51 protein-coding genes and 1 riboswitch (2 of these 52 cut by a window edge) are annotated in these 57,671 nt (G+C 68.9%); of the genes, 23 read left to right on the top strand and 28 right to left on the bottom strand.

Annotated elements, in window-relative coordinates:
* A protein-coding gene (fabG, locus tag HDA45_RS40390; protein ID WP_016334125.1) for a beta-ketoacyl-ACP reductase crosses the window boundary here: on the bottom strand, positions 1 to 443 show its 5' portion. The gene continues 262 nt to the left of window position 1, outside the view; only the first 443 of its 705 coding nucleotides appear in the window; its start codon is at positions 441 to 443; its stop codon lies off the left edge, out of view.
* Positions 444 to 633: 190 nt separating this feature from the next.
* On the opposite strand from fabG, the gene HDA45_RS40385 reads away from it, so the two are divergent.
* The 6 genes from HDA45_RS40385 (at position 634) to HDA45_RS40360 (ending at position 7,140) form a co-directional block, all read left to right on the top strand.
* Positions 634 to 1,986, top strand: a complete 1,353-nt coding sequence (locus HDA45_RS40385) for an MFS transporter (protein ID WP_184904579.1) — start codon at positions 634 to 636, stop codon at positions 1,984 to 1,986.
* Positions 1,987 to 1,996: 10 nt separating this feature from the next.
* The gene (locus HDA45_RS40380; protein ID WP_184904577.1) at positions 1,997 to 2,665 is read left to right on the top strand and encodes a response regulator transcription factor; all 669 of its coding nucleotides are present in this window, start codon (positions 1,997 to 1,999) and stop codon (positions 2,663 to 2,665) included.
* A 3-nt stretch (positions 2,666 to 2,668) separates the two neighbouring features.
* On the top strand, positions 2,669 to 4,069 hold the full coding sequence (locus tag HDA45_RS40375; RefSeq protein ID WP_184904575.1) for an ATP-binding protein: 1,401 nt from the start codon (positions 2,669 to 2,671) through the stop codon (positions 4,067 to 4,069).
* The gene (locus HDA45_RS40370) at positions 4,066 to 5,007 is read left to right on the top strand and encodes a TAXI family TRAP transporter solute-binding subunit (protein WP_184904573.1); all 942 of its coding nucleotides are present in this window, start codon (positions 4,066 to 4,068) and stop codon (positions 5,005 to 5,007) included. Before HDA45_RS40375 ends, HDA45_RS40370 begins: the two co-directional genes overlap by 4 nt.
* Before the next feature lie 102 nt (positions 5,008 to 5,109).
* Entirely contained in the window at positions 5,110 to 6,396 is a 1,287-nt protein-coding gene (locus tag HDA45_RS40365; RefSeq protein WP_184904571.1) for an alpha/beta hydrolase, read from the top strand.
* 312 nt (positions 6,397 to 6,708) lie between these two features.
* Positions 6,709 to 7,140, top strand: a complete 432-nt coding sequence (locus tag HDA45_RS40360; protein ID WP_184904569.1) for a YbgC/FadM family acyl-CoA thioesterase — start codon at positions 6,709 to 6,711, stop codon at positions 7,138 to 7,140.
* Here HDA45_RS40360 and HDA45_RS40355 read toward each other — a convergent pair.
* Positions 7,128 to 8,723, bottom strand: a complete 1,596-nt coding sequence (locus tag HDA45_RS40355; protein WP_184904567.1) for an alkaline phosphatase D family protein — start codon at positions 8,721 to 8,723, stop codon at positions 7,128 to 7,130. The genes HDA45_RS40360 and HDA45_RS40355 overlap by 13 nt on opposite strands.
* Positions 8,724 to 8,833: 110 nt before the next feature.
* Here HDA45_RS40355 and HDA45_RS40350 point away from each other — a divergent pair, with 110 nt between their 5' ends.
* Positions 8,834 to 9,295 carry a TrmH family RNA methyltransferase gene (locus tag HDA45_RS40350; protein WP_184904565.1) on the top strand — a complete coding sequence of 154 codons (462 nt, stop codon included), beginning with the start codon at positions 8,834 to 8,836 and terminating at the stop codon, positions 9,293 to 9,295.
* Positions 9,296 to 9,452: 157 nt separating this feature from the next.
* Positions 9,453 to 11,417, top strand: a complete 1,965-nt coding sequence (locus HDA45_RS40345) for a hypothetical protein (protein WP_221471374.1) — start codon at positions 9,453 to 9,455, stop codon at positions 11,415 to 11,417.
* A gap of 9 nt (positions 11,418 to 11,426) precedes the next feature.
* Here HDA45_RS40345 and HDA45_RS40340 read toward each other — a convergent pair whose 3' ends face one another.
* The 4 genes from HDA45_RS40340 to HDA45_RS40325 form a co-directional block, all read right to left on the bottom strand.
* Entirely contained in the window at positions 11,427 to 12,407 is a 981-nt protein-coding gene (locus HDA45_RS40340; protein ID WP_184904561.1) for a VWA domain-containing protein, read from the bottom strand.
* Entirely contained in the window at positions 12,404 to 13,288 is an 885-nt protein-coding gene (locus HDA45_RS40335) for a DUF58 domain-containing protein (protein ID WP_221473007.1), read from the bottom strand. Before HDA45_RS40335 ends, HDA45_RS40340 begins: the two co-directional genes overlap by 4 nt.
* 164 nt (positions 13,289 to 13,452) lie before the next feature.
* Positions 13,453 to 14,523 (bottom strand): AAA family ATPase, encoded by a 1,071-nt coding sequence (locus HDA45_RS40330; protein ID WP_184904559.1) that lies wholly within the window; start codon positions 14,521 to 14,523, stop codon positions 13,453 to 13,455.
* A gap of 118 nt (positions 14,524 to 14,641) precedes the next feature.
* The gene (locus HDA45_RS40325) at positions 14,642 to 15,712 is read right to left on the bottom strand and encodes a TetR/AcrR family transcriptional regulator (RefSeq protein WP_184904557.1); all 1,071 of its coding nucleotides are present in this window, start codon (positions 15,710 to 15,712) and stop codon (positions 14,642 to 14,644) included.
* Positions 15,713 to 15,957: 245 nt separating this feature from the next.
* Between HDA45_RS40325 and HDA45_RS40320 the strand changes: the two genes are divergently transcribed.
* Positions 15,958 to 16,956, top strand: a complete 999-nt coding sequence (locus HDA45_RS40320) for a glycosyltransferase (protein WP_184904555.1) — start codon at positions 15,958 to 15,960, stop codon at positions 16,954 to 16,956.
* Here the strand turns inward: HDA45_RS40320 and mobA are convergent.
* Positions 16,953 to 17,495 (bottom strand): NTP transferase domain-containing protein, encoded by a 543-nt coding sequence (gene mobA / locus HDA45_RS40315; RefSeq protein ID WP_184904553.1) that lies wholly within the window; start codon positions 17,493 to 17,495, stop codon positions 16,953 to 16,955. The genes HDA45_RS40320 and mobA overlap by 4 nt on opposite strands.
* Positions 17,496 to 17,497: 2 nt before the next feature.
* A complete protein-coding gene (locus tag HDA45_RS40310; protein ID WP_184904551.1) occupies positions 17,498 to 18,847 on the bottom strand; it encodes an NlpC/P60 family protein in 1,350 nt (449 codons plus the stop codon).
* Between the two features lie 341 nt (positions 18,848 to 19,188).
* Between HDA45_RS40310 and acnA the strand changes: the two genes are divergently transcribed.
* Entirely contained in the window at positions 19,189 to 21,996 is a 2,808-nt protein-coding gene (acnA, locus tag HDA45_RS40305) for an aconitate hydratase AcnA (protein ID WP_184904549.1), read from the top strand.
* Positions 21,997 to 22,070: 74 nt separating this feature from the next.
* Positions 22,071 to 22,871, top strand: a complete 801-nt coding sequence (locus HDA45_RS40300; protein ID WP_184904547.1) for an alpha/beta fold hydrolase — start codon at positions 22,071 to 22,073, stop codon at positions 22,869 to 22,871.
* 161 nt (positions 22,872 to 23,032) lie between these two features.
* On the opposite strand, the gene HDA45_RS40295 is transcribed toward HDA45_RS40300, so the two are convergent.
* The 3 genes from HDA45_RS40295 to HDA45_RS40285 form a co-directional block, all read right to left on the bottom strand.
* Positions 23,033 to 23,509 (bottom strand): MgtC/SapB family protein, encoded by a 477-nt coding sequence (locus HDA45_RS40295; RefSeq protein ID WP_246480945.1) that lies wholly within the window; start codon positions 23,507 to 23,509, stop codon positions 23,033 to 23,035.
* Positions 23,510 to 24,166: 657 nt separating this feature from the next.
* Positions 24,167 to 26,842, bottom strand: coding sequence for a GH92 family glycosyl hydrolase (locus HDA45_RS40290; protein ID WP_343072266.1), 2,676 nt, complete (start codon positions 26,840 to 26,842; stop codon positions 24,167 to 24,169).
* Positions 26,843 to 27,039: 197 nt separating this feature from the next.
* Positions 27,040 to 27,936, bottom strand: a complete 897-nt coding sequence (locus HDA45_RS40285; RefSeq protein ID WP_184904543.1) for a LysR family transcriptional regulator — start codon at positions 27,934 to 27,936, stop codon at positions 27,040 to 27,042.
* Positions 27,937 to 28,092: 156 nt separating this feature from the next.
* Here HDA45_RS40285 and HDA45_RS40280 point away from each other — a divergent pair, with 156 nt between their 5' ends.
* The 3 genes from HDA45_RS40280 to HDA45_RS40270 are packed head-to-tail and all read left to right on the top strand — an operon-like array spanning position 28,093 to position 30,797.
* Positions 28,093 to 29,520, top strand: a complete 1,428-nt coding sequence (locus HDA45_RS40280; protein ID WP_221473001.1) for an MFS transporter — start codon at positions 28,093 to 28,095, stop codon at positions 29,518 to 29,520.
* Positions 29,521 to 29,534: 14 nt separating this feature from the next.
* Complete coding sequence (locus HDA45_RS40275) at positions 29,535 to 30,425, top strand: SDR family oxidoreductase (RefSeq protein WP_184904539.1); 891 nt, start codon at positions 29,535 to 29,537, stop codon at positions 30,423 to 30,425.
* 15 nt (positions 30,426 to 30,440) lie between these two features.
* Positions 30,441 to 30,797 (top strand): darcynin family protein, encoded by a 357-nt coding sequence (locus HDA45_RS40270; protein WP_184904537.1) that lies wholly within the window; start codon positions 30,441 to 30,443, stop codon positions 30,795 to 30,797.
* A gap of 1 nt (position 30,798) precedes the next feature.
* Here HDA45_RS40270 and HDA45_RS40265 read toward each other — a convergent pair whose 3' ends face one another.
* The 8 genes from HDA45_RS40265 to HDA45_RS40230 all read right to left on the bottom strand — a co-directional run bounded on the left by HDA45_RS40265 (position 30,799) and on the right by HDA45_RS40230 (position 39,230).
* Positions 30,799 to 31,506 carry a nucleotidyltransferase domain-containing protein gene (locus HDA45_RS40265; protein WP_184904535.1) on the bottom strand — a complete coding sequence of 236 codons (708 nt, stop codon included), beginning with the start codon at positions 31,504 to 31,506 and terminating at the stop codon, positions 30,799 to 30,801.
* A 90-nt stretch (positions 31,507 to 31,596) separates the two neighbouring features.
* Positions 31,597 to 33,204 carry an alpha/beta fold hydrolase gene (locus HDA45_RS40260; RefSeq protein WP_184904533.1) on the bottom strand — a complete coding sequence of 536 codons (1,608 nt, stop codon included), beginning with the start codon at positions 33,202 to 33,204 and terminating at the stop codon, positions 31,597 to 31,599.
* Positions 33,205 to 33,360: 156 nt separating this feature from the next.
* Entirely contained in the window at positions 33,361 to 33,783 is a 423-nt protein-coding gene (locus HDA45_RS40255) for a nitroreductase family deazaflavin-dependent oxidoreductase (protein ID WP_184906535.1), read from the bottom strand.
* Positions 33,784 to 33,829: 46 nt separating this feature from the next.
* Positions 33,830 to 34,807, bottom strand: coding sequence for an L-histidine N(alpha)-methyltransferase (gene egtD, locus HDA45_RS40250; protein WP_184904531.1), 978 nt, complete (start codon positions 34,805 to 34,807; stop codon positions 33,830 to 33,832).
* On the bottom strand, positions 34,804 to 35,568 hold the full coding sequence (gene egtC, locus HDA45_RS40245) for an ergothioneine biosynthesis protein EgtC (RefSeq protein WP_184904529.1): 765 nt from the start codon (positions 35,566 to 35,568) through the stop codon (positions 34,804 to 34,806). Before egtC ends, egtD begins: the two co-directional genes overlap by 4 nt.
* Positions 35,569 to 35,573: 5 nt before the next feature.
* The gene (gene egtB, locus HDA45_RS40240; RefSeq protein WP_184904526.1) at positions 35,574 to 36,923 is read right to left on the bottom strand and encodes an ergothioneine biosynthesis protein EgtB; all 1,350 of its coding nucleotides are present in this window, start codon (positions 36,921 to 36,923) and stop codon (positions 35,574 to 35,576) included.
* Complete coding sequence (locus HDA45_RS40235) at positions 36,920 to 38,176, bottom strand: glutamate-cysteine ligase family protein (protein ID WP_184904524.1); 1,257 nt, start codon at positions 38,174 to 38,176, stop codon at positions 36,920 to 36,922. The genes egtB and HDA45_RS40235 overlap by 4 nt, the downstream gene beginning before the upstream one ends.
* Positions 38,177 to 38,306: 130 nt before the next feature.
* A complete protein-coding gene (locus HDA45_RS40230; protein ID WP_184904522.1) occupies positions 38,307 to 39,230 on the bottom strand; it encodes a LysR family transcriptional regulator in 924 nt (307 codons plus the stop codon).
* Positions 39,231 to 39,391: 161 nt separating this feature from the next.
* On the opposite strand from HDA45_RS40230, the gene HDA45_RS40225 reads away from it, so the two are divergent.
* A complete protein-coding gene (locus HDA45_RS40225; protein ID WP_184904520.1) occupies positions 39,392 to 40,579 on the top strand; it encodes a Glu/Leu/Phe/Val family dehydrogenase in 1,188 nt (395 codons plus the stop codon).
* Positions 40,580 to 40,654: 75 nt separating this feature from the next.
* Here HDA45_RS40225 and pip read toward each other — a convergent pair whose 3' ends face one another.
* Positions 40,655 to 41,599, bottom strand: coding sequence for a prolyl aminopeptidase (gene pip, locus HDA45_RS40220; protein ID WP_184904518.1), 945 nt, complete (start codon positions 41,597 to 41,599; stop codon positions 40,655 to 40,657).
* Between the two features lie 172 nt (positions 41,600 to 41,771).
* Between pip and HDA45_RS40215 the strand changes: the two genes are divergently transcribed.
* The gene (locus HDA45_RS40215) at positions 41,772 to 42,605 is read left to right on the top strand and encodes an SCO6745 family protein (protein WP_184904516.1); all 834 of its coding nucleotides are present in this window, start codon (positions 41,772 to 41,774) and stop codon (positions 42,603 to 42,605) included.
* Positions 42,606 to 42,772: 167 nt separating this feature from the next.
* On the opposite strand, the gene HDA45_RS40210 is transcribed toward HDA45_RS40215, so the two are convergent.
* From HDA45_RS40210 to HDA45_RS40195, 4 genes are read right to left on the bottom strand one after another with little or no spacing between them, the layout of a single operon-like run.
* Complete coding sequence (locus tag HDA45_RS40210; RefSeq protein WP_184906533.1) at positions 42,773 to 43,504, bottom strand: ESX secretion-associated protein EspG; 732 nt, start codon at positions 43,502 to 43,504, stop codon at positions 42,773 to 42,775.
* A 24-nt stretch (positions 43,505 to 43,528) separates the two neighbouring features.
* On the bottom strand, positions 43,529 to 44,872 hold the full coding sequence (locus HDA45_RS40205; protein ID WP_184904514.1) for a hypothetical protein: 1,344 nt from the start codon (positions 44,870 to 44,872) through the stop codon (positions 43,529 to 43,531).
* Positions 44,869 to 45,489, bottom strand: a complete 621-nt coding sequence (locus tag HDA45_RS40200; RefSeq protein WP_184904512.1) for a DUF3558 domain-containing protein — start codon at positions 45,487 to 45,489, stop codon at positions 44,869 to 44,871. The genes HDA45_RS40205 and HDA45_RS40200 overlap by 4 nt, the downstream gene beginning before the upstream one ends.
* Positions 45,490 to 45,491: 2 nt before the next feature.
* Entirely contained in the window at positions 45,492 to 45,890 is a 399-nt protein-coding gene (locus tag HDA45_RS40195; protein ID WP_184904510.1) for a hypothetical protein, read from the bottom strand.
* Positions 45,891 to 46,092: 202 nt separating this feature from the next.
* Between HDA45_RS40195 and HDA45_RS40190 the strand changes: the two genes are divergently transcribed.
* The 5 genes from HDA45_RS40190 (at position 46,093) to HDA45_RS40170 (ending at position 50,927) form a co-directional block, all read left to right on the top strand.
* Positions 46,093 to 46,689, top strand: coding sequence for a TetR/AcrR family transcriptional regulator (locus tag HDA45_RS40190; protein ID WP_184904507.1), 597 nt, complete (start codon positions 46,093 to 46,095; stop codon positions 46,687 to 46,689).
* A 163-nt stretch (positions 46,690 to 46,852) separates the two neighbouring features.
* Entirely contained in the window at positions 46,853 to 48,199 is a 1,347-nt protein-coding gene (locus HDA45_RS40185) for a hemolysin family protein (RefSeq protein WP_184904505.1), read from the top strand.
* The gene (locus HDA45_RS40180) at positions 48,196 to 49,239 is read left to right on the top strand and encodes a hemolysin family protein (protein ID WP_184904503.1); all 1,044 of its coding nucleotides are present in this window, start codon (positions 48,196 to 48,198) and stop codon (positions 49,237 to 49,239) included. Before HDA45_RS40185 ends, HDA45_RS40180 begins: the two co-directional genes overlap by 4 nt.
* Positions 49,236 to 50,147 (top strand): 3-methyladenine DNA glycosylase, encoded by a 912-nt coding sequence (locus tag HDA45_RS40175; protein ID WP_184904502.1) that lies wholly within the window; start codon positions 49,236 to 49,238, stop codon positions 50,145 to 50,147. The genes HDA45_RS40180 and HDA45_RS40175 overlap by 4 nt, the downstream gene beginning before the upstream one ends.
* Before the next feature lie 93 nt (positions 50,148 to 50,240).
* Positions 50,241 to 50,927: a hypothetical protein gene (locus HDA45_RS40170; protein WP_221471371.1), complete on the top strand. Its 687-nt coding sequence runs from the start codon at positions 50,241 to 50,243 to the stop codon at positions 50,925 to 50,927.
* 286 nt (positions 50,928 to 51,213) lie between these two features.
* Here the strand turns inward: HDA45_RS40170 and HDA45_RS40165 are convergent, their stop codons facing one another.
* A complete protein-coding gene (locus tag HDA45_RS40165; protein WP_184904500.1) occupies positions 51,214 to 52,041 on the bottom strand; it encodes an aldo/keto reductase in 828 nt (275 codons plus the stop codon).
* Positions 52,042 to 52,089: 48 nt separating this feature from the next.
* Complete coding sequence (locus tag HDA45_RS40160) at positions 52,090 to 52,917, bottom strand: MmyB family transcriptional regulator (RefSeq protein WP_184904498.1); 828 nt, start codon at positions 52,915 to 52,917, stop codon at positions 52,090 to 52,092.
* Between the two features lie 114 nt (positions 52,918 to 53,031).
* On the opposite strand from HDA45_RS40160, the gene HDA45_RS40155 reads away from it, so the two are divergent.
* Positions 53,032 to 53,394 (top strand): nuclear transport factor 2 family protein, encoded by a 363-nt coding sequence (locus HDA45_RS40155; RefSeq protein WP_184904496.1) that lies wholly within the window; start codon positions 53,032 to 53,034, stop codon positions 53,392 to 53,394.
* A gap of 3 nt (positions 53,395 to 53,397) precedes the next feature.
* Here HDA45_RS40155 and gcvP read toward each other — a convergent pair whose 3' ends face one another.
* Entirely contained in the window at positions 53,398 to 56,277 is a 2,880-nt protein-coding gene (gene gcvP / locus HDA45_RS40150) for an aminomethyl-transferring glycine dehydrogenase (protein WP_184904494.1), read from the bottom strand.
* A gap of 171 nt (positions 56,278 to 56,448) precedes the next feature.
* Positions 56,449 to 56,550, bottom strand: a riboswitch (glycine riboswitch).
* A gap of 46 nt (positions 56,551 to 56,596) precedes the next feature.
* Positions 56,597 to 57,178 carry a MerR family transcriptional regulator gene (locus HDA45_RS40145; RefSeq protein WP_125794182.1) on the bottom strand — a complete coding sequence of 194 codons (582 nt, stop codon included), beginning with the start codon at positions 57,176 to 57,178 and terminating at the stop codon, positions 56,597 to 56,599.
* A 297-nt stretch (positions 57,179 to 57,475) separates the two neighbouring features.
* Here HDA45_RS40145 and HDA45_RS40140 point away from each other — a divergent pair, with 297 nt between their 5' ends.
* Positions 57,476 to 57,671, top strand: partial view of a TetR/AcrR family transcriptional regulator gene (locus HDA45_RS40140; protein WP_184904492.1) — the start only. Its footprint extends 419 nt past the window's final position; 196 of the gene's 615 nt are visible here — the first part of the coding sequence; it begins with the start codon at positions 57,476 to 57,478; the stop codon falls past the right edge of the window.

The raw sequence follows: 57,671 nt of genomic DNA, 5'->3' as shown, positions 1-57,671 counted from the left end.
ACGAGACCGGCCTTGCTCGCCGCGTAGTTGACCTGGCCCGCGGACCCGGTGAGGCCGACGACGGACGAGATGAAGATGTAGCGGCCCCACTTCCCGCGCAGCATGCCGCGGGAGGCGCGCTTGGCGACCCGGTAGGCGCCGGTGAGGTTGGCGTCCACCACGCGGGTGAACTGCTCCTCGCTCATGCGCATGAGCAGGGTGTCGTCGGTCATGCCCGCGTTCGCGACGAGGACCTCGACCGGACCCTGGTGCTCCTCGACGAGCTTGAAGGCGGCGTCGATCTGCTCGGCGTCGGTGACGTCGGCCTGCACCCCGAAGAGGCCTTCGGGCGCGCCGGAACCGCGGTGCGTGATCGCGACCTTGTGTCCCTGCGCCGCGAGGTCCTTCGCGATCGCCAAACCGATGCCGCGGTTGCCGCCGGTGACCAGTACCGACCGTCCCACAGAGCTCTCCTCGCCTCGTCTTCGTCCGCTGACGCCCTGAGGTTATCGGCTCACCCGGGACCAGCCGGAGCCGCGCCACCCCTACCTCCGGGTAACCGCGACCGTCCTAAGCGGATGTTAGGAACCGGGCCGAAACCTTGCCCCGTCGTCACGGATTGTTCACCGTGAGCCGGAACACAGGAGGTCAAAGATGACAACCCGGATCGGTGAAACGTCGCCGCCCGTAAGCGAGAGGCGAGTCGTCGGCAACGTGCTGCGCGGCTCGATCGGCAACCTGGTCGAGTGGTACGACTGGTACGCCTACGCCGCCTTCACCACGTATTTCGCGAAGTCCTTCTTCCCCACCAAGGACACGACGGCGGCCTTCCTCGGCACCGCGGCGGTGTTCGCCGTCGGATTCCTCATGCGGCCGCTCGGCGGCTGGATGCTGGGCCGGTTCGCCGACCGGTTCGGGCGACGAAGCGCACTCGTGCTTTCCGTCACGTTGATGGCGGCCGGATCGCTGATGATCGCGCTGACCCCGACCTACGCCACGATCGGCATCGCCGCGCCGATCCTGCTGCTGGTCGCCAGGCTCATCCAAGGGCTCTCGGTCGGCGGCGAGTATTCGACCTCCGCGACCTATCTGTCCGAAGTGGCCACTCCCGGCAAACGCGGGTTCTACTCGAGCTTCCAGTACGTGACGCTGTACGGCGGCCAGCTGCTGGCGCTCGGCCTCCAGCTGCTGCTGCAGGCCATCCTCACCGAGCAGCAGCTGACCTCGTGGGGCTGGCGGATCGCGTTCGTCGTCGGCGCGCTGGCCGCGGTCGTGGTGATGTTCCTGCGCCGCGGGATGGACGAGTCGGCCAGCTTCGAGGAGTCGAAGGCGTCCGGCACCGGCAAGGACGCGGGTGACAAGGGCACGCTGCGGGCGCTGATCAAGTATCCCAAGGAGATCGCGCTCGTCGTCGGCCTCACCCTCGGCGGCACGGTGTCGTTCTACACCTTCGCCACCTACAGCCAGAAGTTCATGGAGAACACCGCGGGCATCCCGCGCCGGACGGTCACGCTGATCCTCTTCTGCGCGATCCTCGTCGCCGCGATCCTGCAGCCGTTCGCGGGCAAGCTCTCCGACCGGATCGGCCGCCGCCCGCTGCTGATGTTCTTCGGCATCGCCGGAACGCTGCTGACCGTCCCGATCATGACGCTGATGGGCGGGACGAAGGAGCCGGTGCTCGCCTTCCTGCTGATGCTGGCCGGGCTGGTGATCGTCACCGGGTACACCTCGATCAACGCGATCGTGAAGGCCGAGCTGTTCCCGACGAAGATCCGCGCCATCGGCGTCGGTCTCCCCTACGCGCTCACGGTGGCGATCTTCGGCGGCACCGCCGAGCTCATCGCGCAGGCGCTGAAGGGGGCGGGCCACGAATCGGTGTTCTTCTTCTACGTCGCGGGCTGTGTCCTGGTGTCGCTCATCGTTTACGGCACAATGCGGGAAACCTCGAAGACCTCCGAGCTCGAGAAGAAGCCGGAGCCCGAGCTGGTTTCCGGCCGAGAAGGCTAGGCGGAAGGGTATGGCCGTGCGGGTGCTGCTTGTCGAAGACGACGCCAGCGTCGCCGACGCGCTCTCCGAGACCTTGCAAACGCGCGGCCACACCGTCTCCCACGCGATCCGGGGCTGCGACGCGCTGCACCGGCACCGCGAAGCCGACGTGATCCTGCTGGACCTCGGCCTGCCCGACATGGACGGGCTCGACGTCCTCAGGAAGGTGCGTCAGGTTTCGCTGGTGCCGGTGCTGGTCCTCACCGCGCGCGGCGACGAGCGGTCCGTGGTGCGCGGGCTGCGGCTCGGCGCCGACGACTACCTGACCAAACCGGTCCGCCTCGCCGAACTGCTGGCGAGGATGGACGCGGTCGTCCGCCGCGCCGCCGTCTCGGCCGCGCCGCAGGACGACGTCGTCCGTGTCGAGGACGTCGAAATCGACCTCGCGGCGCGGCGCGTGCTGGTCGACGGGAACGACGTCGGCCTCACCACCAAGGAGTTCGCCGTCCTGGCGGTGCTCGCCGCCCGGCCCGGCACCGCGGTGAGCAGGCAGCAGCTGATGGACGAGGTCTGGGGCGACGCGTACCTCGCCGTCTCCCGCTCGCTCGACGTGCACCTGACCCAGCTGCGCGCGAAACTCGACCGGCCGGGGCTGCTGACCACGATCCGGGGTTTCGGCTACCGCTTCGGCCGGGACTGACCGGTGCGTGCCCGGCTGCTGGTCGTCCTCGTCGCGCTCGCGCTGACGGTGGTCGCCGCGTTCGCGATCCCGCTGTTCGGATCGACGGCCGCGCAGCGGACGCAGCAGCTGGTCATCGCTCGCAACGCCGACGTCGACAGGTTCGTCGTCCTCGCCCAGCAGGCCGTCGACGCCGAAGACGCGACAGCGCTGACGGTCGAAGCCGCGCGGTATTCGTCGTTATACGGCGAAGCCGTCGTGGTGGTCGACGCACGCGGAATGCCACTGGTCGAGACCGGCGGCATGGCCGCCGCGGAACCGGTGGTGCACTCGCTCGTCGAGTCCGCGCTCCGCAACCAGCCCGCGAAAGGCCCCGAACAGCTGAGCCCGTGGTCGGCGGATCCGGTCTACTTCGCCCGTCCGGTCGGTACCGGGACCCGGGTGGCCGGGGTGGTCGTGCTCAGGGCGGCGGTGACCACGGCGGCGGCCGACGTCGCCACCCGCTGGGCCGCGATCGTCGCGGGCGCGGTGCTGGTCGCGGCGGTGTTCGTACTGCTCGCGGTCCTGCTGGCACGGTGGATGGTGCGGCCGCTGCACGAACTGGAGACCGGTGTGGAGGCGGTGACCGGCGGGCATCGCGCGCAGGTTCCCGACAAGGCGGGGCCGAGGGAGCTGCGATCGCTCGCGACGTCGTTCAACCGGATGTCCGACGCCGTCGTCGAGGCGTCCGAACAGCAGCGGCGGCTCGTCGCGGACGCGTCGCACCAGCTGCGGAATCCCATGGCGGCCTTGCGGTTGCGCGTGGATTCGCTGGCCGCGCAGGTCGACGGCGACGGGCAACGGGTCTACCGGGCGACGGTCGCCGAGGTCGAACGCCTGGAGTCCTTGCTCGACGGACTGCTGGCACTGGCGCTCGCCGAAAGCGCCGCGACCCGCCTCGCCGCGGGCGAAGCCGGCGACGAACCCTGCGATCTCCCGTCCGTGCTCGCGGAACGCGTCGACGCGTGGCGGCCGTCGGCCGACGACGCCGGAGTCGATCTCCCCGCCGCCGAAGGTCACCACACACCGGTGCCGGTGCGGTGCCCGGAAGGCGATCTCGCCCAGGTGCTGGATGTCCTGCTGGACAACGCGGTGCACTACGCGGGCCGGGGCGCGACCATCACCACCGGCTACGAAACCGACGGCGCCACCGCCACGGTCTTCGTGTCCGACAACGGTCCCGGACTGTCCACAGAGGACCGCGAACGGGCGACCGAACGGTTCTGGCGTGCCGGTGGCGACGGCGCGCCGCGGGGAACGGGGCTCGGCCTCGCGATCGCGAACCAGCACGTACTCGCCCGCGGCGGGAAACTCGAGCTGCGCGAGGCGAAACCGCACGGACTCGAAGTCCGCGTCGCACTCCCGCTGGCCGAGGAGACGCCATGACCGTCACCAGGCGGACCGCACTCCTCGCCGGGCTCGCCACGCTCGCGGGTTGCTCGACGGTGGGCTACCAGGGCCCCGAACGGGAGGTCGTCATCGCGGCGGGCGAGAGCGGCGGTTTCTATCTCGCCTTCGCGGAGCTGCTGGCCCAGCAGCTGAACCGGGCGGAATCACGGCTGCGCGTGACGGCCGTCGCGACCGAGGCCAGCGTCGAGAACCTGCGGCGATTGAGGGACGGCAGGGCCGATCTCGGGCTCGTCCTCGGCGATGTCGCCGAATCCGCCTTCGCGGGAGCAGAGCCGTTCTCCGTCCCGATCGCGTTCTCGGCCATCGGCCGCGTCTACGAGAACTACCACCAGCTCGTGGTCCGCGCGGACGGCGGTGTCCGGTCACTCGCCGATCTGGCCGGGCGGCCGGTGGCGATGGGCGCGAACGGCTCCGGCGTCGCGGTGTTCAGCACCCGGCTGTTCGCCCGCGCCGAACTCCCGGTGGACGCGAAGAACCTCCTGCTCGGGGAGGCGATCAACGCGCTGGTGGCGCACGAGGTCGACGCGCTGTTCTGGTCCGGCGGGATCCCCACGCCCGCGCTCACCGAGTTGAACCGGACCACTCCGATCACCCTCCTCCCGCTCGACGCCCACCTCCCGGCCCTGCGCGCGGGCTACGGTCCGGTGTACGACCAGGTCCACGTCCCGGCTCAGGCGTATCGAGGAGTCGGCGAGCTGCGGACGATCGGCGTCGCGAACCTCCTGCTGGCGGCACCTTCCCTGCCCGACGACGTCGCGGCCGCCGTCGCGCGGGTGCTGGCCGGGCACGCCGCCGACCTGGTCCCGGCGCCCGCCGTCGGAACCCAGTTCCTCGACGTCCGGACGCTGATCGGCACCGGCAAGGTGCCGCTGCACCCTGGTGCCGCGGCGGCCTACCGTGCCCTGCACGGGTGACCAGGGCTCCGTCTCCAGAGGGATGCGCGTCACCCGGTGGCGCTGCCATGGTCGGAAGGGAGGCGGTCGTCGGGCCGCCCCCGATCCGGAAGGACTCCAGCAGTGTCATCGAGACACACCAGGGTGGTGCGGGGTTCGGCACTCGTCGCGGGCCTCGCGCTCGCGGGAGGGCTCGCCACGACAGCTCCCGCCGTCGCGGCGGAGCAGGCCAAACTCACCGCACCCGCCCTCACCGGTCAGTACGAGGTCGGCACCACCGACCTCCACCTCATCGACAGTTCCCGCCCAGATCCGTGGAAACCGGAACGGCGCCGGGAACTCATGGTCACCGTCACCTATCCGGCGGACCGGTTCGCCGAAGCTCCGCGCGCGCCATGGCTCACGCCGGGGATGAGCACCGTCATCGACCAAGCGCTGGCGGGCGAGAACTACCTCGGTCTCCCCGTCGGCTCCATCGACTGGGCGTCGGCGAAACGAAGGGCCGAGATCGGCGTCCCGGTGGCGCACGGCGCGCCGAAGCCCGTCGCGCTGTTCTCCCCCGGTTTCGGCGGCCCACGGGAGACATACTCGGCGATCGTCGACGATCTCGCGAGCCGTGGCTACGTGGTCGTCTCGCTCTCGCACACCTACGAGAGCGCGGCGGTCGAATTCCCCGGCGGACGGCTGGAAACTGCCCTACCGCAGGGAGAAGGCCCCGAATTCATGAAGAAGGCGCTCGACGCGCGGGTCGCCGACAGCCGGTTCGTCCTCGACCAGCTCGCGAAGATCACCCGGGGCGAGAACCCGGACGCGGAGAAGCGGCAGCTTCCCCGCGGGCTCGGCTGGTCGCTCGACCTGTCCAAGGTCGGCGCCTACGGGCATTCCTACGGTGGGTTCACCGCGGGCGAGACGATGGTCCACGATCGCCGGATCGACGCCGGGATCAACCTGGACGGCGCGATGGCGACCGCGTTCGGCTACCCACCGGGGAGCCCCTATGTACCGGGCGAGGTCACGAAACGCGGTCTCGACCGGCCGTTCATGCTGATGGGCGCCGAAGGGGTCGGCCAGGACGGGAAACCGCTCCAGCACACCCACCGGACGCCCGAATTCGACCGCAGCTGGGCGGATTTCTGGGCCAACCAGCGGGGCTGGAAGCGCGACCTGCTCCTGCGCGGCGGCAGCACGCACATGGCGTACAGCGATCTGCAGGTCATCGTGCCGCAGCTCGGCGCACGCGTGGCGCCGGAGAAGCGGGAGGCGGTCATCGGCACCATCGATCCCCGTCGTTCGCTGGCCGCGCAACGGGACTACATCGGCGCGTTCTTCGATCTGCACCTGAAGGGCCGTGACCGGCACCTGTTCGACGGCGAGTCGCCGCGTCATCCGAACATCGATTTCATCGACTGAGCCCCACACGCGTGAAGGCCCCCTTCCCCCTATGCCAGGAACTTAAGGTCGGCGGGGGAGCCTGTTCAGGCACGTTTGGGCAGGTCGCGAAGTTTCGCCGGTGGCTACCGCCTCAGTGGCGCGGTAGTCGCTCACCGGTGAACGGCAAGTGGTCCGTGAAGGCCTCCTTGAGGGACCCAGAGTCCCTCAAGGAGGCCTTCACGGACCTGAGCGTGTCCTTTATGGACACCCGGACACCTAGGACCCCGCCGACCTCAAGTTCCTGGCATTGCTGCTCAGCCGAGGGAAGGGGCCTTCACGTAGGTTGAAACCGTGACCGAGCCACGGAAACCGATCGTCGAAATGCCGCTGCGCGTGCGCTACCACGAGTGCGACGGGCAGGGCATCGTCTTCAACGCGAACTACCTCGCGTACGTCGACATGGCCATGTTCGAAGTGGAGAGAACCCTTTACGGCTCCCACGAGGCGGCGCTGGCCCTCGGTGTCGACGTCGTCGTCGCCGAATCGAACCTGCGTTACCGCGCGCCCTGCCGCTACGACGACGAGCTGGTCGTCTCCGTGTTCATGAACCATCTCGGCACGACGTCGCTGATCATCGACTTCGAGATCAGCCGCGACGGCGCGGTGTGCACCGAAGCGACCACCCGCTACGTCTTCGTCGATCCGGCGACGCTCAAGAAGGCGGCGCCACCCGCGGTCGTGCGCGAGGTGTACGCCGCCCTCCTGCCCGCTCAGGCGGACTGAACGCCGGGGCGCCGGTCCTCGACGACGTAGCTGGCCAGCGTACTGATCGGCGCGCCGGGGGTGTTGACGAACGGCACCACCCGGAAGTCGCTGCGCCAGCGCTGCCGGTTGACGTTGACCCGGACGTACCCGCGCTGGTTGTTGAAGAACTTCATGTGCGGGTTGGCCTTCAGCAGGTTCTCGCCGGCGGGCGTCATGTCGGCGCCGTTGCCGCCGCTGGTGATCGACGTCCCGACGAACTCGCTCGCGACGGTGGGCGAACCCGGGTCGCCGAAGTTCTTCTTGAGGTCCCAGGCGTAGTTCTGGTGCCTGTCGCCGGTGATGACCACCAGGTTCCGCACCCCCCGGTCCTGCGCCGCGGCGAGGACACGGTCGCGGTCGGCGACGTAGCCGTCCCACGGGTCGAGGTAGACGTTCGTCGCTTCACCCGCGTCGGTGTCGGTCTGGCCCATCGGCGCCTGGTTGCCCAGGATCTGCCACCGCGCGTGGGACCGGGAGAAGCCGTCGAGCAGCCACTTCCGCTGTTCCGAGCCGAGCAGCGTGCGGTCCTCGTCGAACCGCTCGGTGCAGTTCGCCGACTGGCCGTCGCCGCACGGCTGGTCGTCGCGGTACTGGCGGGTGTCGAGCATGGTGAAGTCGGCGAGCGTGCCGTAGCTCAGGCGCCGGTGAAGGCGCGCGTCCGGCCCCTTCGGCAGCTGGGCGACGCGGTACGGCAGGTGCTCGTACATCGCCTGGAAGGCCTGAGCGCGACGCTGCCGGAACACCGCCGGGTCCTGGTCGGGTTCGTTGTCGGCCTGGGAAAGGTCGCCCGCCCAGTTGTTCTCGACCTCGTGGTCGTCGTTGACGTGGATCCACGGGAAGGCGGCGTGCGCGGCCATCAGCGGCGCCTCGGACTTGTAGAGCGCGTACTGGAGCCGGTATCGGGCCAGGTCGAAGGTCTCACCCTTGAACTGCGACCCCACCGGCGTTCCGCGGCCGACCCCCGTGACGCCGCTTTCGTAGAGGTAGTCGCCCAGGTGCACGACCAGGTCGAGATCCTCGGCGGCCATGTGGTCGTAGGCGGTGAAGTGCCCGGCCTCCCAGTTCTGGCAGGACGCGAACGCGAAGTTCAGCTCGCGCGGCGAAGACCACGCGACGGGCGCCGTCCGGGTGCGGCCGACCGGCGAGACCTCGCCGCCGGTGCGGAAGCGGTAGAAGTACTCGTGGTCCGGCGCGAGACCGTGGACCTCGGGGTGCACGGAGTGGCCGAGTTCGGGTGTGGCGACCACGGAACCGCGGCGGATCACGGCCCGGAAGCGCTCGTCGAGCGAGACTTCGTACTCGACGCGCACCGGCGTCCTCGGCATGCCTCCGAAGCCGTCGGCCTCGTAGGGCTTCGGCGCGAGCCTGGTCCAGAGCACGACGCCGCCGGGCAACGGGTCACCCGAAGCGACGCCGAGGGTGAACGGGTCGCCGGCACCGCGAGCGAGCGGCATCGCGCCGGCCGCGTTCCAGGCACCGGTCCCCAGCAGGACGGCGGCCGCGCCGGCGGAGCCATATCCGAGGAAGCGACGCCGCGACAGGGGGTGAGGGAGCGAAGGCATGAAGCCCTCCTGTGGTGGGATGGTCACGGGCGGCCTCATGCTCGTCCGCGTACATGGCCTCCCGGCCGCCCTCAGGCGAAGCGCCCGTGAACGAAAGACGATCAACCCTCGTGTTCCGCATCCTTTTCTACCGCCCCGAAATCCCACCCAACACGGGTAACGCGATCCGCTTGACCGCGAACACCGGTTGTGAGCTCCACCTGGTGGAACCGCTCGGTTTCACACTGGAGGACAAGCAGCTGCGGCGGGCCGGGCTCGACTACCACGACCTCGCGCGCGTCCACGTCCACGCGGACCTCGACGCGGCTTGGGCCGCTTTGCTGCCCGCCCGGGTCTACGCGTTCAGCGCTTCCGCGACGCGGCTGCACACCGACGTCGCGTACGAGCCCGGTGACGTGCTGATGTTCGGCCCGGAGTCGGCGGGGCTGCCTCCCGAGGTCCAGGAGGCTCCTCAGGTGACCGATCGGGTCCGGCTGCCGATGCTGCCGTCGAGCCGGTCGCTGAACCTCTCGAACACGGCGGCGATCAGCGTCTACGAGGCTTGGCGGCAGAACGGCTTCGCCGCCCCCTGATCCTTTGTGGACAGCCGGTTTCGCATATCCACAAAGGATTTTTGAGACCTCGCACGAAATACGAGCGGACGAGTGTGCCCGCGTCCGATCAGCGGTTCCCGCCGCCGCCCGCGTTTCGCCATACTCCGACTCGGGCGAATCGGGAGGGGTTCACGTGATGCGGGGAAAGTTCTTGCTGTGCGGGTTTGTCTCGGTCCTTTTGCTCGGCGGCGCGCAGGAGGCGGCGGGGGCTTCGGTGCCGGTCGTCGACCTCGGCGCTTTCCCGGTCGACAGCGACAGTCGCGCCACCGCGATCAACGACGACGGCACCATGGCCGGCGTCTACAGCACCGCCGCCGGCGGGGCGATCGCCGCGCGCTGGAACGCCGACGGCGCGGTGGTCCCGCTCGCGGTGCCGAGCACGTATCGCATGACAGAAGCACGGGCGATCAACGCCAAGGGGTTCATCGCCGGTTCGGCCTATGACGACCTCTCCGTCCGACGGCCGGTGCTCTGGCGTCCGGACGGCTCGTTCACCGAGTTGAGCTCGCCGGACCGCTACGGGCACTCGGAGGCCACCGCGGTCAACACCGCGGGCGTCGTGGCAGGCACCGTCGCGATCGGCAGCCCGCCGGTCGAACGCGCGGCGAGGTGGGACGCGAAGGGCGTCATGACGTTGCTTCCCTTGGCACCGGGCGACACCAAGTCGGCGGCCACGGCGAGCAACGACGCGGGCGTGATCGTCGGGACCTCCGGGGAAAAGGCCGTGCGCTGGAACCCTGACGGCACGGTCGTCCGGTTGCCCCTGCTTCCCGGCGACGACCGCGGCTCGGCCCAAGGTGTCAACAGCGCCGGGGTCGTCGTGGGCGGTTCCGGTGTCCACCCGGTGCGCTGGGCCGCGAACGGCACCGTCACCGCCCTGCCTTCCCTCCGCCCCGAGGACCCGGTCGGCAACGCCAAGGCGATCAACGACTCCGGCGTCGTCACCGGCCTCTCCGGCGTCGGGAGCGGCCGCCACTCCGCGGTGGTGTGGGACGCCCAGGGCACGATCACCGGCCTCGGCACCCTGACGGGACACGACCAGAGCGCGGGTACGGCGATCAACTCCCTCGGCGTCGTGGTCGGCGCCTCCGAACTGACCTCCGCGCGCGGACGGCACGCCGCGCGGTGGACAGCGCCGGGCAAGGCCACCGATCTGAGCCGTTCGTTCCCCGGCGGCGACCGCGCGGAGGCTTCCGCGATCAACGTCCACGGACAGGCCATCGGCCAGTCCCTCCCGCCGGACGGCATGCCGCATCCCGTCACCTGGACACCGGGCGGTGTCCTCACCGACCTCTCCCCCGACTCGAACACCCCGAAGGCCAACGCCATCAACGCTCACGGCGTCATCGTGGGTACTGACGACAGGAAGCTGAGCAAGGACCACGCGATCCGGTGGGACCGGGACGGGACCCTGACCGCCCTCAAGGAGCCGGAGTACCACACGTATCGCTCGCTGGCCTGGGGGATCAACGACAGCGGGGTGATCGTCGGCAGCGCGCGTTCCCGGCGCGGCAACTTGCAGCCGACGAGGTGGGCCTCGGACGGCACGCCGAGCCTCTTGCCCCTCCTGCCCGGTCACGACAGTGGCACCGCGAAGGCGATCAACAACCGCGGGGTGATCGTCGGAAGCTCCGACCCCCGCGACGAGACCGGCAGGCACGCGGTCCGCTGGGCCCCGGACGGGACGGTGACCGAGCTGCCGGGCTTGCCCGGCGAGAAGTACACCTACGCCGTCGCGCTCAACGATCGTGGCGACGTCGTCGGCCACTCCGGGGATCACGCCGTCCGGTGGGGCCCCGACGACCGGATCACCGAGCTGTCCATCCCCGACGGCACGTACCGCGGCGAGGCGACCGGGATCAGCGACACCGGGGTCGTGTCGGGTTCGTACGAAGCCGGGGTCGCCGGAGCCCCGGGACAGGCGCTGCGCTGGGCCCCGGACGGGACGGTGACGGAACTGCCGTCGCTGCCCGGCGGACACCGGACCAAGGCCAACGGCATCAACGCCGTCGGCGACATCGTGGGCTCGTCCGACAACGGCGCCGGCCAGGTGCACGCGGTGCGCTGGCCCGCCACCGGGGACGCGGTGGTCACCCGGTAGCCGAACCCGCTACGGCAGGCGTTGCCCCAAGAAGAGCGACGCGGCGGCGCCGATCATCAGCACCAGCGTCCCGATGATGACCCAAGGCCTGCTCGCGTCGGCGTCCTTCAGCTCGTACCCGATCTGCTCGCCGAGGTCGTCGTACACGCGTTTCAGCTCGTCCGCACTCGCCGCCTTGTAGAAGTCGCCGCCGGAAAGCCGGGCGATCTCCTCCAGCGATTCGTCGTCGACCTTCACGTCCTGCGGTTTGCCGTCGATGTCGACCGAGCCGTGCGTGGTCCCGAACGAGATCGACGAGATCGGCACCTGGGCCTGCTTCGCGGCCTGCGCGGCCGTGTAGCCACCGCGCGGTGCGTACAGATCGTCCGGGACGGTCTGCTTGCCGTCACTCATCAGGACGATCCGGGCGGGCGGCGGACCTTCCGCGCCACCGACGATCGCCGAGAAGCTCTCGATCGACTGCAACGCGGCGAAGATCCCCTCACCGGTGGCCGTCGACTGCGCCAGCTTGAGGTTGTCGATCGCCTTCACCACACCACCGCGGTCGGTGGTCGGCGCGACCAGCACGGTCGCCGTCCCCGCGAACGAGATCAACCCGAGGTTCACCCCCGGCGTCATGTTCTGCGCGAACGAGCGCGCCGACTCCTGAGCCGCCTTGAGCCGGGTCGGGGCGACGTCGGTCGCCTCCATCGACAGCGAGGTGTCGATCACCAGCATCACGGTGGCCCGGTTGCGGGGCACCTTCTGCTCGGCCGTCGGCCCGGCGAGCGCGACGGTGAGCACCAGCAGCGAGAGGACGATCAGGATCGCGGGAACGTGCCGCACCCACCCCTGACTCTTCGGCGCGACCTTGTCCAGCAGTTCCAGGTTGGCGAACCGCATCGTGCGCTTGCGCCGCGCGCGCTGGGAGAGCACGTAGCCCACGGCCACGGCGATCACGGCCAGCAGCAGCAGGAACCACCACGGCGAGGCGAATCCGGTCAAGCTCACGCGACACCACCGGACCAGCGGCGTTTACGGGCCACCACGAACCGGACCATGTCCGCGATCCAGTCCGAATCGGTGCGCAGCACCAGATGCGCGGCACCGGCCCGCCGCAGCGCGGCCGCGACCTCCTGCCGGTGAGCATGCGCCGCGGCGCCGAATTCCTTGCGCAGCAAGGCCGAAGCGTGCACTTCGCGCTGTTTCCCTGTCTCCGGGTCGGCCAGCACGACGGTGCCCACGTCGGGCAGGTCGATGTCGCGCGGGTCGAGGACTTCGATGGCGATGAGGTCGTGGTGACCGCCGAGCGCGCGCAACGGACGCTGCCATTCGGTGTCACCGAGGAAATCGGAGATCACCACGGCGAGCCCGCGACGGCGCGGCGGACGACGCAGTTTTTCCAGTGCCGCGGCCAGATCCCCGCGGACACCTTCCTCGGCACGCGGGGTCTCGGCGAGTTTGCGGACCAACCCCCGCGCGTGCGGAAGGCCGCCGCGCGCCGGGATGCGGGTGATACTGCCCGCCCCGTTGGAGACGAGCGCGCCGATCCGGTTGCCGCCCCCGCCGGTCAGATGGGCGACCGCGGCCGTCGCGCAGACGACCAGGTCACGCTTCTCGCACAGCGCGGTGCCGAAGTCGAGGCTCGCGGACACGTCCGCCACCAGCCACGTCTCCAGCTCGCGGTCGGCGACGGTCTCCCGGATGTGCGGGCTCGTCGTCCGGGCGGTGACCGCCCAGTCCATCCGGCGGACGTCGTCACCGGGCTGGTACGGCCGGGCCTCCCCCGGTTCCGAACCGGGACCCGGCACCAGACCGAGATGGTTTCCCTGCAGCAGACCGTCGAGACGGCGGCGCACGTCGAGTTCGAGGGTGCGCAGGCCCGCCTCCATCCGCTCCCCGCGGAGTACCGGCGGTGCCCAGGAAGGACGTTCGCCCTTCTCGTTCTTCACGCTCTTGTCCTACCGTCTAGTGGTGAACCCGCGACCGCGATCGACGTCGACAGCCGTCGCGCTGGTCGCCTTTCCAGGTCCATCTTCAGCTCCGCCGACAGTTCCTACCTGACGGGTGCGCCGGCCGGAACCGGGCCGCCCTGCCCGGATCCGCCCTGCGGACGGGCCGAGACCTGCGGCAGCGGCACGGTCTGGAGCACCCGCGTGATGATGTGGTCGATGGGCACGCCGTCGGCCAGCGCGTCGTAGGACAGCACGAGCCGGTGACGCAGCACGTCGGGAACGACGTCGACGACGTCCTGCGGCAGCACGTAGTCCCGGCCGCGGACCAGCGCCAGCGCCCGGGAAGCGGCGATGATGCCGAGGCTCGCACGCGGCGAGGCGCCATAGGACACCCAGCCCGCGACGTCGGCGAGGCCGTGGTCGTTCGGCGTACGGGTGGTGAGCACGAGACGGACGACGTAGTCGACCAGCGCGTGGTGCACGAACACCTGCGAGGCGACGTTCTGCAGCCGGACCAGCTCGCCGGGGCTCAGCACCTCTTGCGGAGTGGGCGCGGTGACACCCATCCGGTAGATGATCTCCCGCTCTTCCTCGGCTGTCGGGTACTCGACGACGATCTTGAACAGGAACCGGTCGCGCTGCGCCTCGGGCAGCGGGTACACACCCTCGTTCTCGATCGGGTTCTGCGTGGCGAGCACGAGGAACGGGTCCGGCATCGGGAACGTCTGGCCGCCGATCGACACGTGCCGCTCGGCCATCACCTCGAGCATCGCCGACTGCACCTTCGCGGGCGCGCGGTTGATCTCGTCGGCGAGCACGAAGTTCGCCACCACAGGGCCGAGTTCGACGTCGAACCGCTCGGCGCCCTGGCGGTAGATCCGGGTGCCGAGGATGTCGGCGGGAACCAGGTCCGGGGTGAACTGCACCCGCGAGAACGAGCCGCCGACCACTCGCGCGAAGGTCTCGACGGCGAGGGTCTTCGCGACACCGGGAACGCCTTCGAGCAGGAGATGGCCCCTGGCCAGCAGGCCGACCAGCATCCGTTCGACCAGCCTGTCCTGGCCGACGATGATCCGCTTGACCTCGAACACGGTCCGCTCCAGCAACTGGGCGTCCCGCGCCGGCGTTCCGGGCTGCTGCTGCGCGCCGTCGGCGTAGCCGGGCTCGGTCACTCGTGCCTCCTGTGTTCACCGCTTGCGTTCTTGCGTCCGGATGTGACCGTAGTGGTCGGTGGCACAGCCGTTCGTGAAGGTAGCCAACCGGACCACCGGTATGACGGCTGTGAAGGGTTCACGCGGAAGTGGCGGCGTGGCAGGCGCCGTAGCCCTCGGCGCGGGCGATGATCCGGCCGTTCCGGATGCGCACGGCCGCTTCGGTGGCGTCGCTGACGGCGGAGACTCCCACGGCCGCGGCGAGTTCCCCGGATTCGTCGTGGACGATCCGCAGCCGTGGCCACGCCGAGGGCGCGACGGCGGACGCGAGACCGTCGCGCAGGTCGGCGATGCCCAACCGGGCGAGGGGGCCGAGTTCACCGGGATCGCCGGTGACCAGCACAGCGGTGACCGCGTCGGCGGACGGCGCGGCGCGCAGTGCCTCCTCGATGGCGGCGAGCCGATGCAGGCCCAGTACGGCGAGAACTCCGTCTCGGTCCAGGTCGGCAGGCTCCCCGCGGAGCGCGTCGGTCACGACAGGCGGCGCCCACTGCTCGTCGGCGGGCCGGGCGGGCGAGACGTGGGGCAGGTAGGCGGGCTCCCACCTGTCGTCGAGGTCGAGCTCGGCGAGTCGTTCACAGGCGCGGACGATGGCGAAGGGTTCCCCGAAGCCGGGAGCGGCCGCGGCGAGCTGGCCCGCACCGTGCAAAGTGGTCAAGGCGATCTCGGCCACCTGGACCATACGGGCTTCGTTCCGTTTCGAGGACGGCAGCTGTTCCAAGCACAGTCCTAACAGGATCGCACTGAGGCTCGTCAGTTGTGAGAACGGCCTGCTGACCTGATCGTCGGACACGATCTCGGGCAGGAGGTCCCTGCGCAGCCTGCTCGCGCTGCGTCGCTCGTCAGTGGTCAGCGGGAGCCGGGCGATCCAGGCGCGCGCGAAGGCTCCCAGTACGGCTTCGGCCGTCTCGGCGAGCGGCCCACCCTGTCGACCGGAGGCCTCCTCGGCTTCCTGGACCAGGACGGCGAAGTAGAGGGCGCGTTTGCTCGGGAAGTTGGAGTAGACCGCCCCCCGGGTCAGCTCGGCACGCTCGGCGATCCGGTCGATCTTGGCGTCACGGAAGCCCCGCTCGACGAGCTCTTCCCTGGCCGCGGCCAGGACCTTGGCCCGGTTGTGTTCCTGCAGCTGCGCCCTGCTGAGCCGGACCATCGCTTCCCTTCGTCCCCACCGTCACCGCGCCTGCCGAGCGCAGAATACCGGCCCCATTCAGATGTCATGAACATCTGATATAACCATTCTGTTGAGGGAAGGGCAACGTGGCGTGGTCACGTCTCCGCGCTGGAGCCCTTCACGCGACCTCACTGTGACCGCCGGTGTGTTCGGGTGTCCGTGAAGACATCCCCGAAGAGCCCGCCACATCTGACTTAGCCCCTCCGACCCCGGGACCTGATCTCATGCGTGTTCTCTTCACCAGCCTCGCGTCGATCGGCCACACGTACCCGCTGATCCCACTCGCGATCGCCGCCAGGGACGCCGGGCACGAAGTGCGTTTCGCCGTCGGCGAGAACGTCCACGCTCCCCTGCTCGAAAACGGGCTCCGGCCCTTTCGCCCCGCGGATTCGTTCTACGAGATCTACGCCGAGGACCTCGAACCGGAACTGGCACGGCTGAGGCCGGACCTCGTCGTCCACGAATGGGGGCAACCGGGAGCGGCCATCGCCGCGCAGCGCGCCGGCGTTCCCGCCCTCTGGCACGGATTCGGCCGCTTGTTCCCCGAGGGGATCGGACTCCAGCGGCCCACACCGGCGGCGGGCCTCCCCGACCGGCCCCATCTCGACATCTGCCCACCGTCCTTACAGGACAAGACCTTCCTGGCGACGGCCGAGCGCATCGAACTGCGCCCCGTGCCCTATTCCGAACCGGCCCCCTGGCGTCTCGAGCGAACCGCTCGACCACTGATCTACCTGACGCTCGGCACCGCCTTCGGTACGCCGGAACTGCTGACCACGGCCATCCGAGGGTTGTCCGCGCTCGACGCGCGGGTGGTGGTCGCCTCGGGACGGGTCCGCCCGGATCACCTCGGCGTCTTGCCCGACGACGTCACCGTCCGGGAGTGGATACCGCAAGCGGAACTCTTGCCGCACGTCGACGCTGTCGTGCACCACGGCGGCAGCGGCACCACCCTCGGCGCGCTCGCCGTCGGCGCCCCACAGCTGATCCTCCCCCAGGGGGCCGACCAGTTCGCCAACGCCGAAACCCTCGGCGCGGCGGGCGCCGCGCTGAGCCTCCTCCCCGGCGAACTGAGCACGGACGCCATCACCGAGCACGCCCGGACCCTGCTGCGACACAGCGACCACCGTGACGCGGCCCGCGCGATCGCCGACGAGATCGCGCGGATGCCCTCCCCCGACGAGGTCGCCCGCGACCTGCCGAAATGGGCCGGACAGCGCTAGGAAAACCGGTCCAGATCCTCCGGGGTGTCGATGTCGGCGCTCTCCCCCGGTTCCTCGGGCACCTCGACGATCTCCAGGCCGCCCAACGTCCGCCGCAGCGACGCGTTCTCCACCGTCTCCGGCAAAGCGCCCCGCAGCGCCGCGACCCACCAGGCGCCGAGCAGCCACTGTCGCTCGCCCGAGGCGTCGACCAGCACGGCGCCGGAAGCAGCACCCAGCGAAGCCACCAAACGCTCCACTGTGGACGGCCGTACGCCTGCGAGGTCGCCGGCCAGCAGGACGACGATCTCCGTGTCCACCAGCGCGAGCCCCGCCGCCAGCGCGGCCACCGGACCGGCGCCCGGCTCGGCTTCCCTCGTCCAGACGACGTCGCCGAATCCCGGCCGTTCCGGGCCGACGACGATCACCTGATCCGCGCCCGCGAGCGCCGTCAGAGCCCTCGCCAGCAACGGTTTCCCGCCGACGGGCAGCGCGGGTTTGTCCACACCGGACAGACGGCGCGCGGCACCGCCCGCCAAGACGATCCCGGCGTAGGCCACGCCTAGCCGATCAAACGGGTCGCGTACGGCATGATGCCGCCGTAGCGCACCGGCGCGATCCGGACCCGCAGACCCGACTGCGGCGCCTCGACCATCTGCCCGTTCCCGAGGTACATCGCGACGTGGTGGATTCCCCGCGCGCTGCCGCCCCAGAAGAGCATGTCGCCGCGGCGCATCTGCGAAAGCGGCACCTTCCGCCCGGCGTTGTACTGATAGCCGCTGTAGTGCGGGAGCGACCGCACCCCGGCGAACGCGTAGATCATCAGCCCCGAGCAGTCGAAACCGATCTTCATGTAGTCGCCGTAGCGATCCGCCGTGCCGCCGTCGCGGATACCGCGCGTCGGGCCGGAGCCGTTGCCACCGCCCCACGCATACGGGAGTCCCAGCTGCGACAACGCGCGCTGGACGACGGCCTCGACACTCGACCCGGCCGGAGCCGACTGGACGGGCCTGCTCGACGGACGTCCGCCACCGCCCTGACTGGGCCTCGACGCGGCGAGAGCGGCCTGACGAGCGCGCTCTTCGTCCTCGCGGGCCTTCTGCGCCTTCCAGTCCTCGTAACGTTGCCGCTGCCCCTGGAGGCCGCTGACCTTCTGCTGCGCTTCGAAGAGCTGCTTCTCGACGTTGGTCTTGTCGGCTTCCAGCAAGCCGTTCTGCGTGGCCTGGGTGTCCTGCGCGTGCTGAGCGGCGCTCTGCGCGTTGTCGGCCTCGTGCTTGGCCGCCTCGGCCGCGCGCTTGCGCTCCTGCGCGATTTCCAGCTTCTTGCGCGCCGTCGCGTCCTTGTTGGACTTCTCCGTCTGCGCGCGCTTCATCGTGTCGAGCGCGTTGAGCCTGCTGCCGCCCACCGCGTCGAGCATCTGGGCGCGGCCGAGGAGTTCCTTGGGGCTGTCGGCGGTCAGGTACGCCGACACCGAGCCGACCGTGCTGCCCTGCTGGAAGCTGGCGGCGGCGAACTTGTCGAGGTCCGCGCGCGCCTTGTCGATGGTGGCCTGCGCAGCGTCGGACTCCGTGCGCGCGGACTGTGCCTCACGATCGGCCTGGGCCGCTTCGTCCTGGGCCGTCTCCGCGTCGACCCGGGCCTTGTTGGCCTCTTCCATCTTCAGCTCGACCTCGTCGTTGAGCTGAGAGAGCTTCGACTCGGCCTGGGCCAGCTGATTGGTGAGCCTGCCGACATCGCCCGCCTTGGCGTTGGCGTCGGCCTTGCTGGAGTTGATCTCGGAATCGCTGGGATTCGGCGGGGGCGGCGGTACCGCGATGGCGGTACCCGTCACCCCGAGCAACAGGGCGACGCCGAGCGCGCCGATGGTCACGCCACGGCGGGCACTGGTCCGGGACCCGGTTTCACCACGCACGATCCGCCCACCTCCTGATCTTGAACGACGAGCTCACTGTGCCACTGCTGTCACAGCAATACCAGAAGCACCACCAGGAACTTACACACCGTAGGCACCATTTCCCCTCAACGGGGGACGAACAGACGAACGTTTCGTCACTCGAATGGCCGCAGGTCGGTGAGACGTTCCCTACCCGCGTGTCGGGTTGCCTCCCAAAAAGTACAGGCGTACTGTTTGTGGGGACGAACGAGGTGTGCCATCCCGGGTCCGGACTTACGGTGGGGGTGCGCAACACTCGCTCCTGGTCGACCCGAACGACCTGGAGAACACACCGAACTGACCCGCCACTGGAGTTAGAAGTGACTGCACCCGCCAGCAAGGACAGCTTCGGCGCCAAAGACACGCTGAAGGTGGGCGACGCCTCCTACGAGGTGTTCCGCCTGAACAAGGTCGAGGGCTCTGAGCGCCTTCCCTACAGCCTGAAGATCCTGCTCGAGAACCTGCTGCGGACCGAGGACGGCGCGAACATCACCGCCGACCACATCCGCGCGCTCGGCAACTGGGACGCCAAAGCCGATCCGTCGATCGAGATCCAGTTCACGCCCGCCCGCGTGATCATGCAGGACTTCACCGGCGTGCCCTGCGTCGTCGACCTCGCCACCATGCGCGAGGCCGTCACCGACCTCGGCGGCGACCCGGACAAGGTCAACCCGCTCGCGCCCGCCGAGCTGGTCATCGACCACTCGGTCATCATCGACGTCTTCGGCCGCGCCGACGCCTTCGAGCGCAACGTCGAGATCGAGTACGAGCGCAACCGCGAGCGCTACCAGTTCCTCCGCTGGGGCCAGGGCGCCTTCGACGAGTTCAAGGTCGTCCCGCCGGGCACCGGCATCGTGCACCAGGTCAACATCGAGCACCTCGCGCGCACGGTGATGTCCCGCAACGGCCAGGCGTACCCCGACTCCTGTGTCGGCACCGACTCGCACACCACCATGGTCAACGGCCTCGGCGTGCTGGGCTGGGGCGTCGGCGGCATCGAGGCCGAGGCCGCCATGCTCGGCCAGCCGGTCTCCATGCTCATCCCGCGCGTCGTGGGCTTCAAGCTCACCGGCGAGATCCCGACCGGCGTCACCGCCACCGACGTCGTGCTCACCATCACCGAGATGCTGCGCAAGCACGGTGTGGTCAGCAAGTTCGTCGAGTTCTACGGCGAGAGCGTCGGCGCGGTGCCACTGGCCAACCGCGCCACCATCGGCAACATGAGCCCGGAATTCGGTTCCACCGCGGCGATCTTCCCGATCGACGAGGAGACCGTCCGCTACCTCAAGCTCACCGGCCGGTCCGAGGAGCAGGTCGCGCTCGTCGAGGCCTACGCCAAGGAGCAGGGCCTCTGGCACGACGCGTCGCACGAGCCGGAGTACTCCGAGTACATCGAGCTGGACCTCTCGACGGTCGTCCCGTCGATCGCCGGCCCGAAGCGCCCGCAGGACCGCATCGAGCTGACCGACGCGAAGAACTCGTTCCGCAAGTCGATCCACGACTACGTCGGCGGCGAGCAGGTCCCGCACACCAACGTCGACGAGAGCGTCGAGGAGACCTTCCCGGCCAGCGACCCCGCCGCCCTCTCCTTCAAGGACGAGGACGCCGTCGAGGTCCAGTCGGCGGCGAACGGCCACAGCGGCCGCCCGACCAACCCGGTCAAGGTCAGCACGTCCGACCGCGGCGAGTTCATCCTCGACCACGGCGCCGTGGTGATCGCCTCGATCACCTCGTGCACCAACACCTCCAACCCGTCGGTCATGCTCGGCGCGGCGCTGCTCGCACGGAACGCGGTCGACAAGGGCCTCGCGGTCAAGCCGTGGGTCAAGACCTCGATGGCGCCGGGTTCGCAGGTCGTCACCGACTACTACAACAAGGCTGGTCTCTGGCCGTACCTGGAGAAGCTGGGCTACCACCTGGTCGGCTACGGCTGCACCACCTGCATCGGCAACTCGGGCCCGCTGTCGGACGAGATCTCCGCGGCGATCCAGGAGAACGACCTCACCGCGGTTTCGGTGCTCTCGGGCAACCGGAACTTCGAAGGCCGGATCAACCCCGACGTGAAGATGAACTACCTCGCGTCGCCGCCGCTGGTCATCGCGTACGCGCTCGCCGGCACGATGGACTTCGACTTCGAGAACCAGCCGCTCGGCCAGGACACCGAAGGCAACGACGTCTTCCTGAAGGACATCTGGCCATCGGCCAAGGAGATCCAGGAGACCATCGACTACGCGATCACGCAGGAGATGTTCACCAAGGACTACGCCGACGTCTTCGACGGTGGCGAGCGGTGGAAGTCGCTGCCGACCCCCGAGGGCAAGACCTTCGACTGGGACGCGGAGTCCACCTACGTCCGGAAGCCCCCGTACTTCGACGGCATGAAGGCGGAGCCGTCGGCGGTCACCGACATCTCCGGCGCGCGCGTGCTGGCGAAGCTGGGCGACTCGGTCACCACCGACCACATCTCCCCCGCCGGCGCGATCAAGCCGGGCACCCCGGCCGCGCAGTACCTGACCGAGCACGGCGTGGAGAAGAAGGACTTCAACTCCTACGGCTCGCGTCGCGGTAACCACGAGGTCATGATTCGCGGCACCTTCGCGAACATCCGGCTGCGCAACCAGCTCCTGGACGACGTGCAGGGCGGCTACACCCGCGACTTCACCCAGGACGACGCCCCGCAGTCGTTCATCTACGACGCGGCGCAGAACTACGCGGCGCAGGACATCCCGCTGGTCGTCCTGGGCGGCAAGGAGTACGGCTCCGGTTCCTCGCGTGACTGGGCGGCCAAGGGCACCTCGCTCCTGGGCGTGCGCGCGGTGATCACCGAGTCGTTCGAGCGGATCCACCGGTCGAACCTGATCGGCATGGGCGTCATCCCGCTGCAGTTCCCGGCGGGCGAGTCGGCCTCGTCGCTCGGCCTCGACGGCACCGAGACCTTCGACATCTCGGGCATCACGAAGCTGAACGACGGCGAGACCCCGCGCACGGTCCACGTCACCGCGACGAAGACCGATGGCACGAAGGTGGAGTTCGACGCGGACGTCCGCATCGACACCCCAGGTGAGGCGGACTACTACCGCAACGGCGGCATCCTGCAGTACGTCCTGCGGAAGATGACCCAGGCGTAAGCACCACAAGCGAAGGCCCCTTTCCCCGCACTTCGGGGAAGGGGGCCTTTCGCGTTCTTCGGTACCGTGCGGGTATGACCAGCGGCAGAGTTCAGGTCGAGAACGGCGAACTGGCGTACGAACTCCGGGGCGAGGGGGATCCCGTCATCCTGCTGCACGGCGGGATGCTCGACTCCCGCATGTGGGACGCCGAGATGACGGCACTCGAAGACCGCTACACGGCCATCCGCTACGACGCGCGCGGGCACGGCGAGTCGTCCACGCCGAAAGAACGGTTCAAGCACTACGAAGATCTCCGCGCGCTGATGGCCGCGCTGGAACTCCCCCGCGCGTCGCTGGTCGGACTGTCCGGCGGCGGGCGGATCGCGGTCGACTTCGCGCTGACGTACCCGGACCTCGTCGACAACCTCGTTCTCGTGGCCACCGGTCTCAGCGCGATGACCACGAAAGACCCCTTTGTCCTGGAGCAGAACAAGAAGCTCGAGGAGGCGGTCGCGCGAGGAGATCTGCCCGCCGCCATCGAGTGTGTCCTGCGGATGTGGGTGGACGGGCCCCGCCGAGCGCCGTCGGACGTCGATCAAGAAGTCCGACGGCGGTGTCAGGAGATGTACACCCAGACGATCACCCGGCACGGCGGCAGCGGCTTCACGCTGATGGACGAACTTCGGGCCATCGAACGCACCGGCGAGCTGACGCCGCGCACCTTGACGCTGGTGGGCGACTTGGATTCCTCGGACATCGTCGACATCTCCGAACAGATCGCAGGCGAGGCCCGCGACGCCCGGAAAATCGTCGTCCCCGGGGTCGCGCATATGATCAATCTGGAGAAACCCGCCAGGTTTTCCCGGATATTGCTGGATTTCCTGGCCTGCTGACCGAATTCCGGGTTCGCAGTGACAACGAAGGCGTAACTCGCGTGATCAGGAACCGCACTCGCGTGATCAGACCCGGATCTCGCGTGACTGGACACCGCACTCAGGTGTGCGGCCCCTGATCACGCGAGATCCGGGTTCGATCACGCGAGATCCGGGCTCGATCACGCCCTTTCGGGCTCTTCCTGCTCCGAGCACTCCTCCCGGTTCTCCGGACGGCGATCCATCACGTGGCCGAGCGGGCGCAGCAGCACGTTGACCCCGACGATCACCGCGGTCCCGGCCAGTGCGACGACGTAAAGTCCCGCTCCCGCAAGGGATCCGACGGCCGCCGAGCACCACAGCGTGGCGGCGGTGTTGAGCCCGCGCACGTTCAGCCCGTCCCGCAGGATCACCCCGGCGCCGAGGAACCCGATGCCGGAGACGATCTGGGCGGCCACCCGCGTCGGGTCCGCGTCACCGCTGGTGTTCAGCCCGCCGAAACCGTGAGCGGACAACAGGACGAAAAGGGTCGCGCCGACGGCGACGAGGGCGTTGGTGCGGAGTCCGGCCATCCGGGCGCGATACTGGCGCTCGATGCCGATGACGGCGCCCAGTCCGACGCCGGTGCCGACCCTGAGCAGCATTTCGAAGGTGTTCATGATTCCGGCTCTTTTCTGGCGTGCGTACACAAAGCCAGACAGGGAAAGGCGACCGGAAAGGTCAGCGCACCGCGCACACGGGTGAACGGCGACCGCTTCCGGTCGATCCAGAACTGTCTTCCGGCATGTGCCGCTCACCTCGCTTTCGTACTCGAACGGTGTTGATCAACCTTCGGGACTGTACCACCGGACGGCCGTCCGGCCACCCCCACGTGGAAGGGCTCACACAGGCGGTTCAGCGAGGGATAAGGCGAACGTGTCTTGGCCTTGGGTGGGCTGCGGGTGCGTTGCGAACGCCACTTTCGCAACGCTGAAGGTTGTGAAAGTGGCGTTCGCAACTCCTTCCCGTGGCTTCGCGTGCCGGGTGAGGTGCAGGCGGTCTGAGTGGTTGGTCGCGTTAGAGCGGACGGGCATTTGTCATTAGCGGCACGGTCGAGTGTGGAGGATCCCCCAACCATCGGGCCTGCACGAGGGTGCCGGTTCGGCAAGTGTCGATGAGGTGTTCCGGCCCCCGGCACTGTCGAGCGGGGAAGATTCCGGCCGTTGAACGTCCCGAATCTTCCCCGCTCGCCCGCATCAGGCCAGTGGGTGGGCAACTATCGGTCCGTCACAACGCGACGACCCACCCGACCCGGCCTGGCACCTTTGCCTCAACCCTCAATAGACCTCGAATTCGTAGATCCTCGCCGCGCCGTTCCCGTCGTTCGCCGGGGTGGTGACGTTCACCCGGACGTAGCGCGCCGACCGCTGGCTCACCGGATGGTAGGTCCGGCTGGAGCGCGCGTTGCTCACGTTCGCCGCCGTCGTCCAGTTCGTCCCGTCGAGTGACGTCTGGATAGCGAACGCGCCGGTGTTCCACCCGGTCGTCTCGCCACCGAGTCCCGCGTGTTTCAGCACGAACGACGACACGTTCTGCGTGGACCCGAGGTCGACCTGGAGGACCTTCGTACCCGACGCGAGCGAGCACCACTTGCTGTTGTTCGCCAGCGAACCGTCGAACGCCTTGGCGGGACCTTCGTTGCCGTTGCAGCCCGCCGAACCCGAGGCCGGTTTGCCGAGCGCGAGGTTCGTGCCCAGGTCCGGCGCCGCGGGCGGCGGGGTGAAACCGTCGTTGTAGGACGGCGGGACATCCGCGGCGTTCGTTCCCCAAGCGCTCGGTGACGCGCCCATGGTGAAGTTCAGCGTCGCGTTACCCGCGATGTCCCCGTACCGCAGCCAGCTCCGGCTGGTCCCGGAGCCGTTGAGGCTGAAGTTCTGCACGTGCTGCGCGCCTTGCCCGGCACCCGTGCCGTTGATGCGCACCGTGCCACCCGGACGTGTGATCGTGACCGCCGGGAACAGCGGACCGTGCAACGCCAGCACATCCGCGCCCGGTGTCGGCGGGTACATGCCGAGCGCGGACCAGACGTACCACGCCGAAGTGGCGCCGAGGTCGTCGTTACCGGGCAGGCCACCGGGACCGGTGGTGAACGACTCGTTCATCACACGCCGCACCGCCGCGCTCGTGCCCTGGGGATAGGCCGCGTAGTGATACGCCCACGGGACACCGTGTTCCGGTTCGTTCCCGATGTAGAAGTACGGCAGGCTCAGTCCGCCGTTGAGCTGGGTGAAGTGGTGGTCCAGCCGCTGCACGGCCGTCTTCGGGCCACCCATCAGGTTGATCAGCGCCTGATAGTTGTACGGCACCATCCAGGTGTACTGCGCGGCGTTGCCTTCGGTGTAACCGTCGGGGCTCGCCGGGTTCAACGGCCATGGCCAGCTTCCGTCGGCGTTACGCCGGTGGACGTACCCGGACTCGGTGCCGAACACGTTGCGCCACCACTGCGCGCGTGTCATATAGGTGGAGTACTTCCCGTTGTCCCCCAAGGCTTTTGCGAACTGGGCGACGGCGAAGTCGGAGGCCGAGTACTCCAGCGAGTCGGACGGGTCCTCCGTGATGTAGTTGCGGCTGACGTAGCCGGACTGCCTGCCGCGGATCGGCTGCCCCTGCGTCGTCCCGCCGTTGGAAGCCTTGTCCATCAACGCGAGCGCCGCCGCCGTGTCGAAGCCGCGGGCACCGAACGCGTACATGCTCGACACGACGATCGGCCCGGGATCGCCCGTCATCACGAAATGCTCGTTGCTGTTGTGCGACCACTTCGGCAGCAGTCCGCCCTGTTGTCCGTCGAGGACCATCGATTTCGCGATGTCACTCGCCTCCGCCGGGGCGAGCAGCGCGATGAGCGCCGCCCAGGACCGGTAGATGTCCCAGCCGGAGTAGTTCTGGTAGACCGGATGGTTCGCCGTCCGGATCGTCTGGTCGAACCCGCGGTATTGCCCGTTGACGTCACTGGCGACGTTCGGGTTCTGGAAAACGCGATACAGCGCGGTATAGAACTTCTGCAGGTCGGCGGCCGCCCCGCCGGTCACCTGGACCCGGTTGAGGAGGTCGTTCCAGGCCGTGTCGGCGGCGGCGCGGCGAGCGGCGAAGTCGAAGCCCGGGCTCTCCGCCGCGAGATTCGCCTGTGCGCCCGCGACACTCACGAACGAGACACCGACTTTGAGCTGTACCAACGAATTGCCGGACGTGTCGAAGGTCAGGTAGCCGCCGGAGTTCACACCGCTGACGTTCGCGGACCCTGCCGAGATCGTGCCGCCGAGCCACGTGCCGAACCCGCTCGGCGCGCGGTCGAACTGGATGGCGTAGTACAGCGGGTAGGTCTTCGAGGAACCGCAGAACCCGCCGCCGGTGAAGGTGCCGGTCACCTGGCTCCCGCTGATCGACAGCGAACCACCGCGGTTGCCGGTGGCACTCCGGCTGGAGTTGATCAGGACCCGGGCGCTGGTGGTGTTCGGATAGCTGAGCCGCATGAACCCGGTCCGTTTGGTCGCGGTCAGTTCGACGTCGGTGCCGTAGGTGTTCAACCGGTTCTTGTAGTAGCCGGGTGCCGCGCTTTCATCGGCCTTCGTGTACGAACCGGCGTAACCGGTCCAGTTCGTGCCCGGGGAGGAGTTCAGGGTCCCGGTGACAGGCAGGATTCCGAGGTCCTCGTTGTTGGGGCAGCCCGCCCCGTTGAAATGCGTGAGGCTGAACTCCTGGATGCTCGTGTCACTCGACCGGTAGCCCGACGGCGACGCCGTCGGCGTGTCCGGGCTGAACTGCGTCATTCCGAACGGGACGGTCGCCCCCGGATAGGTGCTGCCGCCCGCGCCGCCCGGGACCGGGTTCGGGGAGTTGCTGTCGTCCGTCCCGATGAACGGATTGACGTACTGGGTGAGGTTCAGCGCCTCGGCCGAGGCGGTGCCGTCGAGCGCGGTGGCGCCCGTCGCCACCAGCAGGGCCGTGACGGCCACCGGGAATGATCGTCTCAATCTCCGAAACAGGGGCATCAGGCTTTCCTCTCCGAGCGACAACGTTGTCATCCGACGAGCTGGAGCCGAGCGAAATCCGAGGTGCGGGGTGCGACTGGTGGAAGATCGTCCCATCACACCTCGCCGCCGGGTACCCCCATTGGGACTCGCGGCGAGTCAGGTGAGTGGACAGGATTCCGCTAGGACAGCGCGTCGCGGATCGTCTCGCGCAGCCAGCGCTGGGCGGGATCGGCGTCGAGCCGGGCGTGCCAGAGCAGGCGCACCTCGATCTCCGGGAGATCGGCGGGGATCGGGAACCAGCGGATGCCGAGCGAACGGCCGTACTGCTCGGCGAGCCGCTGGGGCGCGAGTCCGATGTAGTCACTCGACGCGACCAGGAACGCGGCGACCGCGGACGTGGGAACGGTCGCCGCGACCTTCCGGTGGAGACCGGCGGCTTCGAGCACGTCGTCGAGCGGGCCCCTGACCCGGCCGCGGCGGGACGCGGAAACGTGGGGATGGCGGCAAAGCTGCGCCAGTGTCGGGCGGCGGACCCGGCCGAGCGGGCCGTCCGCGCGGACGATCGCGACCACTCGTTCGTGGTACAGCAGCATCGAGCGGATGTCCGGGGCGGCGAGGTCGCCGGCACCGATGTCCAGATCGACAGAACCGTCTCGCAGCGCCTCGGCGCTCTCCGCGCCCTCCCCGACGAAGCGCAGGACGACACCCGGCGCGACGGCGGCGGTCGCCTCCACGGCCGCCGTCGCCAGTGTCGCGGCGACGCCGTCGTTGATGCGGATGGTGAACGTGCGCTCGAGACCGCCGATCGAGAGGTCACGGTCGGCGCTGATCAGCGCCGACGCCTCGTCGAGCAGCGACCGCACGCGCGGCGCGGTCCGGAGCGCGAACGGCGTCGGCACCATCCCCCGGCCGGCGCGGACCAGGATCGGATCCCCCATCGCGCGCCGCAACCGGCCCAAGGCCCGGCTCGCCGCCGGGATCGACAGGTGCAGGCGCTCGGCCGCCGCGGTCACGCTGCCGTCCTGCATCAGCGCGTCGAACACCCGCAACAGGTTCAGGTCCAGCTGATCAGCCATAGTTGCATCGTACGCAACTATCCCTTGTCAAAGTTGCGTGGCACGATGTACCCGCTGGTCCATAGCGTCATGGACATGCCACTTCGACTTCACCTCCGCGACGAACCCCAGGCCGCCGCGAGCCGCCCGGTCTCGGGCCGCGGCCTGCTGGCCGTCATGTGCGCCTCCGTCGTCCTGGTCGTCGGCATGGTCGCCTCGATCAATCTCGCGGTCCCGATGCTGGCCGCGAGCGACCTGCGCCCGTCCGCCTCGGCACTGATCTGGATCGTCGACACCTACGTCGTTTTCTTCGCCTGTCTCGTGATCCCCGGCGGCGCCGCGGGCGATCGCTTCGGCCGCAAGGGTGTCCTGCTCGCAGGCCTGGTGCTGTTCGCCGTCGGCGCGCTGCTGTCGGCTGTCGCGCCGGACGTGCCCGTCCTGCTGGCGGGCCGGGCGATCACGGGGATCGGGGCCGCCGCCGTACTGCCCAACACGCTCGCCGTCCTGCTGCACGCCGTACCCGCCGAGCGCAAGGGCGTGACCATCGCGACCTGGGCTTCGATGACCGGGATCGGCGGTGTCGTCGGCAATGTCGGCGGCGGCGCGGTGCTGTCCGGCGGATCGTGGCGCTGGCTGTTCGCGGCCGCGGTACCGCTCTCCTTGGTGCTCGCCGCGTGGGTCGCCCGGATCGCGCCGGTTTCACCCCGGCACGATCGCCCGCTCAGCCTGCTCGGCGCCGTACTGCTCGTCGGCGCGACGATCGCGCTGCTGCTGGGCATCGTCGAAGGCCCCGAAGCGGGCTGGGGCAGCCCGATCGTCCTGACCGGGTTCGCCGGCGCCATCGTGCTGTTCGCCTTGTGGACGTTCGTGGAACTGAAGGCCGAGCACCCGCTGCTCGATCCCCGGTTGTTCCGCGTCCCCGCGCTGCGCAGCGCGTGCCTCGGTATGACCGCGATCTTCTTCGGGATGTTCGCGCTGTTCTACGTCAACGCGTCGTTCCTCCAGTACGGCAAGGGATTCAGCGTGCTGATGACCGGGCTCGGGATCATCCCGATGACCATTCCGGTCATCCTCGGCGCACGGCATGTGGGGCGGCTCGTCCAGCGCGTCGGTGTCGACGCGACCATCGCCATCGCGTTCGCCTTCGGTGGCGGCGGCCTCGTCGGACTGTCCACAAACGACGCATCGACGCCGTACTTCGTCTACGCGGCTTGGCTCGTGGTGACCGGTATCGGTGTCACGCTGGCCCTTCCGACGCTGTCCGCCGCCATCTCCGGTTCGCTGCCCCCGGCGCAGGCCGGTGTCGGCGCCGGGCTGCAGGCCACCACGCGCGAATTCGGCAGCGCGCTCGGCGTCGCGGTCATCGGCACCGTCCTCACCGGACGGTTCGTCGACGCGCTCCCGCCGGACATCCGCGCGAACCACGATCCGCACACGGTGGCGCAGGCCCTCGCCGTCACCACTCCCGACCGCGCCCCCGAAGTGATCTCCGCGTTCGTCACCGGCACGAGCACGGCCCTGCGGGTGATCGGCGTGAGCGTCCTCGTCTTCGGCGCGCTCGTCGTCCTGCAATCACGTCTTTCCCGCACCCGCGGGAACCAGTAGAAGGAGCATTTTCCATGCACGTTTTCGTCACCGGAGCCACCGGCTGGATCGGCTCGGCCATCGTGGACGAGTTGCTCGACGCCGGCCACGAGGTCACCGGTCTCGCCCGCTCGGACGCCTCCGCCGCCGCCCTGGAAGGGAAGGGCGCCCGCGTCCGCCGCGGCGACCTCGACGATCTCGACGGCATCCGTGCCGGCACCGAACAGGCCGAGGGCGTCATCCACCTGGCGAACAAGCACGACTGGGCCAACCTGGCCATGTCCAACCGGACCGAACGGGCCGCCGTCGAGACCATCGCCGGCGCGCTGACCGGAACCGGCCGGCCCTTCGTACTCGCCTCGGCCCTCTCGGGTCTGGCCCAGGGCCGGCCCGCCACCGAGGCGGACCCCTCCCCCGCCTTCGGCCCCGACTCCATGCGCGGCGGCAGTGAGAACCTCGCCCTCGAGTACGCCGAGAAGGGCATGCGGGTGATCAGCGCCCGCTTCGCACCCTCGGTGCACGGCGTCGGCGACCACGGTTTCCTCTCCTCCATCGTCGCCGCCGCTCGCAAGCACGGCGTCTCGGGCTACATCGGCGACGGCACCGCGTCCTGGGCGGCCGTGCACCGCACCGACGCGGCACGGCTCGTCCGGCTGGGGCTCGAAGGCGCGCCCACCGGCTCACTGCTCCACATCGTCGACGAAGAGGCCATCACGACCCGCGAAATCGCCGAAGCCGTCGGACGGACGCTCGGTGTCCCGGTGACGTCCATCGCGCCGGAAGACGCGGGTGAGCACTTCGGTTTCGTCGGCCGGTTCTTCGCCCTGGACATGTCCGCGTCGAGCGCGCGCACGCGCGAACTCCTCAACTGGACCCCGTTCGGACCGAGCCTGGTCGAAGACATCGAAGCCGGCGCTTACGCCTGACAGGAAGGAATCCTCATGTCCGAAACCACCGAAGTGACCGCCTTCATGCTCGTGAAGACCACGCCCGAATGGCTCGGCCTCACCGTCGAGCAGCGTGTGAAGGCCTTCACGACCGAGATCCTGCCCGCGATCGAGAACAAGGTGAAGGGAGTCCGGTCCCGGTTCTTCGACACCGAGTTCTACTCCGCTCGAGTGACGGACGTGTGGGTGTGGGAGGCACGCGACCACCACTCGTACCAGCTTCTCATCGAGGTTCTGCGCGAAACGCCGTTCTGGGACAGGTACTTCGAGATCGTCGACCTTCTGGTCGGGGTCGAGAACGCGTACGCCACGAACTACGGTCTGAACGCATACGCGAGTATCGACGCGTGAGCTAGCGAGGAGCGGCTCGACGATAGCCCTCACTAAGACGGCCACCCACGTCGTCGAGGACTCCGGTGGCCACCTGCCGCAGCAAGGCGGGATCTCCCTGGCACACCACCTGCCGGTAGCCGAGCAGAAGGTCCCGGCTGATCTGCGGGTCCGCTTCGCGCAGGCGCCGGAACAACCATTTGCCGTGCGAACGCCAGCGCCGCCGCACGGCGAGGATCAGCTCGGCCACCGCGATCATCAGCCTGTCGGCGATGAAGACCAGTTCGTCGGGATCGTCCGCTCCCGCGAGATCGTCCACTTGACCGGTGAGGCCGTAGCGGCGATCTTCCAACTCGGCCGGCGAAAGCACAGGAGGCCCGGCACGCAACCGCGCCCGGGCTTCCTCCCTCGTCCGGTGCCCCAACCCGTCCCTGTCGAGCAGTACGACACCTTCACCGCACAGATGCAGCAAGGGCGAGCGCCGGCTCGCCGTCTCCCGCTCGACAAAGTCGTCGTAAGACTCGGCGGTGTGGCAGAACCACTCCACCGGCAGGCTGTCGTGCTCGGTCGTCTCGCGGAACGGAGCGGGCGGGCCGTCGAGGAACACGACGATGTCGAGATCCGAGAACGAGGTCCGGTGCGCGGTGTTCGCACTGCCGCCCAGGATCGCGGCCCGTGCGCCGGGAAAGCGGGCGGCGGCCAGAGTACGAGCGGTACCGACGGGATCCATCGGTCAAGGATGCCGAGACGAACGCCGTGAAGGCCACCTCCAGGACGGTGATCGTCCCGAAGGTGGCCTTCACGGTTACGCGCCTGAGGTTCAGGCAGTGGTTTCGAACGGCTGCACGTTCGGCTGGAACACCTGTCCGTTGGCCGGGACCTTCAGATCGATCAGGTAGTCGGCCGTCACCTTGTCCACCCCGAGCGAGTCACCCAGGATGCAGTGCCCGAAGGCGTCGACCGACAGCAGCCGGGCGTTGCCCAGCTGGTTGGCCATCCGCTTCGAGAACAGGTACTGGGTCGCCGGGTCGTAGTAGTTGCCGACGACCAGCACCGGGGTGTCGGTCTTGGCCTGCCACGGGCCGCGGTAGACGTCCGGCTTCTTCGCGGGCCACACCGGGCAGCCCGCGACATCGGAGAAGGCCTGGTAGCGACCGAAAGTGGGCGATTCCTTCTCCCACTTCGCGGCGATCTCGGGAACCTTCTCCTGCTTGATCGTGATCTTCTTGTCCGAGCAGTTCACGGCGAAGTACGAGTCGTCGCCGACGTACGGGCTGTCCGGATCCGCGTCCGCACGGCCGTTCGCGCCCGACCGCAGCACCTTCAGCTCGACGGCCTGAGCCGTCTGCGTCTGCGCCGACGGCGGGTGAACGACGTTGTACAGCGCCTGCAGGTCGTCGGCCAGCGGCGGGAACGACGTCGGCGAGTACAGCACCCCGGCAACCGTGCTGGTGAACGCGTTGATGTCGTAACTGCTCCCGTCCGGCAGCTTGATCGGCTGCTGGCGCAGGTAGGTGCGGATCTCGTCGAACTTCTCCCGCGGCGTGCCCGAGCTGAACGAGCACTTCGGCCCGACCTGCCCGCACTTGCGCAGGAAGGCGTCCAGCGCGATCTCGAACCCGCGAGCGCGCTCACGGTCGTACTGCACGCCGTCGCTGGTGCGCAGCGCCGGGTCGACGTTGCCGTCGATGACGATCGCGCGGCTCTGCTTCGGGAACATCGACGTGTACGTCGACCCGATCAGGGTCCCGTACGAGAAGCCGACGAAGGTCAGCTTCTGGTCGCCGACACCCGCCCGCATCTTGTCGAGGTCACGCACGACGTCCTTGGTGGACATGTGATTCAGCAGCGCACCCGCGTTGTTCTTGCAGAACTGGCCGTAATCGCGGTACGACGCGAGCGTTCCGGAGATCTCCTGCCGCGACAGCGGCACGGGGATCTGCGCGGCGAAGACGTCGTTCGCGTCCTCCTGCGTGGTGAAGCATTTGAGCGGGTTGCTGGCCCCGACCCCGCGCGGGTCGAAACCGATCAGGTCGAACCGGTCCAGCACCTGCGGCTGGAAGTAGTTCGCCGCGCCGATCGGCATCCGGAACCCGGAGCCGCCGGGGCCGCCCGGGTTGAGGAACAGCGAGCCGATCTTCTTGTCGGGTGTCTTCGCCGCCCGCTTCAGCATCGCGATGTCGATGGTGCCGAGCGCCGCGTTGTCGTGGTCGATCGGCACGCGATACCGCGCGCAGCTGTAGAACTTCGCCTGGTCGGCGGGAACGCCACGGATCTGGTCCGCGGTGCAGGCACCCCAGTTCACCGACGCCGTCGCGCCGACCTGGGCGGCGGAGGTCCCGACGTCCTGGGCGGCGACCGCCGTTCCTGGCGCACCGGTCAACGCGGCGCCGGCCACGAGTGCCCCTACCAGTGCGAAACCGCGCACCGGCCTCCTTGTGGATCTCGGCAAAACGACTCCTCCCTCGGCTGGCGACGTGACGGAACACGTCGCACGATGCGCCGCCGACGTCACGGCGCGTAACACCAAGCGAGCCTCGCACAAGCCGGTAACCCAGTCACCGGCCGAAAGGATGGTACGAACCTATCGTGTGGTGGTCTTTAATGCGAAAATCGGTAACACACGGCGAGCGGATTGCTCCTCCATCGAGTAGCCCGGCCAGAAGTCCAGCAGCAGCTTCCACATCGCGTCGTACTCGTCGCCGAGGAGTTCCCTGGCCCTGACCGGGATCTCCTTGCCAGCCAGTGCGACGATCGCTTCGGGATGCGAGCGCAGGTTGTGTGTCCACGCGGGATCGTTCGGCCTCCCCCAATTGGAGCCGACGAGCACGAAACCCTCCTCGTACGGGAAGTACAGCAGGTTGGTACTGCGGGGCAGCCCGCTCTTGCGGCCGGTCGTGGTGAGCCGCAGGGAAGGGAGCCCGGCCAGCGCGACCAGGCTCACCTTCCCCTTGAACAGCCGGTGGAGTCTCTTGTCCACCCAGATGATCCCGCCCGCGAGCCCCATCAGCCACGGTTTCGTGCCGAGCGCGCGAGCGAGGAACGTAAGAGGGTTAGCCACGGACAGATCTTGCCAGGCTCACCCCGAACCGCGATTCCGAGTCCGTCCACCATTTCTCCACCGAGAACCCGGCTTCGGCCAGTTCCGCGGCGATTCCCTCCCGCCGGAACTTCGCGGAGATCTCGGTGCGCACGTATTCGCCCTCCGCGAACTTCACCTGCAGATCGGCGCCCGGGATGTCGACCGTCAGCGGCTCACGGGCACGCAGGCGCATTTCGATCCATTCGTTCTCCTCGTCCCAATACGAGACGTGGTCGAAGGCGGCCGGATCGAAGTTCGCGCCGAGGCCGTTGTTGATCACGTGGAGCATGTTGCGGTTGAACTCGGCGGTGACCCCGGCCGCGTCGTCGTAGGCGCGCTCGAGAGTTTCCCTGTCCTTCACCAGGTCCGTCCCGAGAAGGAGCCACTCCCCTTCGTCGAGTACGTCCCGGACCGAACGCAGGAAGGTGGCGCGGTCGGCGGGCAGGAAGTTGCCGATCGTGCCGCCGAGGAAGACCACCAGTCGTGGCTTGTCCCCCGGCAGCAGGTCGAGATGCTGGGTGAAGTCACCGACCACGCCGCGGACTTCGAGCGACGGGTAATCGGCCGTGATGGCTTCCGCCGCTTCGGCGAGCGCGGTTTCGGAGACGTCGAGCGGCACGAACTCCTTCAAGGTTCCGTGGCTCGTGAGCGCGTCGAGCAGGAGCCGGGTCTTCTCACTCGACCCGGAACCGAGTTCGACCAGGGTGTGCGCGCCGGAGTTTTCCGCGATCTCACCGCCGCGCCCGGCGAGCACCTCCCGTTCGCTGCGGGTCGGGTAGTACTCGGGGAGGGCGGTGATCTTCTCGAACAGTTCGCTGCCGCGCGCGTCGTAGAACCATTTGGGCGACAACCATTTTTGGTCCGCCTCCAGGCCGGCGCGGACGTCCGCGCGCAGCAGCTCGGTGATGTCCGACTCGCTGTGGTGTACGTCGAGGTCCACTTCGGTCATCGTGCCTCAGGGCTCCGATCGGCTTCGAGGGGAAGGATTCGCACGCCTTCGCCGGTGACCCGGACGGCGTGGTGGTCGGGGACGGGGATCCAGCCGGGGTCGTCGTCGCAAGGTTCCGACGCGACGAGCACACCTCCGCCGGTGTCCCGATAGGACAGGGAATGCGTCCACGCGGTGCCGATCAGCGTGCGGCCGTCGGTCAGCAGTAGGTTGAGCCGCGAACCCGGCCCCGCCTCCTCGACCACACCGGTCAGCCACGCGACGGCCGAAAGCGGGTCTTCGCCCGCTTCGAGCCGCTCACGCAGCAAAGCCCACAGCAGCACCGAATCCGTGGTCGCCTCCAGGGTCAGCAGGCGGGTGATCGGCAGCTTGGCGGCGAGTTCGGCCATCGAACCCGGCCAGCCCCTCACCAATCCGTTGTGGCTGAAGAGGTAGCCACCGCCGGTGAACGGCGCGTTCGCGGCCTCCACCACCGGCATCCCCGTCGTGCCGTTGCGGACCGCCGCCATGAAGGCGTGCGACCGCACCGACCCGGCCAGCGCGGGCAGGTCCCCGTCCGTCCACAAGGGAGCGGGCCGGCGCAGCCGCAGCGGATCGGGACCTTCGGCGTACCAGCCGAGGCCGTATCCGTCCGCGTTGACCGAGCCGCCGCCCCGCATGTCGGCCGGGGCGTAGGACTGCACGAGCAGGGAATGCGGGGCGTCGAAGAGCATCTCGGCAGGCGAACGCGGCTCACCGAGATACGCGAGGTGACGGCACATGCCTTTCAGGCCACCTCGCCCGGCCGCGCGTCCCGGGCACAGCGGAACCCGGAGAAGATCTGCCGCCGGATCGGATGGTCCCAGTTGCGGAACGTGCCGCGGATGGCCGCCGCGTCCGTGCCGAACGAACCACCGCGCAGGATCCGGTAATCCCCGCCGAAGAACACGTCCGAGTACTCCTTGTACGGGAACGCGGTGAAGCCCGGGTACGCCTCGAACCCGCTGCTGGTCCACTCCCAGACGTCGCCGATCAGCTGGTGCACGCCCAGCGGCGAGGCACCGGCCGGATACGCGCCCACCTCCGCGGGCCGAAGGTGGCGCTGCCCGAGATTGGCGTGGTCGGGGGTGGGTTCCTCGTCGCCCCAAGGGAACCGGCGCGAACGCCCGGTCGCCGGGTCGAATCGCGCGGCCTTCTCCCACTCCCGTTCGGTCGGCAGGCGCCGTCCGGCCCAGGCGGCGTACGCCTCGGCCTCGTGGAACGAGACGTGGACCACGGGTTCCGCGGCGGGCACCTTTTCGTAGACGCCGAACCGCGTCCGCCACCAGCCGTCCTGCTCCCGCTTCCAGAAGCGCGGCGCGTCGATGCCGTGCTCGCCGCGATACGCCCAGCCGCTCTCGCTCCACCACTTCGGGTCCTGATAACCGCCGGAGTCGAGGAACTCGGCATAGGCCCCGCAGGTGACCGGGGTGGTGTCGATGAAGAACGCCTCCACCGCGACCTCGTGCGCCGGACGCTCGTTGTCCAGGGCCCATGGTTCCGCGGACGTGCCCATCGTGAACGCGCCGCCGGGTACGAACACCTCCGCGGGCAGCCGTCCGGACCGCGACGGCGGCGGGGCGGGTGCGTGCAGCACCGGATCGCCCTTGCGGAGCTGATGGGTGGCCAGCATCGTCTCGTCGTGCTGCTGTTCGTGCTGGGTGATCATGCCGAAGGCGAAGGCGTCCTCGGTGAGCCGCCTGCCTTGCAGTGGAACGTTTTCCAGGATGTCGAAGGACTTCTCCCGGACCTCGCGGACGTACCTGCGCGTCTCCTCCGGCCCCAGCAGCGGCAGCTCCGGACGGTCCGCGCGGGCGTGCTGGAACGCGTCGTAGATGTCGTCGATGTCCGGGCGGAGCGCCTCGCGTCCGCCGACGTCGCGGACCAGCCAGAGTTCCTCTTGGCTGCCGATGTGCGCCAGGTCCCAGACCAGCGGCGACATCAGTTTCGAATGCTGGCGGACCAGCTCTTCGTCGTCGATGTCTGTCAGCGCGACACTGCGCTCGCGGGCCCTGGTGAGCGCCTCGGCCGCGTGAGCCCGCAGGTCTTGCGGGCTCAGCGCGCGAAGCGGGTTGGTCTCGGTGCTTTCCACGCTCATGACTGGTGGCTCCTCGAACCGTGTACGAGGGACTGCACACCCTCGCTGATCTCGCTGATGGTCTCCGGTGGCAGACCCGTTGTGCCGAGTTCGGCACAGCCGAGGTCCACCACCTCGCTCGCGACGGCCGCGATCACCCTGTCGGCCAGGCCGAACCGGGCGGCGCACTCCCATCTGCCCACGACCGGTTCGCACAGTCCGAGCACCTTGTCCACTGTGGACGGGCGCGCGAGCAGCGCGGTCAGCAGGGCCACCGGATGAAGCCACCTGGCGGCGGGCTGCGCGTCCAGATAGCGGATCTCCAGGTAGCCCTGGGGCCGGACCGGGGTGAACATGGTCGTCAGGTGGTAGGCCAGGTCGTCCTCGGTCGGCCTGCCCAGGCCCGTTTCGCGCCCCTCGATCCAGTCCGCGAAGGTCAGCGCCGGCGGCGCGTCCCAGGAACCGTCCTGCCGGGGCAGGACCATCAAGGGGGTGTCCAGGATCCGCCGGGCCCAGTCGCCCGCGGGATCCCGCTCGGTCGCGGCCGAACGGGTGCGGGCCTTTTCGGTGTTCATGACGGCCAGCCAGCGCGCGGACGCGTGACCCGTGTCGCGTCCGGCGTGGAACCGTGAGTTGGCGAAGGTGGCCAGCAAAGGCGGGCCGAGCGCGTGGACGGCGGCCCAGCGCAGCGGCAGGTCGTCCGCCTCACCAGCGTCCACACACACCTGCAGGCCCGCGGTGCTGCACATCATCGTCGCGCCGCCGTCGCCCATCGGGGCGAAGCGGCGTTCCATCGCGGCGTAGCGGGGCGTGCCCAGTTTGCGGGCAGGGGCACGATGCCCGTCTATCCCGGTGTCACCCAGGTACAGGCCTTGGGCGGAGAGAAGGGTTTCGAGGTGGGCCAGATCGGCCGAGACGACGGCGTCCAGGTGGCGCAGCGTGGTCTGTGGTTGAGCGGAGATCTCCACCTGACATCCGGGCTCGAGGCTCAGCGGTGAACCTGCCGGAAGCGGGAGGGCGGGGCTGTCGGGGCGCAGTGTCCGCGGGGTGTGCGGGCCGAGCGCGGTGGCGAGATCGTCGGGGTCGAGAGGCCGGGCGGGCTCGTCGGCGTAGTGCACGGTGAATTCCAGCTCTACGCCGAGAAGTCTCGGCGGCCCGTGTTTGAAGCACACGGAAGCCACATACGCCTCACCCTCGGCACGGTCCGACAGGACCTTCGCCGTCGCGTTCGACGCGCTCCCGGACTTCTCGGGGAAATCATGAACAGTTGTCATCTTCCCGCCGTCCAGTCGGTAGTCCGATCAATGAGAAACCTTGACATCGGACGCTACACGCGGGGTCCGACAAATTCAGGTGCGTTCCTACCGAGCTGGATCTGCGGACCACCTTTTAGGACCGGACGAATCAGGGCAAAGCGGGCTCCGTCCCCAGTCCGAGAGCCGCGGCCGCGTTGCGGACGGCCTCGATCACCAGCTGCAGGGCCTGCCGCCGGGAAGACGTCGTCCGATAGGCGATCGAAACCGTTCGGAGCAACGGTGTGGTCAACGCGACGACGTCGATCCCCGGCGGCCGGAGCCCGAGTCCGAGGTCCGAAACGAGGGTCACCCCGAGCCCCGCCCGGACCATCGCCATCGCCGTCGACTGCTCTTCGACCTCGTGGTTGATCTTGGGTTCGAACCCGTGCCGGTGACACGCCGTGCGCACCGCGCGGCCGAAGTGGCTCTTCGGGCTGGCGAGGATCCACGGATGCTCCGCCAGCTCGAGCAACGACGCGCTGCCCGCGGGGACGGCGCCCGCGGGAACCGCCGCGTGCAGCCGTTCGACCGCGATCACCGCACGCTCCAGGCCCGCGTCCCACGGCATCGGCGCGTCGGAGTAGTCGATCACGAACGACAGGTCGAGCTCGCCGTCGCGGACCGCGTCGGCGGTGTCCTCGGGCGCCAATTCCCGCGTCCGGACCTGGATCCCCGGATGCTCGCCCGCGAGCACGGCCAGCGCGTTCGGCAGCAGCCCCGAAGCGACGGAGGCCCAGACCCCGGCCATGAGCCGGACCGAGACCGTCTCCTGTGCCTCCTCCAGTGCCAGTGTCGCCCGCTCGACCGATCCCAGGATCTCCTCGGCGTGTTCGGTGAGCAACAGCCCCAGTTCGGTCAGCTGCACCCGTCTGCCGAATCGTTCGAAAAGCTTCGCGCCCACGTCCCGCTCCAGCTGGGCAAGCTGCTGCGACACCGCCGAAGCGGTGTAGTGCAGCGAAGCGGCGGCCGCCGTGACGGTGCCGCGCCTGCTCAGCTCGCGGAGCATCCGCAGGCGGTGCAACGAAAGCTCCATGTCACCAACGTAAACGGGCACGGTCGCGGATGCCGGGTGACGCGTTACACCAGTTTCTCTGCACGACATCGTTCAGATTCGGTAAATAGACGCGCGCGCCCGGCGGGGCGCACCCTCGGAAGCGGCGCAGGACGACTCTGAATCCCGAAGGAGGTGGCCGCATGGCCGCGAGGAACGCCGAACCGCTGATGAGGCTCATCTGGACCGACCCCGTCACCGGTGCCACCGGCTACCTCGTAGTGCACAGCCTGGTCTCCGGTATCGCGACCGGCGGGACCCGGATGCGCGCGGGCTGCACGATGTCCGAGGTCGAGGACCTGGCGAGGGGGATGGCGAACAAGACCGCGACCTTCGGCCTGCCGGTCGGCGGGGCCAAGGGCGGTATCGACTTCGATCCGAAGGACGAGCGCGCTTTCGGTGTGCTGGAACGGTTCTGCGAATTCCTGCGGCCGTGGATCGACAACCATTGGGTGACCGCCGAGGATCTCGGCGTGCCGCAGCACCTGATCGACGAGGTGTTCGCGAAGCTGGGGCTCGATCAGTCGTACCACGCCGCGATCCGCCGTTCGGCCGATCCGGCTCAGACCCTTCGCCGCGTGCAGGCCGGGTTGGGCACCCCGGTCCCCGGCGGGCTGCTGCTCGGTGACGTCATCGGCGGCTACGGCGTCGCACAGGCCTGCCTCGGTGTCGCCGATGCGTGGGAATGGCCGGTCGAGAAGACCACGGTCGCCGTACAGGGCATCGGCACCATGGGCGGCGGCGCGGCCTGGTACCTGCACGAAGCCGGTATGCGGGTCGTCGCGGTCGCCGACGCGGCCGGGACGCTGTACCGGCCCGAAGGTCTCGACATCCCGGCGCTGCTGGACCTGCGCGACGCGTACGGCGAGATCGACCGCAGCCGGCTGCCGTCGGACGTCCAACTGCTCCCCCGCGACGAGATCGTGGCGACGGAGGCCGACATCTTCGTCCCGGCGGCGATCTCCTACGCGCTGCGTGCCGCGAACCAGGGCGAGGTCAAGGCGAAGGTCGTCATCGAGGCGGCGAACGCGGCGACCACTCCCGACGCCGAAGCTGGCCTGACGGCCCGGGGCATCCCGGTGATCCCGGACTTCGTCGCCAATGCCGGGGCCGCCGCGTGGGCCTGGTGGCTCCTGCTCGGCGAGGTCGGCGCGGACCACACCGACTCGTTCCTGCGGCTGCGGACCGAGATGCGGGCGAAGGTGGCGCTGCTGCTGAGTTCGTGGAACCTGGATCGGATCGCGCCGCGCACCACGGGTCTGCGGCTCGCCGAAACCACCCGTTCGGACGCCACGACCCCTGAAACCGCCCGCGTATTGGTCATTCCCTGATAGCGCGCGTGAAGGCCTCCTTCCCCCGACTGGTCAGTCAAAACCGGAGCCGAGGGAAGAGGGCCTTCACGCGGGTCAGGCGAAGCGGTCTGTCGCGCCGATGAGGACCTCGCGCATCGGCTCGTCCTGGGTGCTGTGGCCGACCTCGTCGATGACCACCAGTTCACTGCCGGGCCAAGCGTGCGCCAGCTCCCACGGGGTGCCGATCAGGTTGCCCAGATCGAGGCTTCCTTCGGCGAGCACGGCCGGGATGTGGGCCAAGGTCTTGGCCTCCCGCAGCACCACCCCCTCGTCCAAAAAGGACCCTTGGCTCCAGTAGTGCGTGACCAGCCTGGCGAAGGCGAGCCGGAACTTCGGCGTCTCGAAGCTCTTGTACGGCGGGGAAGTCGGGATGATCGCGTCCTCCCAGGCGCACCACGCGGCAGCCGCCTTCTCGTGCACCGCCGGGTCGGGATCCATGAGCAACTTCAGGTACGCCGCCGCGAGATCACCGTCGCGATCCGCTTCGGGAACACCATCGCGGAACTTCGCCCAGGCCTCCGGGAAGACGCCGCCGAGACCGCGGGTGAGCAGGTCGGTCTCGCTCCGCCGTCCGGTGGCCAGGCCCATCAGGACCATCTCCGAGACACGATCCGGATACCGCTCGGCGTAGACCAGTGCGAGCACGGAACCCCAGGATCCGCCGAAGATCAGCCACTTCTCGATGCCCAGATGCTCGCGCAGCCGCTCCATGTCGGCGAGCAGATGGTCGGTGGTGTTGGCCGAGAGGTCGGCCTCGGGCTCGCCCGCGTGCGGGGTGCTCCGGCCGCACCCTCGCTGGTCGAACAGCACGACACGGTACTTGGCCGGATCGAAGTAGCGGCGCAGACCGGCGCTGCACCCGGTTCCCGGGCCGCCGTGCAGCGTGACGGCGGGTTTGCCGTCGGGATTCCCACAGACCTCCCAGTACACGAAGTGCCCGTCGCCGACGTCGAGCATCCCGTGGTCGTACGGTTCGATTTCCGGATACAGCCTTGTCACGTCCTCGTCCTCCCAGACCCGCCAGAAATACAACAGCACTGTCACAATAGCCCGGGAGGATTCCTCGGGGCGCGAAAATTCCTGAGGCTCGGGTGTCGGATCCGGCCTGAGCCGTTCGTGGAGGAGGTGAGCGGCCGCCACGAAGGCGCCACCAGGACCTACAGGGGATCAGATGTCGCACCAGGAACCCGTCGCCCGTCGCATGTACGAACTGATCGAGCCCCTCGGCCTGGTGCCCTATTTCGCCGACGAGTCGGACCAGGCTCTGATCGCGCTCGGGCTGCGCAACCAGTGGGACGCCTACTTCGCCGGACGGGCCGCGCCGTTCGGCCGATCGGTGCCCGCCGAGGTGGTCCACGCGGTCTTCTACAACTTCGCCCCGGGCGAGGTGGCTCGGCACCTCCCGAAGGTCTGGGAGCTGACCACGCCCGAGGCGGCGCTGGCCGCCCGCGAACGGGGATGCGTCGCGGGGCTACGGCGGATCCTCGGTGAACTCGCCGATGACCCGCGTGTCGCGCGCGCCGCCGACCTCCTGCTGAAGACGGCCACCAGTGCGCCGGTGGAGGGCCGCGCCCTCTATGCCGCCCTCCGCGCGCTCCCGGTACCGCAGGAGCCCCTGGCGCGACTGTGGCACGCCGCCACCTTGCTGCGCGAGCACCGCGGCGACGGCCATATCGTCGCTTTGCTGGCCGAGGGCATCGGCGGAACCGAGGCCCACGTCCTCCACGCCCTGTCCGTCGGCATGCCCGCGAACGAGTTCGGCCGGGTCAGCCACCTTCCCGCCGCACAGCTGTCCGCGGTCATCGACGGCATGCGCGACCGCGGTCTCGTCGGGGGCGACGGCTGGCTTACCGCCGCCGGACGGGCCGCGAAGGAGCGCGTCGAGGCGATGACCGACAGGCTCGCGGAGGCGCCGTACGACGTCCTGGACGCCGGCGATCTCGACCGTCTGGTCATCGACCTCGGACCGATCTCGACCGCCGTCCAGGCAGACTTCCCGTGGTGACGGTCTAGGCGCTGTCCCGTAAGTCTGGTCGATGGGCTTCGTGATCCAGGTGGTTCCTGGCGGTGCGGGCGGATCGCCCTCGTACCGGGTCGTACTCGGGCGCATCCGCCCGTGCCGTCAGGGACCACCTGGGCGCGAAGACCGCGTCCAGACTTGCGGGACAGCGCCTAGGCGCCCAAGGTGCCGGAGACGTGCCGAAGCGCGTCTGCCAGCTCCGAAGGCCCGGCGGGTCCGATGTGGACCACCGCGTCGTTGCCGTGACCGGTCGTGTAGCTGAGGTACCGGCCCCAGTCGGTGTCGGCGAAGTGGAGCGGATCCTCGACCGCCACATGCCTGCCGACTTCGTCCCGCTTGCCGACGTAGAGCTCGCCGCTCCCCTCGACCGGCCGCTGCACGAGGCTGACGATGTCCGCGATCACCGGCGGCAGGGAATGCGTGTCCGGGCCACGCCGTGCCGCCTCTTCGAGCTCGTACGCCCGAACCGTGCGGAGCCTGCCGCCGCCCGCGGGAACGGGTGGCAGCTGTTCGATCAGCGTCTCGGGCAGCCGTCGCCGGTCGATCTCCTGCAGCCCGACCCAGTCGCCGGACGCCACGGCCAGCACCGCCTGCATACCCAGCGAGGCGGCGAGAACGCCGTAGGTCTGGCCGCCGGCGTTCACCCAGCCGTAGTACTCGATGGCCGGTTTCGTGAGCACCGGAAGCCAGTCCAGGAAGTCGACCGACGCGCGGCCGGTCGAGTCCAGCAGCCCGGCTTGCGCCAAAGCGGCTTCCACTCGCTTGTCCGCCTCCGCGCGGGCCGTCCTCGACAGCCAGCGCGGTTCGGGACGCAGCGTGATGTGCAGGTCGCCGACGCGTTCGCGTTCGGCGAGCACCGCCAAGGCTTCGACCGGGACGTCCACCCGGCCTGTTCTGACGGTCATCCGCTACTCGCCGATGACCGGCGGGCTGGTCCGCTGGTCGGTGCCGAAGATCGCGTCGGGGTCGGCCTCGATCAGGTAGTCGGGACGCTGGTGTTCGTCGTCCTCGTCGCCCTCCGCGCGCCTGCCGCCCGCGCCCATCGGGCCCATCTGACCGCCGCCGCGACCGGCCGCTCCACGGCCGCCCGCCAGGTGATCGGCGCCGCCCATGCCGCCGCCGAGGCCACCCATGCCGGAGCCCCTGCCGCCACCAAGGCTGCCCGAACCGGGTCCGCCAGGACCGCCCGCGCGGCCGCCGGTGCCACCTTCGCCGCCGAGAAGCCTGCCCGCGGCGGTGTTGGGCCCGGGAACGTTGCGGCCGCTGGTGCCACCTGGCTGGTTGGGCCCACCGCCACCGGGGCCGTAGTTCTGGCCGGTGCCGTTCGGCAGGCCGATGACGTTGTCCTCGTCACCGGTGCCGCGTCCGGGGTTTCGGCCCGGGATCTCCGTGGTCCCACCGCCGGGTTTGCCCCGGCCGCCGCCGGACGGGAGCGTCGTGTCCCCGGGACCGGGCTTCCTGGTCGGCGTCGTGATGTCCCCGGGACGGTCCTTCGAGCCGCTGGGACGGTCTTCACCGGTGCCGGGCTTGTTCTGGTTTTGATTCTGGTTCTGGTCGTTGCCGGTGCGGTTCCGGTCGGTGCCGTTGCTGTCCGTGCCGCTGGTGTCGGTGCCGTCGTTCTCGTCGCCACCGCCGCGCCTCGTGGGGTGCTTCGGCGGGACGTAGGGCGGCGGATCGATCGGGCCGGGCCCGTCGCCGACCTTGACACTGACGTTCGCGCCGTCGTTCTTCAGCACGCCGTAGTCGGTCGGCAGGCTCGAGCTCGTGCTGCTGGTGACCGAGTCGTACTGGTCCATCACGCGGACGTTGTTCTGGTTCGCCGCCTCGTGCTTCGCGACGCCCTCTTGGTAGTTCTTGATGTCGTTGTTGACCATGAACGGCCCGGCGATCGGGATCGCGCCCTTGAGGCCGGTGGTCCACGGGTTGGGCTTGTCCGGCTTCGGGGGCACCGGGACGACCGTCTGCCCGGAGTCGTCGAAGCTGTCGGCCTGCGTCATGACCGAGGCCTTGGTGGTGAACAGCGGGTCCGCTGTCTCCTTGAAGGCCTGCTCGAGCGGGCCCGCGCCGGCGTTCGCCGCATCGGCGGCTGAGCCCGTCCAGGACGAGGACATCCGCGACTGCAGCGACTTGATGGCCATGCCGCGCTCGACGTAGGCGTCCGAGAGTTCGGCGACTCGATCGGCCGCGCTGCGCAGATTGCGGGTGTCGCCCTGGGTGAAGTTTTCGTAGATCTGTTTGCCGTCCACCCTCATGCCCCCTTGAGTGTCTTGATCACGGCCGACGCGAGTTTCTGCGCCTTCCCGCACGAATCCTGTTCGTTGTCATAGCCCTTGGCGAGGGTGCTGATCGACAGATCGTCGGCGACACCCACCGCGAGATCGCAGTTGCCGCTTGCTCGCCTGTCCTGGATTCCGTAGTAGACGGTCGGATAGCCGTCGACCTCGGGGCCGGGCTCCAAGAACCTCAGTTGCCCGGCTTTCTTGGCCTTGTGCAGGCCGGCCAGACCGCCCATGCCCTTTTCACGGTTCCCACTGCCGAGGATGATCAGCAGGCTGTCGGCCTTGCCGCGAATCTGCCAGCTACAACCTGGATTGCTGCCTTCGCTCTTCGATTCACCTGGCGCGGAGAACCCCAGTTCCGCAGCCGCGGCGGGCGAGAGCAGCTTGCAGACGTCACCGACGTACGCCGAAGCGTCCAGTGGAATCGCCACCTTCGGGACGTTCGGATCCTCCGGTCCCGCGGAAGACGCCGACGAGGTTCCCGGGGTCGGCGTAGCTGTACCAGGAGTCTCCCCGGTGCACCCGGCGGCCGCGACGGAAACGAACACGAGCGCCGCCACCGCGGCGCGATTCCTCAACACGTTCGGCATCCTCAGGTCGTGCGCAGGGTGTTGGCCTGGTCGGTGGCCATGGTCTTCGAACGGGCGACTTCGAGTTTGGCGATGTAGCCCTCGATGTAGGCCCTCATCGACTCGTTCTGTTTTTGCAGGGACAACAGGGAGTCGACGCCGGAGTTCACATAGCTGGCGCTGGCCTCGTCCTGCCCCGGCGGCATCAGGTCACCGACGATGAGGTCGATCTTGTCGCCGTCGTCGACGACCTTCTTCAGCTCGTCTTCCCACAGACCGATGACGGTCTTCAGTTCCTCCGGGCTCATCTCGAACCCGCCGCCCCCGCCGCCCCCACCGCCGTAAACGGTCGGTTCCTTCGGCGTGGTGAGGTCACCCCAGACGGCCTTGATCGCGCTCGCGGCGTCGCCGATGATGTTCACGCCCGCACCTTCCCCTCAGCACTCACTCACCGTGATGGACAAAGAGTAGCCAAGCGGCCGACGGCGTGTCAGCCGATCCGGCCGAGTGATCGGACGTGTTTCGCGGCCGCAAGGTTCCCGGACGGATCAATCATCCCGCGATCTGGTCACAGTACGTACGTACGGATTGCAATAACCCGGTTCCCGGTGACAGGATTCCAGGATGCCACGGGTCAGCCAGGATCACCTCGACGCACGCCGGCGCCAGATCCTCGACGGCTCCCGCGTGTGCTTCGCACGCTACGGCTACGAGGGTGCCACCGTCCGGCGACTCGAGGAAGCCACCGGACTTTCCCGCGGGGCGATCTTCCACCACTTCCGCGACAAAGAGTCCCTCTTCCTGGCCTTGGCCGAGGACGACGCGGTCCGCATGGCCGACGTCGTCGCCGAACAGGGCCTCGTCCAGGTGATGCGAGACCTGCTGTCGAACCGCAGCGAGCACCCCGCCGACTGGCTCGGCACGCGCCTGGAGGTCTCCCGGCGGCTGCGCACCGACCCCGAGTTCCGGGCCCGCTGGGCCGAGCGGTCCCAGCAGTTGACCGCCGCGACCCGCCGCCGTCTGCTGCGCCAGCGCGACGCCGGGATCCTGCGCGACGACGTCGACGTCGACGTCCTGACCGCGTACCTCGAACTCGTCCTCGAAGGACTCGTCTCCCACCTCGCGATGGGCCAGCCCGGCGACGATCTCGGCCCCGTCCTCGACCTGGTCGAGGAGAGCGTGCGGCGGCACCGCGCCCGCGCGGTCGGGGGAACGCGTTAAGATTGTCCTATCGCCGCAGTACAGCGGCGGTGTCTGTTGATCCCGATTGAGGAGTGACTCTTTTCGTGCGCGACGCGCAGTCACCTGGTGACAGTATCGAGCCGGGTGGCACACCCGGCTGTTCCACGGACCTTCTTGCCGACCTCGTCCCCACCGGCAGGAAATGATGGAAATCCTGTTCGCCGTTCTCGGCATTCTCCTGTTCCTCCTGCTGACCGTCGGCACCGGCCTCGCCGTCGCCGCCGAGTTCTCCCTCACCGCGCTCGAGCGCAGCACGGTCGACGCGAACGTCCGCCAGGTCGGCGACCGTCGCGCGCACACCGTGCAGAAGGCGCACCGCACCCTCTCGTTCCAGCTTTCCGGCGCGCAGGTGGCGATCACCATCACCACCCTGATCACCGGTTACCTCGCGGAACCGGTGATCGGTGACCTGCTGCATCCGCTGTTCACCGCCATCGGGTTCTCCGAGGGTGTCGCGAACGGCGTGTCGCTGGCGGTCGCGCTGATCCTGGCGACGTCGCTGTCGATGATCCTCGGCGAGATGATGCCGAAGAACCTCGCGATCGCCCGGCCGCTGCAGACGGCGCGCGCCGTCGCGGGGTACCACTCGCGGTTCTCTTCGCTGTTCCGCTGGCTCATCACCCTGATGAACAACAGCGCCAACTTCCTGGTCCGCAAGTTCGGCGTCGAACCGCAGGAGGAACTGCGTTCGGCCCGGTCGCCGCAGGAACTCGGCTCGATCGTGCGCTCCAGCGCCGAAAGCGGCACGCTCGACACGTCGACGGCCGAACTGCTGGACAAATCGCTGCGTTTCGGCGAGCGGACGGCCGACGAGCTGATGACCCCGCGTGTCCAGCTCGAATCGCTGACCGTGGACGACACGATCTACGACCTCATCGAGGTCTCGCGCCGCACCGGCTTTTCGCGTTTCCCGGTCTACACCGAGGATCTCGACGACGTGCAGGGCGCGGTGCACATCAAGCAGGCGTTCACCGTCCCCGCCACGCAACGCGCCACGGTGCGGATCGGCTCGGTCATGCGGCCGATCCCGACAGTGCCCGAATCGCTGCCGGGTGACTCGCTGCTCAACCGGCTGCGCGACTCCCGGTTCCAGCTCGCGATCGTCGTCGACGAGTACGGCGGCACCGCGGGACTCGTGACGCTCGAAGACGTCGTCGAGGAGATCATCGGCGACGTCCGCGACGAGCACGACGAGCGGGAAGCGCCCTCCTCCCAGCAGGTCGGCGCCGACAACTGGCTCGTGTCCGGGCAGCTTCGCGCCGACGAGGTCACCGACGAGACCGGGTTCCGGATGCCCGACGGCGACTACGAGACCATCGCCGGGCTCATCCTGGAGCGGCTCGGCCGGATCCCCTCCCCCGGCGACGCCACCGATCTCGACGCCTGGCGGCTCACGGTGACCAAAATGGACCGTCTCCGCATCGCCGAGGTCGAAGTCCGCCGGGTCAGCGAAACCGCCACGACCGCCGAGCAGGAGCCCGCCCGATGAGCGACTGGTTCAACATCTTCCTCGTCGTGGTCCTGTTGCTGGCCAACGCGTTCTTCGTCGGCGCCGAGTTCGCGCTGATCTCGTCGCGGCGCGACAGGCTGGAAGCCTTGCTGGAGCAGGGAAAGACCCGCGCCAAGATCGTGATCAACGCGAGCAGGAACGTCTCGCTGATGCTCGCGGGCGCGCAGCTCGGCATCACCATCTGTTCGCTGCTGCTGGGACGGCTGGGCGAGCCCGCCATCGCGCATCAGCTGGCCGGGTTCTTCGAGGTGCTCGGGATCCCCGACGTCCTGCTGCACCCGATCTCGTTCGCGATCGCGCTGGCGTTCATCACCATCCTGCACGTCCTCATCGGCGAGATGGTGCCCAAGAACCTCGCGATCGCCGAGCCGGAGCGCCTGGCGCTGTGGCTGGTCCCGGTGCACGTGGCCTGGGTGAAGGTCGCCAACCCGTTCATCTGGCTGCTGAACTTCGTGGCGAACTCCCTGCTGCGGTTGTTCAAGGTCGAGCCCAAGGACGAACTCGAGACCGCCTACACCTCCGACGAACTCGCCGAACTGCTCAGCGAGTCACGCCGCGAGGGGCTCCTGGAGCACTCCGAGCACCAGCGGCTGAGCAAGACGCTGTCGTCGGTGGAGAAGACGGTGGCCGACGTCCTGGTCCCGACGGCGCAGCTCACCACGCTGCCCTGCTCGCCCACGCTGGGCGACGTCGAGCGCGCGGTGTCCTCGACCGGGTTCTCGCGCTTCCCGGTGTGCACCGACGACGGGACGCTGACCGGCTACATCCACGTCAAGGACATCCTCGATCTCGTGGGCGAGGACCCGACGACCGTGGTCCCGTCGGACAAGACGCGGGCGCTGACCGAACTGCACGCCGACGCCCGGCTGGACGAGGCGTTGTCGGCGATGCGCAAGGAAGGCAGTCACCTGGCGCGGGCGCTGAGCCCGGCGGGTGCCGCCGTCGGCGTCGTCACGCTGGAAGACCTCGTCGAGGAATACGTGGGAACTGTCCGCGACGGTACCCACGTCATGTCATGACCGGCCTGATCGTCCTTCCCGAGCCCGTCTGGCGGGCTCGGGAGGACGACCACGTCACGCGGATGCGGCGCTGGACGACACCGCACCAGCGCCGCCGCTCGCGGAGCGAGAAGCATCCGGTGCTCGACTTCCTCTTCACCTACTACTCGCACCGCCCCGGGCACGTCGAACGCTGGCAACCGGGGCCGGGTTTCGCCCTCGAAGGCCGGTCCGCGCACCGGTTCCTGGAGCGGAAGGGCTACCTCGAGACCCCGGACGGCGTCATCCTCGATCCGGCGGGCTTCACCGAAGGCAGGGCCAAGACGGCGGAATTCGTCCTCGGCCTGCTTTCCGCGACCGCGTCCCGCGCGCCGAGGCTCAGCTGTTTCGGCCTTCACGAATGGGCAATGGTTTACCGGGAATCGGCGAATGAGGTTCGTCACTCACAACTTCCGCTCCGGCTCGGATCGGACGGAACGGACGGCGTCGTCGAGTCGCTGGAGATCCGGTGCGGGCATTTCGACGCGTTTCGGTTCTTCACCGAGCCCGCCCGGCCGCGCAACACGCTGCGGCCGGAGCGGGAGAACCAGATCGAGTTCGAGCAGCCGGGCTGTCTCCACGCCAACATGGACCTCTTCAAGTGGGCCTACAAACTCGACCCGTTCGTCCCCGCTGAGCTGGTCGGGGACTGCTTCGAACTGGCGGCGGACATCCGTGAGCTGGACATGCGGGCCAGCCCGTACGACCTCGCGTCGTATGGGTACACGCCGGTCCGGATCGAGAGCTCCGAGGGGCGAGCTGAGTACGCTCGCGCGCAGGCCGGTTTCGCCCGCCGGGCCGCGCCGCTGCGTGAGCACCTGATAGCGCATTGCCAACGACTCCTCGCCGGGTTAAAGAAGGCACCCGCGACACGCGGAAAACAACTGTGAGTCGTCGCATTCCCCGTAACATCCTCCCCTGTTAGAGTGATAACGGTTTGATTGCATACGCAGCGCGAGCGCGCACGTTTCGAAAGGACAACGATGGGGCGACACAGCGTGGCCGAGGAGCCGGTGCCGCATCCCCTCGACCCGCCGAAGCGGTATGAGGGGCGCGGCGAGGCGACCGGTTCGCACCGGATCGTGGGCAAGAAGGCCCCTCGGCGCAAGGTCGCCAAGTGGCCCATCGCCGCCGTGGTCCTGGTGGCCCTGATCGCGATCGGCGTGTTCGGCTGGAACTGGGCGGACGGCGAGCTCAGCACCCGCGCCGAAGCCCAGGCCAAGGCCTGCAGCGCCGGCGACACCCCGATGCGGGTCGTCGTCACCCCCAGCATCGAGAAGCCGCTCCGGGCCGCGGCCGAGCGGTGGAACAACGCCGCGACCGTGGTCCGCGACCACTGCGTGATCATCCAGATCGACGCGCTGTCCTCCGCGTCCGTGCTCGACGGCCTCGTCGGACGGACGAACCTGGACTCCATCGGCGGTCTCCCCGCCGCCTGGATCCCCGAGTCCTCGTACTGGGTGACCGAGCTGAACACCGCCAAGCCCGAACTGGTCGGTTCGCCCGCCCAGTCGGTCGCGACGGCGCGTTCGGCCGACTATCCGCTCGTCGGGCTCGCGGGCAAGACCATCGACGAGGTCCAGATGCGCGCCGCGCAGACGTTCCGGCAGTACCTGCAGCAGCCCGCCCAGCAGGCCGACTTCGCCGCCGCGGGGATCAAGGCCACCTGAGTCACCGAGGTACGGGAAAGGCCCCTTCGCCGCTCGGGAAGGGGCCTTTCCCGTACCTCGGCCAGCTCTCGTGAGTGGTGAGGACGGTCAGGGCCAAGGGTATCTTGGTACCCACTGGGTAATGGCGGTTGTTGTTTGCGGTTCCGGTCCGTGAAGGGCCCCTTGCCAACCCCGAAGGTAGTGAAGGAGGCCTTCACTACCTTCGTGATCACACCTTCACGCACCTCCGGTACAGCGGGTCGTAAGTGGTGAGAACGGTTAGAACCGGCCTCGCCACTCACGAGCCTCAGATCAGGTCGAAGGTGTCCGGGTCGGGGCCGGTGCGGGTGCCGTCGTCGAACTCGGCGAGGGCGGCGAGATCGTCTTCCGCGAGTTCGAAGTCGAAGACGGCGAAGTTCTCGCGGATCCGGGACGGGGTCACGGATTTCGGGATGGCCACGGTGCCGAGTTGCAGATGCCAGCGCAGCACCAGCTGCGCCGGGCTCTTGCCGTATTTGGCCGCGAGCGCGGTCAGCGTCGGGTCCGAGAGCAGCGAGCCCTGCGCGAGCGGGCTCCACGCCTCGGTGACGATGCCGTGCTCGGCGTGGAACTCGCGCAGCGCCTTCTGCTGGAGGCGGGGGTGCAGCTCGACCTGGTTCACCGCGGGCACGATGCCCGTTTCGTCGAACAACCGCCGCAGATGCGGGATGTGGAAGTTCGACACCCCGATGGCTCGCACCCGGCCGTCCGCGTAGAGCTTTTCCAGCGCTCGCCAGGTTTCGACGTACTTCCCGCGTGTCGGCATCGGCCAGTGGATCAGGTAGAGGTCGACGCGGTCGAGGCCTAGTTCCGCGAGACTCGCGTCGAACGCCCGGAGTGCCTCGTCGTAGCCGTGGCCCGGATTCGGCAGTTTCGTGGTGATGAACAGTTCGTCGCGGGGCACGTCCGCCGAGCGGATCGCCTCGCCGACCCCGGCTTCGTTCCGGTACGACGCGGCGGTGTCGATGCTGCGGTACCCGGCTTCGATGGCGGTACGGACGACCTTGGCCGTGTCGCCCGCGGGCACCTGCCAGACGCCGAAACCGAGTTGGGGGATGGCTACCTCGTTGTTCAGGACGACGGAAGGCACGGCCATGGAAGAAGAATCCTCACTGGAGTCTGTGGCTGGACTTCTTGCCCGGCATCATCCCATCCCGCGCCCGGCGTACGAGCGCAAGTACTCCGCCGTGGCCGTGTCGGCCGGGAAGAACGACTCGATCACCAGCTCGGCGACGGTGATGTCCAAGGGCGTCCCGAAGGTCGAGACCGTGCTGAAGAACGTGAGATCCACGCCCTCGTGCCGCAGCCGCAGCGGAACGAAGATGTCCCCGGGGCCGGGAACCTCCACCTCGGGGACGGGGTCGTCACACGGGTACGCGAGCAGTTCCTCCAGCAGCTCCGTCAAGGTCGGATCCGCCGTCTGGGTCACCTGGCGCCGGAGCCTGCCGAGCAGGTGCGCGCGCCACTCCCCCAGGTTGAGCACGTAAGGCGCCATACCCTCCGGATGCAGGGTCAGCCGGAGGACGTTGGCCGGTGGCGTCATCAACGTGGGCGAGACCAGGTCGGTCATGATCGACACACTCGCGTTGGCGTCGACCAGGTTCCATCCACGATCGACGACGGCGGCCGGGTACGGCTCGTGACTCGTCATCAACTGCCGGACAGCCTTGCGGACCGCCGCCATCTCCGGGTCGCCGAGTCCGCTCTCGGGGTACGCGGGCGCGTAACCCGCCGCCAGGAGCAGCTGATTGCGTTCCCGCAAGGGCACCTCCAGATGTTCGCCGAGCCGCAGCACCATGTCGCGGCTGGGCTTGGACCGCCCGGTCTCCACGAAGCTCAGGTGCCTGGTCGAGATCTCGGCGGAGATGGCGAGGTCGAGCTGGCTGATCCGGCGGCGATCGCGCCATTCCCGCAGCAGTTCGCCGACGGGTCGCCCGGCCCGGCCTGCCGTCACTGTGGTCGTCACGATCACGAACTTACGCACCACGTGTGCCGGGCCGCCATTACCTCACGCGTAATCGACGAGACCCACCCTCAGCCGACAGAGTTGCGTCATCGGTTACCCCGCAACGAAAGAGGAGACACCATGTCGGACATCCAGCGCGTCGCCGAGCAGTACATCGCCGTGTGGAACGAGACCGACGCGGACAAGCGCCGCGCGCTCATCGCCGAAGTGTTCACCGAGGACGCCGCCTACACCGACCCGCTCGGCGCCGTCACCGGTCACGACGGTGTCGACGGTTTCATCGCCGGCGCGCAGGCCCAGTTCGCCGGTCTGACGTTCAGCCTGCCCGCGGCCCCCGACGCGCATCACGACATCGCGCGGTTCCAGTGGTACCTCGGTCCGGAGGGGACACGGGAGCCGCTGGCGATCGGCTTCGACGTCATCACCGTCGAGGACGGGCGGATCAAGCAGGTGCTGGGCTTTCTGGACAAGATGCCCGGCTGACGATCAGGCGAAGGCCTCCGGCGGCGGGCAGGAGCAGACGAGGTTGCGGTCACCCGCGGCCCCGTCGATCCGCCGCACCGGAGGCCAGATCTTCGCCGCCTGGAAGCCGGCCGGGAAGACCGCGTTCTCCCTGCTGTACGGGCGATCCCACTCGCCCGCGAGGCAGCGCGCGGTGTGCGGGGCGTTCCGCAGCGGGCTCTCGGCCACCGGCCATTCCCCCGCGGCGACCTTCTCGATCTCGCCGCGGATCGCGATCATCGCGTCGCAGAACCTGTCGAGTTCGCCGAGATCCTCGCTCTCGGTGGGCTCGACCATGAGCGTGCCCGCGACCGGGAAGGACATCGTCGGCGCGTGGAGGCCGTAGTCGGCGAGCCGCTTGGCGACGTCGTCGACGGTGACACCGGTCCGCTTGGTGAGCGCACGAAGGTCGAGGATGCATTCGTGCGCCACCAGGCCGTCGTGGCCGGAATACAGCACCGGGTAGTGCTCCGCGAGGCGCTTGGCGACGTAGTTGGCGTTCGCGACCGCTGTCAGCGTCGCGCGCCTCAGGCCCTCCGCGCCCATCATCCGGACGTAGGCCCAGGAGATCGGCAGGATCGACGCGCTCCCCCACGGCGCGGCGCTGATCGGGCCGACACCGGTGGCCGGGCCCGCGTCCGGCTGCAGCGGATGGTTCGGCAGGTACGGCGCCAGATGCGCGCCGACGCCGATCGGGCCGATACCTGGTCCGCCGCCGCCGTGCGGGATGCAGAAGGTCTTGTGCAGGTTGAGATGCGAGACGTCCGCGCCGAATTTGCCGTACTGCGCCACGCCGATCAGCGCGTTCAGGTTCGCGCCGTCGACGTACACCTGGCCGCCCGCGTCGTGCACCAGCGCGCAGACCTCGCGGACGGTGTCCTCGTACACGCCGTGCGTGGACGGATACGTGATCATGATCGCGGCCAGGTCGTCCGCATGCTCGTCCACAGTGGACTTGAGGTGACCGAGGTCGATGTTCCCCTCGTCGTCGCATTTCACCACCACGACGCGCATCCCGGCCATGATCGCGCTGGCCGCGTTCGTCCCGTGCGCGCTCGACGGGATCAAGCAGACGTCCCGCGCCGCGTTCCCGCGTTCGCGATGGTAGGCCCGGATCGCCAGCAGTCCGGCGAACTCGCCCTGACTTCCGGCGTTCGGCTGAAGGGAAACCGCGTCGTAGCCGGTGATACCGGCCAGCCACCGCTCCAGATCCTTCACGATGGTGAGCAACCCGGCCGCGTCCTCGGCGGGCGCGAACGGGTGCAGACCGGCGAACTCGGGCCAGGTGATCGGCTCCATTTCGGCCGTGGCGTTGAGTTTCATCGTGCACGAGCCGAGCGGGATCATGCTCCTGTCGAGTGCGACGTCCTTGTCGGACAACGCCCTCAGGTACCGCAGCAGCGCCGTCTCCGAGCGGTGCGTGTGGAACACGGGATGCGTCAGGTAGTCGCTGGTGCGGCGCAGATCCGGCGGGAAGCCGTCGGCGGTGTCCGCGTCGAGCGAGTCCACATCGGACACCGCGACCCCGAAAGCCTTCCACACCAGGGAAAGGTGCTCACGGGTCGTCGTCTCGTCGCACGCGACGGCGACGTGGTCCGCGTCCACGAGCCTGAGGTTGACCCCGAGCTCACGAGCCGTGCCGACGACCCCGGCCGCGCGGCCGGGCACGGAAACCATGACGGTGTCGAAGAACTCGCAGTGCACGACGTCCACGCCGCTCTCGGCGAGCCCCGCCGCGAGCACGGTGGCCATGCGGTGCGCGCGGTTCGCGATGGCGCGCAGACCTTCGGGGCCGTGATACACCGCGTACATCGACGCGATGACCGCCAGGAGCACCTGCGCGGTGCAGATGTTGCTGGTGGCCTTCTCCCGGCGGATGTGCTGCTCGCGCGTCTGCAGCGCGAGCCGGTACGCGGGGGCGCCGTCGGCGTCCTTCGACACCCCGACGAGCCGTCCGGGCAACTGCCGTTCCAGTCCTTGCCGGACGGCGAGGTACGCCGCGTGCGGGCCACCGAAGCCCATCGGGACACCGAACCGCTGTGTGGACCCGATCGCGACGTCGGCGCCGAGCTCGCCCGGCGACCGCAGCAGGGTCAGCGCCAGCGGATCCGCGGCCATCACCACGGCCGCGCCCAGCGCCTTGGCCTCGGCGATGGTGTGGTCCCATTCGCGGACGACACCGGACGCGCCGGGATAGGACAGCAGCACCCCGAAGAAGTCACCACCGAGGCCGAGTCCGGTGATGCCCTGGGACAGGTCCGCGGTCACCAGCTCGATGCCGAGCGGTTCGGCACGGGTGCGCAGGACCTCGATCGTCTGGGGCAGCGTGTCCTCGTCGACCACGAACCGGTTCGACTTCGGCTTTCCCGCCCGGCGGACCAGTGTCATCGCCTCGGCCGCCGCGGTCGCCTCGTCCAGCATGGACGCGTTGGCGATCGGCAGACCGGTCAGATCGGCGACCATGGTCTGGAAGTTGAGCAGCGCTTCGAGCCTGCCTTGCGAGATCTCCGGCTGGTACGGCGTGTACGCGGTGTACCAGGCCGGGCTTTCCAGCACGTTCCGGCGGATGACCGGCGGGGTGACGGTGTCGTGGTAGCCGAGGCCGATCATCTGGACCATCGGCCGGTTGCGCGCGGCGAGCGCGCGGAGTTCGGCGAGCGCGCCGGTCTCACTGGCGGGCGGCGGCAGATCCGACGGCGTCGCGGATTCCCGGAGCGACGCGGGGACGGCGCGCTCGGCCAGTTCGTCGAGGGAAGCGACGCCGACGACATCGAGGATGCGCGCGAGTTCCTCCGCGCCGGGACCGATGTGCCGGTCCGCGAAGAGGGTTCCGGATTCGAGCGCGGCCAGTGAAACTGGCTCCATCGGGGACCTCCCAAGACGCGGGGGTGGGGCCGGGACGGATTGTCCTGGCCCTCCCCACTCTGTCCGTACCCCCGTGGGGGCGCCTGAGAGTTTCGCCCGAGTGTTGAGCCGGGCTTGCACCGTCGGCGGGGCCGCCAGGCTGTGACCTGGCGAACCACTTTCCAGAGGCGTCTCTTCCGCGCGGTCCAGGGTGCCTGAGAGGTTCCGGGGAGGACTTGCTCCTTCGGCGCCGAGCTCAACGGTTATCGGCTCGGTCTCTCCCGCGCGGATTCGTCGACCGCGGAAGTGAGCCTACCCTGCCGCTCGCGCGGCTTCATGATCAGCCGGTGCGACGCGCGTTACGGCGCTGCGTGAGCTCGTCCGGCGTGACGGTTTCGATCACGCCGCCGTCGGCCCGCTCGGCCTGGAACTCGTGGATGGTGCCGCTGATCTCCTGCATCGCCCCGCTGACCGCGATGCCGAAAACACCCTGCCCGCCCTGGAGTAAATCGACGATCTCTTCGGGCGAGGTGCACTCGTACACGGTGGTGCCGTCGGAGAACAGGGTGACCCTGGCGAGGTCGCGGACGCCGCGCAGCCGCAGGTGGTCGACGGCGACGCGGATGTTCTGCAGCGAGACACCGGTGTCCAGCAGGCGCTTGACGACCTTCAGGACGAGGATGTCCTTGAACGAGTAGAGCCGCTGCGAACCGGATCCGTGCGCCGTGCGGATACTCGGCGCGACCAGCTTCGTGCGGGCCCAGTAGTCGAGCTGCCGGTACGTGATCCCGGCGATCTGGCAGGCTGCGGGACCGCGGTAACCGACGAGTTCGTCCGGGAGGGAAGAGTCGGGGAACAGCTCGCCCTGCTCGCCGTCAGCGACCGGAACGAGCGGCTCTTGAGGGCTACCAGCCTCGACCACGCCATGCCTCCCCTCGCCCGACCTGGCGGCCGGCGAACAAAGCCGCGCGGACCCACGTGAGTCCGCACCGGAGTCCATCGTCAAGACGGATGCCCCAGACATCCGAATCACACCTTGGCGATTTACCTCCATTGACGGTAAGCGCGTCCGGCAAAGCGGTCAACGCGACGCGCGGTCGACCTCAAGCTCTTCTTGAGGCTTGTCCACGGCAGTCCCCCGAACGGCTGCACGCTTGCCGGTTTTACTCAGCCGTGTTATTTTTTACTCATGCAAGTAACTCCCTCCACGCAAAGTGCCATGCAAGAGGTGCAGGCGGAGCTCGGGCTGTCGGTCACCGAAGCCGCCCGGCGGGCCCAGATCGTCGGCGCCACGATCGCGACGATCTCCGACCTCGGCTACCACAAGACGTCGTTCGCGAAGATCAAGGAGCGGGCCGGGCTGTCCAGCACCCGGATCATCTCCTACCACTTCACCAACAAGGCGGGCCTCATGC

The organism is Amycolatopsis umgeniensis (assembly GCF_014205155.1).
GTDB lineage: Bacteria > Actinomycetota > Actinomycetes > Mycobacteriales > Pseudonocardiaceae > Amycolatopsis > Amycolatopsis umgeniensis.
The sequence above is the reverse complement of the archived record's forward strand: the minus strand, read 5'-3'. Positions and strand labels throughout refer to the sequence as shown.

Coding starts and splice junctions, on each gene's coding strand:
- HDA45_RS40385 (WP_184904579.1), top strand. CDS start 634: ATGACAACCCGGATCGGTGAAACGTCGCCGCCCGTAAGCGAGAGGCGA.
- HDA45_RS40380 (WP_184904577.1), top strand. CDS start 1,997: ATGGCCGTGCGGGTGCTGCTTGTCGAAGACGACGCCAGCGTCGCCGAC.
- HDA45_RS40370 (WP_184904573.1), top strand. CDS start 4,066: ATGACCGTCACCAGGCGGACCGCACTCCTCGCCGGGCTCGCCACGCTC.
- HDA45_RS40355 (WP_184904567.1), bottom strand. CDS start 8,723: ATGCCTTCGCTCCCTCACCCCCTGTCGCGGCGTCGCTTCCTCGGATAT.
- HDA45_RS40345 (WP_221471374.1), top strand. CDS start 9,453: ATGCGGGGAAAGTTCTTGCTGTGCGGGTTTGTCTCGGTCCTTTTGCTC.
- HDA45_RS40335 (WP_221473007.1), bottom strand. CDS start 13,288: ATGGAGGCGGGCCTGCGCACCCTCGAACTCGACGTGCGCCGCCGTCTC.
- HDA45_RS40325 (WP_184904557.1), bottom strand. CDS start 15,712: ATGGTCCGGCTCAGCAGGGCGCAGCTGCAGGAACACAACCGGGCCAAG.
- HDA45_RS40320 (WP_184904555.1), top strand. CDS start 15,958: ATGCGTGTTCTCTTCACCAGCCTCGCGTCGATCGGCCACACGTACCCG.
- HDA45_RS40300 (WP_184904547.1), top strand. CDS start 22,071: ATGACCAGCGGCAGAGTTCAGGTCGAGAACGGCGAACTGGCGTACGAA.
- HDA45_RS40295 (WP_246480945.1), bottom strand. CDS start 23,509: ATGAACACCTTCGAAATGCTGCTCAGGGTCGGCACCGGCGTCGGACTG.
- HDA45_RS40285 (WP_184904543.1), bottom strand. CDS start 27,936: ATGGCTGATCAGCTGGACCTGAACCTGTTGCGGGTGTTCGACGCGCTG.
- HDA45_RS40280 (WP_221473001.1), top strand. CDS start 28,093: ATGTGCGCCTCCGTCGTCCTGGTCGTCGGCATGGTCGCCTCGATCAAT.
- HDA45_RS40275 (WP_184904539.1), top strand. CDS start 29,535: ATGCACGTTTTCGTCACCGGAGCCACCGGCTGGATCGGCTCGGCCATC.
- HDA45_RS40270 (WP_184904537.1), top strand. CDS start 30,441: ATGTCCGAAACCACCGAAGTGACCGCCTTCATGCTCGTGAAGACCACG.
- HDA45_RS40265 (WP_184904535.1), bottom strand. CDS start 31,506: ATGGATCCCGTCGGTACCGCTCGTACTCTGGCCGCCGCCCGCTTTCCC.
- HDA45_RS40255 (WP_184906535.1), bottom strand. CDS start 33,783: ATGGGGCTCGCGGGCGGGATCATCTGGGTGGACAAGAGACTCCACCGG.
- egtD (WP_184904531.1), bottom strand. CDS start 34,807: ATGACCGAAGTGGACCTCGACGTACACCACAGCGAGTCGGACATCACC.
- egtC (WP_184904529.1), bottom strand. CDS start 35,568: ATGTGCCGTCACCTCGCGTATCTCGGTGAGCCGCGTTCGCCTGCCGAG.
- egtB (WP_184904526.1), bottom strand. CDS start 36,923: ATGAGCGTGGAAAGCACCGAGACCAACCCGCTTCGCGCGCTGAGCCCG.
- HDA45_RS40235 (WP_184904524.1), bottom strand. CDS start 38,176: ATGACAACTGTTCATGATTTCCCCGAGAAGTCCGGGAGCGCGTCGAAC.
- HDA45_RS40230 (WP_184904522.1), bottom strand. CDS start 39,230: ATGGAGCTTTCGTTGCACCGCCTGCGGATGCTCCGCGAGCTGAGCAGG.
- HDA45_RS40225 (WP_184904520.1), top strand. CDS start 39,392: ATGGCCGCGAGGAACGCCGAACCGCTGATGAGGCTCATCTGGACCGAC.
- HDA45_RS40215 (WP_184904516.1), top strand. CDS start 41,772: ATGTCGCACCAGGAACCCGTCGCCCGTCGCATGTACGAACTGATCGAG.
- HDA45_RS40205 (WP_184904514.1), bottom strand. CDS start 44,872: ATGAGGGTGGACGGCAAACAGATCTACGAAAACTTCACCCAGGGCGAC.
- HDA45_RS40200 (WP_184904512.1), bottom strand. CDS start 45,489: ATGCCGAACGTGTTGAGGAATCGCGCCGCGGTGGCGGCGCTCGTGTTC.
- HDA45_RS40190 (WP_184904507.1), top strand. CDS start 46,093: ATGCCACGGGTCAGCCAGGATCACCTCGACGCACGCCGGCGCCAGATC.
- HDA45_RS40185 (WP_184904505.1), top strand. CDS start 46,853: ATGATGGAAATCCTGTTCGCCGTTCTCGGCATTCTCCTGTTCCTCCTG.
- HDA45_RS40180 (WP_184904503.1), top strand. CDS start 48,196: ATGAGCGACTGGTTCAACATCTTCCTCGTCGTGGTCCTGTTGCTGGCC.
- HDA45_RS40175 (WP_184904502.1), top strand. CDS start 49,236: ATGACCGGCCTGATCGTCCTTCCCGAGCCCGTCTGGCGGGCTCGGGAG.
- HDA45_RS40170 (WP_221471371.1), top strand. CDS start 50,241: ATGGGGCGACACAGCGTGGCCGAGGAGCCGGTGCCGCATCCCCTCGAC.
- HDA45_RS40165 (WP_184904500.1), bottom strand. CDS start 52,041: ATGGCCGTGCCTTCCGTCGTCCTGAACAACGAGGTAGCCATCCCCCAA.
- HDA45_RS40155 (WP_184904496.1), top strand. CDS start 53,032: ATGTCGGACATCCAGCGCGTCGCCGAGCAGTACATCGCCGTGTGGAAC.
- gcvP (WP_184904494.1), bottom strand. CDS start 56,277: ATGGAGCCAGTTTCACTGGCCGCGCTCGAATCCGGAACCCTCTTCGCG.